This window comes from Sporosarcina sp. YIM B06819 (genome assembly GCF_033485175.1).
GTDB lineage: Bacteria > Bacillota > Bacilli > Bacillales_A > Planococcaceae > Sporosarcina.
Genome location: NZ_JAWLIQ010000028.1, coordinates 1 through 49,392, shown reverse-complemented (window position 1 = coordinate 49,392; position 49,392 = coordinate 1). Strand labels below are relative to the sequence as shown.

Here is a 49,392-nt window from a genome sequence, read left to right as displayed (position 1 = left end):
CGATTTGAATGTTGGATGCTTCGCTTTCCCATTGAAGAATTTTTTGTAGGCACCGCAAGCATCTTTTATCGCTTGCTTTGGTACGTTATTGCTGATGCCAGTCAACCAGTGATAATCATCTATTTTTTTTAGCTGTGTGAAACGTTTTCTCAACAGGTTATCTGATAAAAACTTTCCACCATTTTTATAGTTTTCTTGCTGTTGACCTAATGCCCAGTTGTAAGCAAATCGACTTGTTCCTGCGTATTGAAATAGTTTCGAAAGCTGCTTGTTATTTGGTTTTAACATCACTTTCATCGACGTAATCATTGACTAAAACCTCGCTTTCTTTACAGACAAATTAACTGGTTTTAGTTTATTTACCCTTCCGCAAATAAAAACAAACGTTCGTTTACAACTTTTTATAAAATATTTTTAACTGCTGTCACCCCCTCTCTAGCCTTACCATAGGTCCATTTATCTTACCATATGCAGATTCACGCACCAATTGGGGCGATTTCTTTGCTAATTAGCCTGCCCAATGACAACATCCGTCAATCTATCCTTACCACCTTCATGTTCCACAAATTTCAACAAGACATTGGACAAAGCAATATCATCAGCGTTCCCCACTTTTTTGGACAATAAAATCGCCCACTCCGCCGTCTCTCTCAACGGATCCTCTACACTGAACACACACTCTGTAATTTTAAGTTGTTCATTAGCCGAGGAAATCGTGCCTTCTTCACGTAGCTTAGCAAAACGAATATCCTCCGCATCCTCCCACTCGATAAAAAATGGATACGGCAATTCATTTGAAACGGGTTGATCGACAAATAGCATTTTCCACTTTCGCAATTGGCCAGTAGCCGTTCTTCGTTCTGCAGAAAGTACGCCAGATGTGTTGAATCCTTTATTGTTAATGTCCTCATTAAATTGCTTAATATCATCGACAGATAGGCAAATCGTCCCCCAGCCTTCGCCTTCTTTAAGGTCGTGTAGTAATAACCTCGTCAATGGATGATTCACCTGCTCTGCAACTTCCGGTCGTTCAACGGACAGCCATTCGATATAAGCATTTTTCACATATAACAACGCATTATACGTTCCCCATTGCTCATGGCAACCGCCTACAACAGCATGCTGTTGTTCCGCTACCCACTCATTTGGCGTACGATTCGTAAAATACACAACATGATCAAGTTTCATAAGCCCAATCCCTCTTTCCGAATAGAAGAAAAGCCTGCAGTATACACCACAGGCTTTCCATTTTACTTATCTTCTTTCAAAATTTTCATCGCTGCATCAAATTCCTTTTCAATGTCTGCATTTTTCTTGTATGTCATATTACTAACAATTACTGCGGCAATTAAACAAAGTAAGAAACCAGGAACAATCTCATACATCAACGATTTTAACGCCACGACATTTCCCCAGATCATAACCGTAATTGCTCCTGTAATCATACCTGCAAGTGCTCCTTGTGTCGTCAGTTTACGCCAGTAGAGAGACAGTAAAATGATTGGACCAAATGCGGCGCCAAAACCAGCCCATGCAAATGCCACGATGCTTAAAATGGACTCGTTATTAGGCCACGCAAGCACCATCGCAATAATAGAAACAATCAAAACAGCCATTCTTCCTAAAAAGACATAATGCTTATCTGTCGCATCTTTCTTCATAAACGTTTTGTATAAATCCTCAACAAGTGCTGAAGAAGATACAATCAGTTGAGAAGAAATTGTACTCATAACTGCAGCAAGAACAGCTGCCAGCATAATCCCCGCGATAAATGGATGGAAAATAATCTGTCCAAGAACAATGAATACGGTTTCAGCGTCTTCCAACGATGCATTTGTATTTTGTTGATAGTAAGCGATCCCAATAAGTGCAGTCGCAACCGCACCGAATAAACTCAAGAACATCCAGCTAATTCCGATACGACGTGCTTTCTTCGCTTCTTTATGCGAAGTAAGTGCCATGAAACGAACGATAATATGTGGTTGTCCAAAATAGCCTAGTCCCCAGGCAACAGCTGACAGAATACCAAGGAACGATGCTCCTGATACAAAATTCAACAATTGAGGATCAACAGCACGAATACTTTCCGTCGTTTCTGCAAATCCACCTGTAATGAAAACGCCTACAATTGGTACAAGAAGAAGAGCAAAAAACATAACAACCCCTTGTACGACATCTGTATAACTGACTGCCAAAAATCCACCGAATAATGTATAGAAAATAACGACACCTGAAACAATTAACAGACCAAGATGATAATCTAAACCAAATGAGCTAAGGAAGAACTTCCCGCCCGCAACCATTCCTGAAGATACATAAAACGTAAAGAAAATAAGAATGATGATACCAGAAGCAATCCGTAACAGACGTGATTTATCTTTCAAGCGACTTTCCAAATAACTTGGAATTGTAATGGAATCGCTTGATACTTGTGTATAGACACGTAGACGTGGCGCTACAAATACCCAGTTCAAATACGCACCGACTGTCAATCCGACAGCAATCCAAGCTTCAACCAAGCCATTCAAATAGATTGCACCTGGTAATCCCATAAGCAACCAACCCGACATATCTGCCGCACCAGCACTGAGAGCGGTTACAGCTGGACCAAGCGCACGTCCGCCAAGCATATAATCCGTTAGATTAGATGTACGTTTAAAAGCGTACCAACCGATAAAAATCATCGCGGCCATGTACAACACAATAGAAATTAATTGATACATTTCATTCGTCAATTGTAAAACCTCCTTTTAAAAATCTATTTGTATCATACCATCTTCCCGGGAAATTTAAGATAGTTTTTTTAACTTTTTCTATAAAACAATATTTTCCAAACAAACAAGCAACGACAAGTTCATGTTATTTCCGATAAATTCCCCGGGAAATAATAGCGTTTCGACATGCGTATATCTTTGATGACTGATGATTGTGTTTTGCAAATACAATTAAATCGATAAGGTTTAATATTCTTATTTTGGGGAATCTTAATGGTAAGGTGACAACATACGGCAGGCGCCCAACATCGTAGATACGCCACCGAAATAATACCTCCTCTTGTGGAAAAGCGCATTTCTTGGGGTTGGCAAGGAATACGCTTTTTCTCGTCGTGTAAATAGCTGTTTATCACTAATCAAATCTGTTAATCTTATTCTAAAGATTTTTTTGAATAACTAACCCGATTGACTTAGGAGAGATAAATATGCAGTTCGAAGAATTACTAGAAGAACTCACACGTCGGATGACAGATGGGGCTTTCATTAACGCAACGATCAGCCAGCCCCGAACAAAGTCGGACGAGTTGAAGCGTATAAAAGTGAAGCCTGTGGAAATAAAAGGACAGCTACATATTCAATTTGAATATCAGTTTGAACGTATCTTAAAACACGAAAACGTCACACCTGAAGAATTATCGGGACATTTACAACAACTGCTTGTGCGTTTCAAGCAAATCCATGCTGAGTTTTCGGATGAAAAAATCCATGTCCAACTATCCAAAAAGTTCAAAGTGATGTGGAAATCGGACAAAGTGAACTCTGGTAAAGTGGCTGATCTGTCACATAATCGCAAGAAAAATTATTTATTAGATGAAAATACGCCGTATCCATTTCTTGTACGACTCGGCGTCCAAACACCCGATGGCAAAGTAAAAAAGCAAAAGCACGATAAGTTTAGGCAAATCAATCGCTTCGTCGAATTCATTGATGATTCCCTTGCTCATTTACCAAAGGACCGTACTGTGCGTATTCTCGATTTCGGCTCCGGGAAATCCTATTTGACGTTCGCGCTCTATCATTACTTAAGCATCGAAAAAGGGCTCGATATTAAGGTGACTGGGCTTGATTTGAAAAAAGAAGTGATTGAGGAATGTAGTCGCATCGCGCAAGATCTTGGCTACGACGATTTGGAGTTTCTTGTCGGTGATATTAATGACTACAACGACGAAACATCTGTCGATATGGTCGTCACGCTACATGCTTGTGATGTCGCGACCGATATGGCGCTTGCTCGCGCAGTCAAATGGGGGGCAAAAGTTATCTTGAGCGTTCCTTGCTGCCAGCATGAATTGTTCTCGCAAATCAATTCTCCGGAGCTCGATGTTATGCTTCAGCACGGACTTATCAAAGAACGATTCGCTGCACTTGCCACCGACTCTATCCGCGCCGAGCTATTAACGCTAGTCGGCTACGAAGCACAATTGCTGGAGTTTATTGATATGGAGCATACACCGAAAAACGTCTTGATACGGGCCTATCAGACAGGACGGAAGCCGTCGATGGATGACTTTACACGCTACACTTCATTCAAAAACTTGCTGAATGCCGAACCGTTTTTGGAGAAGGAATTGGGTGATTTGTTGAGATAAATTAGTAACCCCTGTCTATGTTTGCGGCTTTCGACAATTGTAGATAGGGGTTGCTAATTTCAAACAATTAATATAATCATTAAGTTCATAAAAATGTTCAATGCCTATCCAATTAAGCATAATGAATAAGCGCCTTGACGGCTTCACAATCTGGTTGTGCAATTACTTTTAAAACGAATGGCAAATGAGCTTTGCGATTCGCCGAGTTATAATACTTTGAAAATGAATCCATATATTCTTGTGCATAATCAATGAGCGAGTCCGCTATCAAATCGGTAACGCCTTCGATTGAATCTGCATTTTCAACTATATCGATGTCCTTTAATGACATTGTAATTGAGCCATCCTCTTCTAAATGGCTTGTTACACTTATTGTCGGGTGAATGACGAACCTCTCCTTTACATAGATCGCTTCATTCCAACTAATTTACATTCAATAATCATCACTATATCTCACCAAATAAGGGGAGATCACAGACGCTAAAAGGGTCAAGGGAATAATGATGGATAGTACCGATAATAGAGACTGATTGTAATTATTCACTAGATATATTCCTAATAAAGCAAAAGGTACAGTAACTACAACGGACAAAAGTCTTGAAGCAATTAGTACTTTATGTTTTGTACCACACTGTGTGCAGACAATTGGTCGATAGGCTAGCCAAAGAGATTTATTGATTTCCCCCCTGGTAAATTGAGCATTGCAGTGATTACATTTTTGTAACTTCAAATTTATCAGACCTCCGCTCTCTTTTATGGCTTTGACCATAAATAGTCAAAACGTAAAAATATTTCTACTGTAATTTTTCGCCATAACAAAATTCCTGTCGCATCAAGCGTACTTCTTGTGCCGCATTTTCCACACCAGCTTGTTCAAAAGCCGAAATACTCATCGAAAAAGCCTCTGCCGCATTGTCAATTTCTCCGTTCGCTACAAAATATTGCCCTTTTCCTCTTTGCGCACAGGCAATACACATCAAATCATTCGCTTGTTGACCTTGATGCAATGCTTCTTCAAAAAATCGTTTGCTCTCTGATAGTCGATTTTCCGCAAGTGCAATGATGCCAAATTCATAAGCATTTGCAGAAAAACCTATGAAATCTTCCGGTAGCAACCTTTCTCTTAACTCCTTCTCCTGTCCGAACGCTTGCAAAGCTTGCGCATAATCCTTTTCCAAGCGGTATACCATCCCAATTTGATGATATGCAATTGCTTCATCAGATACATTTTGTTTTATCTGCGAAATTGCAAGGACCCTTTTATAACAATCGAGGCTTTCTGCAAACCTCTCTTGCATCGCGAGCGTAAAACCTAGTCCATGTAAGGAGCGCATCTCTTTCTCTAAATCATTATCCGACAAGTAAAGACATTCTCTGTAAAGCGTTTCCGCTTCTTCTAGCTGACCATTATCAAATAGTTGGAACGCTTCGGAGTAAGTATTGTCAAACTGTGTCATACGTCAATCCCCCAGTTTATTGATTTATTCATAATAGCCATTCGACTCTGGGAGCTGTTGATACTTTTCTTTCGCCACCATAAGGGAATGAACATATTCCTGTAAATGCATAATAGATTGTGAATCCGGTGTATCACTACAAAGCAACGTATACCGAATGATCCTCAAATCCCCATTTAGATGAACGACCCATTCCGTTCGTAATTGAGGTTCAGACGCACATTGTGCATTTTCATCCTCTTCAAAATCCAGCTTCCCCATGATATCGAGCGCAACCATTTTATTATAAACATCCTGCATTTCCTCATCCGTTAACGCTATAGATGTCTCCACTACGCCGTCTATCACCAAATCCTTCACAACGGTATCCGTAAACGTATCAACCTTCTGCTTGCCGTCCACCCCATACTCCACACTAAAATCGAACTCCTTTGGCATTTCTTCGGGATAAACCGTAGAAGGATGAACCATCGGAGAACACGCCACTAACATCAGCACGACTGTTAAAAGCCATCTCCAGCTTTTCACCTGCAACGAAAACACCCCGTTCCGCTGGAATTACGTTCCAAACCCATAAATATGTTGTCGTAATTCATCATTCACACCTATTTTCTAAGTGTAACATCCAAAAACACATAGCCATCCCTTTCATGCTGTCCCGAAAACACGACGGGCACACGCTCACTGAAAATTGGCCCGTCTACAACAACCGTATGGAATTCACCAGATTCTCCACACGAATCAATACCAAGTGCATCCAATTCATCCATTAGCTCTACCGTAAATTTACGGCCAACGAAATGTGCCGGCATCATTTTTGTATTAACAACGACAATATAAGCCTCGAATCCTGCCGCCACGAACTCCTCTAACAAACTACGGCGAGGCTCCAGCCATAACGGGTGCACCGCTTCCATAGCAACCTTTGCACAGGTTTTCTGCACCCATTGTAAATGATCTTCAAGGTCAATATCTCCGAAAACAGCATGGTCAATGCCGAGCTCCTTGCATGACTGCATGGCATCTAAAAACTGCTCCTCATAGCCACTCCAGCTTGCTCCCCGAATCATCAATGGAATACCCAATTTTTCCGCTTGCGCTTCAACAACTTCAAAAGGTAATGCATGTGATTTCGACCGCTCTTTATCCTCTTCAAACATCGTCCACAGTCGTTGCGGAATGCCCCCCGCTTTCATCGCCCGATAATACGCCATCGCGGAATCTTTCCCACCGCTCCATGACGCAACAAATGGTATATCCTTCATTACACTCACTCCCTTGCTCTTGTATTTATTTTACCATAGCTTTACGATTGTCTTACAAAAAATTCTGTGAACTAGGCTAGGTTGTCTAATCAAAAGAAATGCTCAAACTAAACCTGTAATTCCAACTTTCTACTTTTAATTGCAAACCGGACAACGAAGAGTCCGGTTTGTGTAATTTCTGCGCCTTTTGCAGAAATTACACAAGAAATGCCTAAGCTAAACCTGTAATTGCGGCATTACGATTCTAATTGCAAATCAAACTTTCCACGCCTACCACCCGTCAAATAACTGTAACGTGTTCGCGACATGTTGAAAATTGGAGAAGGTGAATTGTTTGTCATGACAAAAAATGAGAAGTTTAAACTCGTAGAACAATTTATAGTCGATAACCGTGAAGCCCATTATCGGCTGGCGTATAGCTATGTACGCAATAAAGAAAATGCACTCGATATTGTACAAGATGCCATTGTAAAAGCGCTACATTCAGTAGATCGACTCGATGAACCAGCTTATATGAAAACGTGGTTTTATCGGATTGTTGTCAATACCGCCATTGATTTTATTCGCAAGCATCAGCGGGTAACCGTAATGGACGATGTAATTCTCGATAGCTTTTTACCGCAATTGGAAGATGACATCACCGATATTGATCTGCAAAACGCCATTGACCAGCTACCGCCGAAATATAAGAGCCTTATCATTCTACGATTTTTCGAGGATTTGAAAATTGATGAAATCGCCGAAGTGACGGGCGATAATGTCAATACGGTCAAAACGAGATTATATGCAGCTTTGAAGAAACTACGCATCGAAATTGGAGAGGAGTTTAGGTGATGAAGAAACTAGATAAGTTAAAAAAGGATTACAATGACATAGAAATCCCACCTGAATTAGAGGATGTTGTCAATGCGTCCATTCAAAAGGCAAAGGCTTCACAGAAGAAACGTCCCGTTGTAAAACAGTGGACAATTGGTGCCGCCGCGGCAGCTGCTCTTTTCATAGGTAGCATCAATATGAGTCCGTCATTCGCACAGGCGATGGCCAACGTTCCTGGGCTTGGCGCAATCGTCAATGTCTTAACCGTACAACAATTGACCGTGGATAAAGAAACGTATCAAGCGGATCTTGCTATACCGGCAATTGAAGGATTGGCAGATAAAGAGCTACAAGCAACATTGAACGACAAGTACATTGCAGAAAACAAAAAACTCTTCGAACAGTTTGAGCAGGACGTTGCGGAAATGGAAAAGGCTGGCGGCGGACATCTTGGTGTCGACTCGGGGTACGAAATATTAACAGATAACGACCAACTATTATCCATTGCTCGTTACGAAGTAAACACCGTCGCATCTTCCTCCACGACTATGAAATACGACACGATTGATAAACAAAACAGCATTTTAATCACTTTACCAAGTCTTTTTAAAGACGATCAATACATCGAGGCTATCAATTCTTACATCGTCGATGAAATGGCACGGCAAATGGCTGCAGATGAAAATGTCATCTACTTTACGGCGGACGAGTTCGGTTCAGAATTTAAAACAATCCTGCCGAGCCAATCATTCTATATTACAGACAACAATAAGCTCGTCATTTCATTCGACAAATATGAGATTGCACCGGGCTACATGGGCATTCGGACATTTGAAATCCCGACAGACATTTTGGAAGACCATTTGGTGAGCGATACGTATATTAAATAACAGAAAAGCAGACACGCGATTGTGTCTGCTTTTTTGCTAACTATTTAAGACGGCATCTTCGTATCCGTTGGTTTCGCATAGCCTTCTTTATAGGTTTCATCAATAAAATTACGTACTTCTGTTAACGACTTGCCTTCCTGTGTCATCTTCACAGATTGTATCGCAATCTCAAGACAAACTTGGCAGCGTGTGCCGTGGTCGTCCCACACAACAGATCCGTCTTCGCGAATCTCATCGAGGAAACAGTTTTTGTTACTTTCATGTCCTGCACTATCGCCGCAACCGCAATAGCATGGCATATAATCAAGGATGTCCGTTGCTGTACCTGCAACTTGATAGACAAGGCGCATTTCTTCTGATTTATCATCCAAAAACGCTGGTAATTCAGCGGCAGATGCCGTTACTTCCTGCAAATCACCGTTTGGCAATTGCTGTTGTTGCCCTACTTCTAATTGACCTTTTTCATGGTCTGTATCTGCTTTTTGACCACATGCTGCAACGACGAGTGTCATGGCAAACAAGACGAGCATGAATCGTTTTTTCATGAAATGTCCACTCCTACTTTTTGAATCTACTCTTCCATCATAACCCAAACCGTCAATTTTATGAGTTACAGAATTGTGGACAATTTGGGATTACCGGCGATTGTCTTGTTGTTTAATCCAATAACGAATGCCCTTTCCTGCATGAGGCTCGTCCGAAAAGCGTGGAATGACGTGTAAATGTGCATGTGGAATCGATTGACCGCCTGTTTTTCCAGTATTCCAGCCCACTGAATAACCATCATGTCCATGCCGCCCTTCCAAATGGACTTTTGCCTTCAATAGGAGTTCCTGCGTATCGCTCCACTCTTCCGCCGTCAATGAAAAAACATCGACTGCATGCCGTTTCGGAACAATTAAACCGCTTCCTTCCAACACTTGTTGTTCCGAAGGCTTTTGAATATAAGCGCATGTTGCGTTTTCAAAGATAATTTGCTGCTCGAGATCTGCGAGCAAATTACAATAAGGACAATCTCTTTCATACATGCTGAATTCGACTCCTTACTTCCCAATCATTTTCGAAGGATCTACATACTCGTCAAACTGCTCTTCTGTCAGCAAGCCGGTTTTGAGTGCTGCTTCCTTCAGCGTTGTGCCTTCTGCATGGGCAGCTTTTGCGATTTTCGCAGCATTTTCATAGCCGATATACGGATTTAGTGCCGTAACTAGCATCAGTGAGTTTTGCACTTTACGTGCGATTTCATCACGATTTGGTTCAATGCCCACCGCACAGTTATCATTAAAGCTAATCATCGCATCACTCAACAACGTCACGGATTGTAGGAAGTTGTAGATGATGACAGGCTTGTAAACGTTTAGCTCAAAGTTTCCTTGGCTTGCCGCAAAACCGATTGTTGCGTCGTTGCCCATCACTTGCGCGACAACCATCGTTAACGCTTCACTTTGTGTCGGGTTCACCTTTCCTGGCATGATAGAGCTTCCCGGTTCATTTTCTGGAATCGTAATTTCACCAATACCTGAACGTGGTCCGCTTGCCAACCAACGCACATCGTTGGCAATTTTCATGAGGTCTGCCGCCAGCGCTTTGATGGCACCGTGAACGTAAACGACTTCATCATAGCTCGTTAATGAATGGAATTTATTTTGTGCAGATGTGAACTCGATGCCCACTGCCTTCGATATTTCCTCTGCAACACGATCTCCAAATCCCGCTGGTGCATTCAAACCTGTCCCCACTGCAGTTCCGCCGATTGCTAGTTCCTTCATCGACTCAACACTGTCTTGAATCATCTTTTCCGTCTTCTCTAGCATGCGATGCCAGCCACTAATTTCTTGTCCAAGTGTCAATGGCGTCGCGTCTTGTAAATGCGTTCGGCCGATTTTAATGATATCCATGAATTCTTCCGACTTTTTGCCGAGTGTCGCTTTCAACTGACCGATAGCTGGCACGAGTTGCTGTTGGACCGCTATAACACCTGCGACATGCAACGCTGTAGGGAATGTATCATTCGAGCTTTGTGATTTATTCACATCATCATTTGGATGCAGAAGTTCTTCCTCGCCCCACTCCTCCAACAATTGATTGCCACGATTGGCTAGCACTTCGTTCATATTCATATTCGATTGCGTGCCACTCCCTGTTTGCCAAACGACAAGCGGAAAATGAGCATCCAACTTCCCAGCAATCACTTCATCCGCGGCTGCAGAAATGGCTTTCATTTTTGCAGCTGAAAGAGCACCATGTGCATGGCTCGCAATGGCTGCCGATTTTTTCAAATGAGCAAATGCACGAACTACGCCGATCGGCATTCCTTCTTCACCAATTTTGAAATTTTGCTTACTACGCTGTGTCTGTGCTCCCCATAGCTTGTCCGCAGGTACTTTAATTTCACCGAATGTGTCATGTTCAATACGATAATCCATTTCGCCATCACCTTTCGAGTGTAAGTGCTTTCATTATCTCATGACTGGTAGCTTTTTTTCATGTGCCCAGTCTTGGATGAATGCTTTTTGTCTTGGATTTAAGTTTGCCGGCAAGTCATCTTTGCTGAAAAAACGATGCTCCTTACTTTCAGCTCCATCCTGTTTCAGCTTGCCCTCATAATGATCTGAATGGAAAATAACCTGCACACTGTATACTTGATCGCCATTTGGATAAGTGACATAACAAGACTCCCCTGAATAAAGGCCAAACAACTGTAACCCCTCCACATGCAATCCCGTTTCTTCATAAGTCTCCCTTATTGCCACCTCTTCAAAAGTTTCTCCCAGCTCCATCACCCCACCCGGAATACACCAATTATCTTCATCCGTCCGGTGCTGAAGCAATATTTTTCCCTCGTTTGTAATAATGACACCACAACCTACTGTTAATAAAGGCTCTTTGCCAACCATTTTTCTCATCGTTTGTATGTAGTCCAATGGATTCCCCCCTTAATATGTGCAAGAAAAAAGACCCGGCTATCCGAGTCTTTCTCATTTCCACTTAAACTGTTTTTTCTTCAGTATTTCTATAAAAGCATCGACAACTTTTGGATTGAACTGCGTCCCTTTCCCCGCCTTCAACTCCTCGACTGCATCCTCAATCGACAAGGCCTTCTTATAGACACGGTCGGTTGTCATAGCGTCAAAGGCATCAACGACAGAAACGATGGATGCTTCCAACGCAATCTCATCCCCCTTTAAACCATATGGATAACCCGTGCCATCATGCCTTTCATGGTGTTGCTCAACAATAAATGCAACATCTTTAAGCCATTTCACAGCATGTTCTCGTACCATTCTTGCACCTTCCGTTGTATGGGATTTCATAATCTCCCATTCCTCATCGGTTAGTTTACCTGGCTTGTTCAATATCTCCAATGGGATCGCCCGTTTGCCAATATCATGAAAATAAGATCCCCATCTTAACAAAATAAGACTTTGGGTATCCCCCGGCATATCCAAGTGCTTCCATACTTCAATGGTGTAATTTTTAATACGATCACAGTGATGATAGGTATAGCCATCTAATAACTCAATTTCTTCAGCTTCTTTTTGAAGCATCTGCATTTCAAGAAAATGTTCTTCATAAGCCTCTGCATCTATTTTAAGTAAAAAAACGGCTTCTGTTTCTCCATAAAACGACACAGTCTGTTTAAAGGAGGAAGCATCGAGTACCTCACCAATTTCCATCACACGACGACACCCATTTACTTCTATTTCTACAACACCTTCTAATAGTATATAGGATTCCCTTTCGAAGCGTTTGTCGTTATACTTCACCATAAAGAATTGGTTTTTATGTAATGTTAGAAGGGCATTTGACAACCCTTCCCACCTTCCTAGTAAAATGATTTCAACCGAGCTAAGACGCAAGGTTGGATTCCCTTCTTCTGTATAGTCAGCAAATGACTTGTTTGAATAGGTTAGCATTTTCCACCCCCTAATTTATTTAGTACTCTCACAGCTTTTATCAATTATAACAATTGTCAATCTATTTATCTAGGATATTTTAACTATACTAGTTATCATACCTCAAACTTTCTTAAATGAATTAATTTCATATTAAAAAGAGTCCATACACAATAATTGTGCATGGACTCTTCCCTTTAAAACTCATTCTGCTTCGTCAACAACAACTTCTTTTTCAACAAATTGTTTCGCATTCGCCGCTTTCACTTCGCTCGTAAGCTGATCAATACTCGGACGAATTGTTCCCTTGCCCGAATAATTCTCCAGCATTTCCTTCACGTCGATGCCTGAAGAAGCTTTCAATGTTTCTTGCAATGTAGACATTAAGTTCGTTGCATACGACGTTACTTTATTGGCACCGCCGCCTTCGCCGCCACCTGTGTCAACAACAGTAATCTTATCGATGTTAGACAGTGGGCTTGCGATTTCCTTCGCATACTCTGGCAGCATTTTAACAATCATATCAAGCATTGCAGCTTGCCCGTACTGTTCGAATGCTTCAGCAATTTTACGTTTCGCTTCCGCTTCCGCAAGACCTTTCAGGCGAATAATATCAGCCTCTGATACCCCTTGTGCGCGTAGTGAATCGGCTTTGGCCTGCCCATCAAGACGAACTTTTTCTGCATCTGCCGCCGCACGTGCTTCAATGCGGTACTTTTCAGCATCTGCCTCTGTAATTTGCTTAGATTTTTCAGCTTCCGCATTTTGCTCAATCGCATAACGATCCGCATCCGCTTTTTTCTTCACTTCAGAATCATATTGTCTTTCACGGCGTAAAATCTCTTTCTCTTCCAATTCAATTTGCTTTTGACGCTCAATAATCTGAATTTGCATTTCTTGCTCCATTACTTCCTGTTTAGAGCGAGCTGTTTGTAGCTCATACGCTTGGTCAGCTCGCGCCTTCGCTATGTCCTGTTCACGGCGGTAATCTGCCACTTTCAACTGGTTCTCTTTTTCCGCTTCCGCAATTTCAGTCGCACGCTCAATTTCTGCTTTTTGTGCTTCTTTAGAGGCTTCTGCATTTTTAATACGTGTTTCTTTTTCGGCTTCAGCCGTTGCAATATCTGCATCGCGTTTCACTTGTGCAATACGCGGCTTTCCTAGTGAATCGAGGTAACCGTTTTTATCGCGTACATCTTTAATTGTAAATGAAACGATGACAAGCCCCATTTTCGATAAATCCTGTGAAGCCACACGTTGCACTTCTTGCGAGAACATATCTCGGTTTTTATAAATCTCTTCAACTGTCATAGAGCCCAAAATTGAACGTAAATGACCTTCCAATACTTCTTTCGCCTCGTTTTCACGATCAACCTTTGATTTCCCTAAAAACTGTTCTGCAGCTGTCGCAATTTCAGAGATTGAACCACCAATTTTAATAATGGCTATTCCATCCGCCATAACTGGAACACCTTGCTCGGTATACACTTCCGGCGTCGTCACTTCCAGCTTGCTCGATAATAAGCTTAGCGGTGTTGCTTGTTGGAATACCGGCAGCACGAACGTACCGCCGCCACGGATGATTTTAATCCGATTGCCTGACTCATCCGTATGTACATTTTTTGCCCCTAAATAACTGCCTGTCACAATAAGTGCTTCATCTGGCCCGACCGTCTTATACTTCGATACATAGACGAGAATCACCGCTAATAAAACAAAAGCGACAACTCCAAGTGCAATCCAAATTCCCATATCCATCATATTATTTCCCCCTAAAAAAATTATTTGAAGCGGAATGGTTCATACTCCTTAACGATGAATGTCCCATGTTTTACTTCAATGATAAGCACCTCTTTGCCATATTCAATTGCCGTATTCTCGTACCCTGCTGCCCTTTTCGATAAAATCCCACTTACCGTCTCGATGACAATTTCACCAAAACCATCTACCGGTACAGGCACGATCACTTTAGCTACCTGCCCTGCGAGTGACTCATCTGTATAGGCAAGCGATACTTCCGCAGATCTTAACGGTAAAAGCACGAAGAAATAAAGAAGAAAATCGAGTATAGCTGCGATGACTAATGCAATACCTAAAATGATTCCACTGTTCAAAGCTGTCACTTGTTCCAGTATATAACCAGCGGCTGCAGTAAGTGTTATAAATGCAAGTACAACCGCCGGATCTAACAACGGACTTATCTCACCAACGCCCTCCGCCATGTCACTGAAAAAGATGTACAGTAACGTCACGAGTCCCGCGACGATTAACACCGTCAAATACACTTGCACAATTGGCATCCCAAACAGTTCCATTTCATCACCTCCACTTCCACTATTCTGCGTTACCTATATATACGGATGGTTACATCATAAGTTTCAATTTACTAAAAATTAAATTTCCTCTTTATTCAACCCTTTTATCAGTTGAGACAATTGTTTAGCGTGAACATTGTTAGTTTTATTAGAGAAAAGGGTAAACTAAAGAAGTACACTTTTATTACTGAATTATCACTTTTTAAAAGCGCAATCCCCTTATTGTAAAAGTTATGTTACGTTTGTGTAAATCTTGTCGAAATTTGTCCTAATTTCGAATCATTTTGTTATGATAAGGTTACAATAATTTATTTCCGGAGACGGATGGAGGCTAATGATGTTTAACCAACGTAAAACAGACCCTTTCTTTACTGCATTATTAACGATTGCAGAAAATGTACAAGAAGCAATTCATTATGCAGACAATTTCAAGGTAGAAACAGCTGCCGACTTAAAGGAAGTCAGCATTAAACTTAAAAATTACGAGACGGAAGGCGACACGCTGATTCACGACCTGATTACCAAGCTTAATAAGTCATTCATGACACCTATCGAGCGTGAAGATATTTTACAATTAGCTATTAAGATGGATGATATCCTAGATGGTGTCGAACAATTTGCAGCACATCTTGAAATGTTTTCACTCACTGAGATCGATGAATATGTCCAGAAATTCATGGAAAACATCGTGAAAAGTACAGATGAAATCGTCTTAGCTATGCAGTTACTCTCTAAAAGAAAACTTGAAGCGATGCGTGATCATGCTGTGCAAATTAAAGAATACGAACGCATTTGTGATGAAGTTCTTCGTACATCTATCAAACAACTTTTCATCCGTGAAAAAGATCCTATTCGCATCATTCAGTTCAAAGATATTTACGAGCAACTAGAAGATGTCGCTGATTACTGCCAAGATGTTGCCAATACAATTGAAACAATCATAATGCGTAACGCGTAAGGAGGCGACCTATGGATACAATACTTTTCCTTACGATACTGGTCGTTGTTTTTGCACTTGCTTTTGATTTCATCAACGGATTTCACGATACGGCCAATGCCATCGCGACATCCGTTTCAACGCGCGCGCTAAAACCACGTACCGCTATTATGATGGCGGCTATTATGAACTTCATCGGTGCACTAACATTTACAGGTGTCGCAAAAACCATTTCCAAAGATATCGTCGACCCATTCGTCCTTGAAAATGGCTCACTCGTAATCTTGGCTGCACTTCTTTCGGCAATTGCTTGGAATCTGATTACCTGGTATTACGGAATTCCATCCAGTTCCTCACATGCCTTGATTGGATCTATCGCAGGTGCCGCTGTTTCTGCTGCCGGGCTGGGGATTTTGAATTACGGCGGCTTTTTAAAAATTTTACAAGCACTACTCATTTCTCCGTTCATCGCACTTGCAGGCGGATTCTTGATGATGTCGCTGTTCAAGATTTTATTTAAAAACAGAAATTTATTCAAAGCAAATACCCGATTCCGCTATTTACAAATTGGTACGGCTGCGTTGCAATCGTTCACGCACGGGACCAATGATGCTCAAAAGGCGATGGGGATTATTACAATGGCTTTAATTGCTGCCAATTTACAAACAGGCGATGATATTCAGCTTTGGGTCCGAATTGCCGCAGCTACCGCAATGGGGCTTGGAACGTCTATCGGCGGTTATAAAATTATCAAGACGGTCGGCGGCAAAATCATGAAAATTCGTCCAGTCAATGGCGCAGCAGCGGACTTATCATCTGCCATCATCATTTTCGGGGCAACTCTTATTCATTTACCTGTCAGTACAACACACGTCATTTCTTCCGCAATAATGGGAGTAGGATCTGCACAACGTGTTAAAGGAGTTAACTGGGGTGTTGCTAAAAAAATCGTCGTAACATGGGTTATTACATTGCCAATTTCAGCTACACTTGCCGCAATTATCTATCAGGTTCTCAATTTGTTTTTTTAATTTCATCTTTTTACTTGCATTCCCATTTAGGCTCTGCTATGATAAAGAAGAATTATTTTTGTTCGGCGCGATGGTCTCGAATAAATCTTGACCGCTTCAAGACTTGAGCAAGGATAGTAACACAATGTATGCACATAGCATACGAGGAGGATACAAACATGGAACAAGGTAAAGTAAAATGGTTTAACGCAGAAAAAGGTTTTGGCTTCATCGAACGTGAAGATGGCGACGACGTATTCGTTCACTTCTCAGCTATTCAAGGAGAAGGCTTCAAGTCTCTTGAAGAAGGCCAAGATGTAACGTTTGAAATCGAGCAAGGCCAACGTGGTCTTCAAGCTACAAACGTAAACAAAAACTAATTTAAACTAACCATTCAAAAGCCAATCCTTTCGAGGATTGGCTTTTTTCTTTGTCTTTATTTCCGACATGGCTGTTCGGCTAATTCCCCTTATAGCTCTCCTTGGTACATTGACAGTTAGCTTCTTTTCACTTACAGTTCCCACGTTTCCACTGACAGTCTCACATCTTTCGCTTACAGCCTTTCCGAAAAAAGACATCTCCAACATTTTCCGCTATGATAGAAGGATAGAGTCAATCTACACACCGAAAGGATGGATTGTATGCGTACACTCGCGCGATTTGTAACGAGCGCACATAAGTATATCATTTTTGCTTGGATTGCAATTTTCATTGTAATGACCATTTTCGCGATCAAGTTACCTGGACTCCTCGAAGGTGACGGATTTGAAATGGATGGCGAACACGCCGCTGTAATGAACATCGTTTCCGATACATTTGATATGCCAGCAGAAACAATGTTTGTCGTTTTCGATGACATTCCAGATGATAAAATTCAATCGACGCTTCATGCTATTGAAAGACTTGACGTCACATCGGCAATTGATTCACCGCTGGACAATGGTATCCAATATAAAGAAGGCGTTTCCTACGCCCTGCTCCATTTTAACAATCACACAGAAAACATGTCCGACATCGTTACGGATATTCGAGATGCAATAGGCGATGAAAAAGGAATCACACTGACAGGTGCTTCTGCCATTTCAAAGGATATCAATACAGCCAGTCAGCATGACTTAATGACAGCTGAAGCCATCGGCCTGCCGATTGCGATTATCATCCTTCTTTTCGCCTTCGGAACAGTCGTCGCTTCCTTGGTACCACTCATCATCGGCATCGTCACAGTCGTTACCTCATTCGGTGTACTGACGATTCTCGGCGGACAAATGGATCTATCTATTTTCGTGTTAAATATTATCCCGATGCTTGGGCTCGCGCTTAGTATCGACTTCGCTTTGTTATTCATTAGCCGCTATCGCGAGGAACGCAAAAAGAGCGAGATGCATGAAGCCGTCGCTACAACCATCCGTACCGCGGGAAGATCTGTTATCTTCTCTGCGTTTTGTGTCTTCATCGGACTGGGTGCTATGCTGCTTATCCGAGTTGACATTTTCCAGAACATTGCCATTGGCGGCATGATTGTAGTTGGTATGGCTGTTCTTAGCTCTATCACCTTGCTACCATCTGTGCTCATCGCACTCGGCGATCGCATCGACAAATGGCAATTACTCAAGCCAAAAACTAACGGCGCAGACAATTGGCGTAAATTTGCACATCGTGTTATTAAACGGCCCGTCACCATTACAATCGTTGCATTTATACTACTTGGCATTGCCATGGTTCCTGTAAAAAATATGGAATTGACGATTCCAGCCATCGACTCACTCCCTAAGTCGTATGATACGCGTCAAGCTTTCGAATTAATGGATGACACATTTGGTCTTGGCGCACAATCATCCGTCTACGTCATCGCAGAACGCGCAAACGGCTGGGAGGATACAGCAGGCCTTCAAGCTATGAAAACATTAGAAGAGCAGCTGGCAAAGGATCCATTAGTCGATAAAATAACAACCATTTTTACAGCTAGTGATATCGATTCAGTTGAGCAATGGGAACAGGCCATACAAGTACCTGAAATCGCTGCTGGTCTTTCACCCCTTGTCGAAACTTTTGTCAAAGATAAACAGTTAATGATTCCTGTAACACTCGGAGCTGCTGGTGATTCTGATGCAGCACAGCAGTGGACACGTGATTGGTCCGAGAAGAACGCGGCTGAACATTTATTGATTGGTGGGCAACCGAAGTTCAATCAGGAAATCTTCGATGAAATATGGGATAAAATCGTCTACGTGCTCATCGTCATAATCGTATCAACGTTCATCATCCTAATGATTGCTTTCCGGTCAATCTTAATCCCAATTAAAGCAATTCTAATGAACATTGTCGGATTGTCCGCCACGTTCGGCATTCTCGTTTATATATTCCAGTATGGGCATTTCGGAATTGAAGCCGGCACAATCGCACTCATCATCCCTGTCATCGTCTTCAGCCTCGTCTTTGGGTTAAGCATGGACTATGAAGTATTCCTGATTTCACGGATGCAGGAGGAGTATGCGAATACGTTTGACAACGACCGCGCAACCGTCGAAGGGCTTGCAACAACAAGCAAAATCATCACATCGGCTGCACTCATCATGATTGTCCTAACGGGTGCATTCGCCTTTACGGACGTTATGCCGGTTAAACAAATAGGCGTCGGTATCGCCATTGCAGTCGCCATTGACGCCACCATCATCCGCTTGTTACTCGTCCCAAGCCTTATGAAGCTATTTGGCAAATGGAACTGGTGGTTACCTTTTAGGAAAGGCCCCTATAAGGCGGGAAATTGGCATTAACTACAAAAAAGCGCATCTGGCATTAAAACAGATGCGCTTTCTCTTATAAACGATAATCCATCACTTCAACAACTGACTCCATGCTATTCTCAACTTTGTTAAACGTCGCCATCACTGAGAAATAAATGGCTACGACGATAACAATGACGAATAGGACAAGTCCGATGACAAGGTGTTGACCCTTCACTTGGGTTCACCTTGCACCTGTTTGAACTGCTCTTCTTTCAAGTAAGCAACAGCTTCAGCATAGTCGCCAAAGCTATCCTCTAAGTTCAAACCATGATATAAATTCCAAGCGCCTAACTCTTCCATCAACACTAGCTTTTCTCCTGCACCATTTACCCAGTGCTGCTCAACAGCCTGTTCTTCAACTTCCCCTTGCGACAATGACGCAATAGAGTCTGCAATCGTTTTGCGTAATTCTTCTTCTGTCGCTTCACGTATGTTGACGAGTCCTCGGTCATCCGCATCATACCCCGCAATTCCGGCTACATAGACAAAGCCGTTGCCATTTGGATGAAGATGCTGAACGACAACTGTCTTGTCGTATAAACTGTCTTCATAATGATAATTAACCCGTTTCATAGACACGTCTTTTCGTGATAATTCCGGATAGGATTCAATAATTGCTTGTTTCTGTTCAAATGTCAGCATATCTGTTCACTCTTTTCCACTCTAATTTCGTTTAAGTATACCATTATTATTCTTTCACCGATAATCCGAGCACACGCGTAAAGCCAATCGCTTAGGCTTTTGCCTTTTCTCGTCAACATATGACCCCTCAGCGCGTTTTCCACTCCGTAAAAATGACAACCAAAATAATCACCGCAATCGCAACTATATAAAACCAGCCTGGTACACTACTCATTCCACCAAACATTGGCCCGTACCCTCCCTGTTAACGCCAGAAATAATCGTGAAATCAATCGTTATCTCGGAAATAGCCATCTGTAGCGCCTCTTCAATCTTGTCCGCACTTGCTCCCCAAGTCAGCGGCGTCATTTGAATAAGCGGCGCAAGAAGTCCTTCAGCTAACGGAAAAGTATACGTAACCCTCTCCGTGCTAACCGCATCAAAATGTTCCGCGACTCGTGCCACTGGATCCGCGTCATCCTTCTGGCCTTTATCTTCATAAAAAATAGCTCTCAGCTCTTTTAAATAACCACTTTCCGGTACCGCTTTAACAAACAGCCCACCCGGTTTCAACAAACGAGTGAACTCCCCATAATTTGCTGGCGATAAAACATTTAAAATCGCATCGAATTTGTCATTTTGAAATGGGCAATTCGCGAGATCCGCCACACTCCAAATCAAACCTGGATACTCTTTCGCAGCGGCTGTAATCCCTTCTTTCGATAGGTCAATGCCGACCCCCGTTACATCACCCGTGAGCCGTTCAACAATCGTCGATAAATGCGATCCTTCCCCGCAACCTGCGTCGAGAATAACCGCATGTGCATGCGTTTCGACCGTACTAACTAGCGCTTCCAAGACCCCATCAAAAAATCCGCTAGTCATCACCGTTTTCCTTGCCTCAAACAGCGATTGATCATACTTTGTCACATGCGCTTGTGGCGCCAAGTTCACATAACCATTTTTCGATAAATCAAAGGAGTGATTAGTCATACAAACAAGCCGCGATTTATCCACCATGGTCATCTCTGATAAGCAAACCGGGCATCTAAATAAGTCTGCATTGCAATCCATCATTTGTGCATTGATCATTTTTTTCGATAAAGTCATACCATCCAAACTCCGATCATTTGTTGTTCTACCAGTATACCGTTTTTCTTCAAGGACTGGAAATGCGGATAATATTATTACCACTATAAATCAATCAAGCGGGAGGCTGTAGCTGAATTCAGATACAGTAATTATTTCCAACAATGGTGTTCTCGCTGTATTCATCGCACATTAGCAGGTTACAATAGCAACTAGGAGGCGATTCCATGAAACGATTATTCTTGTTCATTCTATTCATTGCTGCACTGTATCTCGCAAAGCCATTATGGGAACAACCCGTCTCACGCTACGTCGACATCTCTTTTCTCGAACCTGTCGATGAAAAGATCGGGTCCCTTTTGAATAGAGAATCTATGGACACAGCAATCCGCTATATTGCCAACGGCGCGGACAAAGCTGTCTTTTATCTAACTTCTAAAACACAAGAAGCACAGGAAACTATCCCTGAAGTAGAAAAGCCCGTGTTGGATAAACCAGTGAATACCCAGCTCTCTATCCACAATATCGAACTGGGTAGTCCAGAAGCACAAGTAACCGCCGAGCTCGGCGAACCCAAAAGCCGCTCTTTGAACGAATATGGCTCAGAATGGTTAACCTATCACAATGGCTATCAAAATTTCGTCATGGTTTCATTTGACGATAAAAAACAAGTGAATGCCATTTACACGAACGATGATCTTATCTCATCGACTTCTGGTATCAAGTATGGTTCTTCAAAAAAGGCTGTACGCGAGACATTCGGCGAACCCATCAAAGAAATTCGTAAAGGCTTGAATATTTATGTACTGCAAGAAAGCGAAGGATTTGACGTTTTTCAATCAGGTGATACATACACCTACGTTTTTTATGATTTACATCAAAATGACAAAGTGACGGCTATCCAACTCATCGCCACCACTTTAGAACAGAAAAAAACCGGCATTTACGCCGGCGGTAATCCACAACTTCGTGATGGATTTGAGCAACAACTATTCGATTTAACAAACGCTGCTCGCGTCCGTCATGGACTATCTTCCCTAGAGTGGGAAGATAGGGTCGCAGAAACAGCACGCGACCATAGTATCGATATGGCAGACAACGACTATTTCAGCCATCAAAACAAACAAGGCAAGTCTCCATTCGATCGGATGAACGATGACGGCGTGACATATCGTAGCGCCGGCGAAAACCTTGCCTACGGTCAATCCAGTAGCATCTTCGCACACGAAGGTCTCATGAACTCCGCCGGCCATCGTGAAAATATCCTGTTAGATACTTACAGTCACCTCGGCACAGGCGTGTCCTTCAACGAAAAATCACAACCGTACTATACGGAGAATTTTTTGTCGAAATGATGAATCCTTTGCTGAATCTAATGTGTGGTAAGACATTTATTTAACCCATTGAATGCGCCAGTCACTGGACACCAGGATGGGCTTGTTATTTTTTGATTACTGCACAAGCAATCCGCACACCCGAGTTACCGGATGGATCTGTTTTATAGTCGTCTGCTTTTTCATGAATGACGAGTGCACTGCCGTCACTATCCAAAATTGAATTTGTAGCACCTGGTTTCATCGTAAATTCGGCAGTTGTCACTTCAGCCGACACCTTTCCATTGGCATCGACTTCGATATTGGGCAAATCGCCTAAATGGAACCCTTTTGGATTTTCAAAGCCATGCTCTTTATGTGTTGGATTGAAGTGACCGCCTGCCGACGCGAAATCTGGGGGCGTACAGACGCCTGTTTCATGAACATGAATACCTTTCGATCCAGGCGGTAAACCCTCCGCCTCAATACGAATGGTCACGCCATCTCCAGATTCCACAAAACTGACCTCGCCAATCTCATTACCTTCCGTATTCATAATGGGTGCGACAACCGATTTCGTATTCTCACCGCTTACTGGTAGCTTCTGACTTGCGCTTCTGCTACATCCACTAGCGATGACAAGCGTAGCTAATAGGATGGGTACGACAACTTTTTGCTTCAATATAATTTCCTCCTCGAAATATCTTCCATTAGGGAGGATGGTCTTCATTCATTTTTTTATGCATAAAAGTGGCGGTTGTTCTAAAATTTATGCTGCAGTCGATAAAAATACCGCTGCCCATCCTACATATTGTAGAATGAGCAGCGGTTTTTCATTTACGCCAGTACTAGTTTTTCTAAATCCATCGGCGCAATATAAACGCCGTCTTTGTAGACGCGCATATTGCCACCAGAAATTTCGTCAATTAGCATCACATCACCTGTGACTCCATCGCGTCCGAATTCAAGTTTAATATCATACAACTCAAGACCCTTCGCTGCAAGCTCGTCCTTCACAACGCCAGAAATTTGTTTCGTTAACGCTTCAAGCGTCACATATTCCTCTGCTGTTAAAAGACCAAGCTGCGCAAGTCCATCTTGTGAAATCGGCGGGTCATTACGATCGTCATCTTTCAATGTTACTTCTACAAAAGCATCCAACGCCTGTCCTTCTTCACAATAAGCACCATATCTACGTAAGAAACTACCCACAGCGCGGTATCGACAAATGACTTCAAGACCCTTACCAAACACAGTCGCCGATTTTACGGTCATCGTCACCTCATCCAGATCGGCCGCAACGTAATGCGTCGGGATCTCTTGCTCCGCCATCTTTTCAAAGAAAAACTTCGTCATTCGAAGCCCAGATTTCCCCGCACCTTCAATCGTTAAGCCAACTGTGTTAGCACCTGGATCGAAAACGCCGTCCTCACCGGTTACATCATCTTTGAATTTCAAGAGAACATTATTGCCCTCTGCTTTATATACATCTTTCGTCTTGCCCTTATAAATAAGCTCCATGTGTCTAATTCCTTTCTTGATGAGAGATTAAACGTTCACTAATAGTATAATGCAGGATCCTCGGAAGAAAAAGGATTATTCATCATGATGGGACATCATTTTCCCTGTGACACCATTTCGACCGTTTTCTTGCGAAGCATATTGCAGTTCATCTGCCTGAATAAGATTGTTTTAACTTTATCTTCATACAGTACTATTTCCCATCAACAAGTTTGCTGTTCTTGATGCACGTCAAGGTTTTATCTTTCCAAACGCTTTATTCTAAAGACAGAAGGAAAACAACAACTGGAGGATGAGAAAAATGAAAAAAGTCGTATTTGGTTTAGAGCCACTAAGTTGCCCATCTTGCATTAAGAAGATTGAAAGTGCACTCTATAAGGTCAACGGTATAGGTGATGCAAAAGTTTTGTTCCACTCCGGAAAGGTTCGTGCACAGTTCGACGACAGTATTATCCAAGTGGATGAGCTCAAACGTATCATCGTTAGCCTCGGTTATCCTGTACTTTCACAAAAAGTTTCATAAGAGGGGTGATTCACATGAATACCAAACACACATCCCATATTACCGCCATTTCAGGTCTATTGCTTGCTGCGGCAATTGGGCTACACATCGCCGGCTTCCATGACTGGAGGCAGGCGGTTCTCATTGTAGCAACCGTCATTGCTGGAACACCTATACTGATTAAAGCCTTTAAAGCACTGCGCATGAAAGCTTTCAGCATTGAACTGCTAGTCACGATTGCAGTGATTGGCGCACTATTCATCGGCGAATACGTTGAATCAGCGGCAGTGACATTTCTATTCCTGTTCGGTGCTTTTCTCGAAGCACGGACACTAGAAAAAACACGTTCTTCCCTAAGAGCTTTAGTCGATATGGCGCCACTTGAAGCGACAGTCATTCGTGACGGTGAAACAATAACCATTTCAGTAGATGACGTCGAACTAGGCGATCGTGTCATCATCCGCTCCGGCGAAAAAGTAGCGGTTGACGGTCACATCCTTACAGGTACAGCAATACTAAGCGAGGCCGCTATTACAGGCGAATCCGTCCCTGCTTCTAAAACAATTGATGATCGCGTATTCAGCGGCACAATCTTAGATAATGGGTTCATCAAAGTCATTGCTGATCGCGTCGGCGACGATACAACTTTTGCGCGCATTATCGAACTTGTCGAAGAAGCACAAGAGTCACAGTCGAAAACGGAGAAATTCCTCGATCGCTTCGCCAATATGTACACACCGACTATCGTAGTTCTATCTGTAATTGTGTATATTTTTTCACGCAACATCGAAATGACACTCACATTCCTCGTCATTGCTTGTCCAGGTGCTCTCGTCATCTCCGCCCCTGTTTCTATCGTCGCCGGGATTGGTAATGGCGCACGCAACGGCGTCCTCATTAAAGGCGGTGACATTATGGAAAAGCTCGCCAAAATCGACACCGTTGTTTTTGATAAAACAGGAACACTGACACGCGGGCGTCCTGAAGTGACAGACATCCATTCATTCGCAGGAGATCCCGATCATTTATTGCGACTTGTCGCGGAGGCTGAAATGATATCAGAACACCATCTCGGCCAAACAATTGTCAAAGAAGCGAAGAAACGAAACCTGTCTATAGTCAATGAACCCCAAAATGCTAAAGTCATCAAAGGAAACGGTATACGTGCCCGTATTGACGGCAAATTACTAGCCATCGGTAACCGTAAATTGATGGCATCCGAAGGAATTCGTATCGAAGAATCTGTCGAAGCCTATGCGATACAGCGCGAAAAAGCGGGTAATACAGCTATATTTGCCAGTATTGACGGCAAAGTAGCGGGTATTCTCTCCATTGCCGATAGAATTCGTCCTGAAGCCGCACAGGCACTCCAACAATTACGCGCGAGTGGCGTGAAAAAAATCATTATGTTAACAGGTGACAACCGTCACACTGCGGAACTCGTTGCTGCACAGCTCGGTCTTGATGAAGTACATGCCGAGCTACTTCCAGAAGACAAAGTCGCTATGATACAAAAACTGAAAGATGCTGGTCACAAAGTCGCAATGGCTGGAGACGGCATCAATGATGCACCCGCCATCGCAACGGCAGATATCGGATTGGCAATGGGTGAAGGCGGTACAGACATCTCTATGGAGACAGCCGATGTCGTACTCATGGCAGACCGATTAGATCAATTCTCTCATGCCTACTCACTTGCCAAAGCAACTGTCCGGAATATGAAACAAAATACATTTTTCGCAGTCGGCACGGTCGTCTTGCTACTCGCCGGCGTACTTCTCGGAAAAGTATTTCTTGCATCCGGCATGCTTATTCATGAATTAAGCGTACTCATCGTCATCCTCAACGCCGTCCGGTTAATCCGGTATACTAAGAGAAAGTCGGAAAGCCAACAAGCGGAACCGATTCTAGTAACGGAATGAGGTGTAATTGAAAATGGCAGATATGAAAAAGCATCATACGGAGTGCGGACAAGAGAGCCAAAAGCTATGTATTTCAATCGTGCCTATTTTTAATCATTTAGATCCATATGAAATGCAAGAGATAGTCAAGGAATCCCGTTCTATTTCGCACAAGAAAGGATACACTATCTATCAAGCAGGTGACAAATCAGATGGTCTATATATCGTACACAAAGGCCGTGTAAAAATTTATAGGTTGTCGGACAACGGTAAAGAACAATTAGTTCGCATATTAGAACCTGGTGATTTTACAGGTGAGCTATCGTTATTCAATGAATCCGTCCATGATGCTTATGCAGAGGCATTAGAGTCCGTCGAGCTATGCGTCATGGGGCGCGATAATTTCCAACAGTTTTTATTGAAATATCCGGCGATTGCATTGAAGGTACTGTCTGAGTTTTCCACACGGTTAGCCAAAACAGAAAAGCAAGCCGCCAGTATCGCCATGGAATCGACTGAAACACGCGTCGCCATCTACCTCGCTGATTTAGTCGAGGAGCAAAAGCGCAGTGATGTCACCTTGCCTATGAGTCGTAAAGACCTAGCCTCCTATCTCGGCACAACGCCTGAAACAATAAGTCGGAAGCTTACTGATTTTGAAAACGCCGGATGGATTATGCAAAATGAGCAGCGAGAGATTATCATTTTGGATTTGGATGCACTGTTGTTGGCATGATCGGGGATGGATTGTGGAAACTGGACGACGAATCGTAGAAACTGTGCGACCCTGTTGCGGAACTGTACGACGAATCGTTGAAACTGAGCGACCCCGGGCAAACTGGACGACGAATTACCGGAACTGGGCGACCCTGACGCTGAACTGTACGACGAATCGTTGAAACTGAGCGACCCCGGGCAAACCGTACGACGAATTACCGGAACTGGGCGACCCTGACGCTGAACCGGACGATCAATCGTAGAAACTGAGCGACCCCGGGCAAACCGTACGACGAATTACCGGAACTCGGCGACCCTGACGCAGAACTGGGCGACGAATCGTAAAAACTATCCGACCCCGGGCAAACCGTACGACGAATTACCGGAACTCGGCGACCCTGACGCTGAACTGTACGACGAATCGTTGAAACTATCCAACCGCAGTCAGCCTATAATAATCTCCCAACAGCCTATTTTTTGAATTTCACACTCGTCTATGCGCATACAATTGATGTATAATAACACTAGTAAATCTATGCTCAATCGAAAGAGAGTGAAATTCAATGGGTCGCAAATGGAATAATATTAAAGAAAAGAAAGCGTCAAGAGATGCGGATACGAGCCGTATTTACGCAAAATTTGGGCGTGAAATTTATGTCGTAGCTAGACAAGGCGAGCCTGATCCAGAACTAAACCAAGCGCTCAAAGTTGTCGTCGAGCGCGCAAAAACATATAGTGTTCCAAAAGCCATCATCGACCGTGCTATCGAAAAAGCAAAAGGCGGCGCGGAAGAAAACTTCGACGAATTGCGATACGAAGGCTTTGGCCCGAATGGCTCAATGGTCATCGTCGATACATTAACAAACAACGTCAACCGCACTGTATCAGAAGTACGCGCGGCATTCGGTAAAAACAATGGTAATATGGGCGTCAGTGGATGTGTTTCCTATATGTTCGACGCCACTGCTGTTATCGGCATTGAAGGCAAATCAGCAGACGACGTGCTTGAACTATTAATGGATGCAGACGTCGAAGTCCGTGACATTTTGGAAGAAGAGGGTGCTGTCATCGTCTACGCCGAGCCCGACCAATTCCATGTTGTCCAACAAGCATTCAAAGATAACGGGATTACAGAATTCACTGTCGCCGAGCTAACGATGCTGGCACATAATGACGTTACGCTAGATGCTGATGCACAAGCAAAATTCGAAAAAATGATTGACGCACTCGACGATTTAGAAGATGTTCAACAGGTTTATCATAACGTCGATTTGGGCGAGTAATAACGTAAAAAAGGAATCCTAATTTGGATTCCTTTTTTATAATCGTCTTCTATTAATTTCATCTTATTCAAAAAGCCCCTGATCCGCCACCCCCGCCTCCCGTACCTCCACCGCTACTTGATGAGGAACTTGAGGAATCACTTGTGCTAACGGCCGTATTCGCACTCTGGAAAGATGACGAAATGAGCATGGGCTCGAAGAATACAAAATCGTTGGACCCTGAAGTTGAATCCCTACGTGCAGTCCGCCTTTCCGAATCAGCAAATTCACTAAAATGCTTATCAAAATTTTTATTTTTGACACCAATCCCATACGTATAGGCGCGGAACTTATCCTCCGTCGAAAGTCGATTCCATTCATCCAAATTAAACTTATTAAACATCCCCTGCAGCTGTCGCCACTCTTCAATAATCTGAGTACCACGTTGATTTTTCGGTTGATAAAACATCGCAAATAACAAAGCTGTTAACGTAAAAACAGCCGCAACCACCGTGTGCCCGAATGAACCATACATGGCAAACTGGAATGTAGCTAAGCCAAACACGACTCCTAGAAAAGCAACCCCCAAACGAAATTTCGTTCGATTCTCAATCAACTCTCGCGACTTCACTTCTTCCGCAACAGCTTCTTTCCAAGATGACATCGACTGCCTATAGGTCAGATGATTCCTTTCAATTTTCGTATACTTTTCTAAATCGCTAATTTCAAAATGGGTGCCACTTCCAATTTCGTTGAACAAAAGGTCAATCAGTACTTTTTCATGGGAATGGGCTACGTTGCGACTGATCAGTTTAAATTTCTGATCTGTCAGTTGCTCCACATATCCGTTACGAACTAAATCCAGAAGAGCCGCCGCTGTCGCTTCAGAAGTATGCACTCCCCCGTTTGTAAAAGAAATTGTCGCCGGGATACTCATTCTCTGAACCGGGACTACGCTACCAGAATGCCCGATTTCCTCGCGCGCCTCTCGCTTTTTACGCCTAGCTAAAACAGTTACAAAACTAAAGAGAGTGAGTAGCAGCCCACTAGCTACCGGGATGCCTACACTCCCAAGCGCCTCCGTTCTTTGTTGCTTGGCAACATAGCTTGCCTCTTCTTCCGCCAAACGATTCTCCTCTGCAATCATTTCGGGCCGGATCATCCCTTGACGTTCAGCAATCGTCGGAAATAAGCTCGGTTCATAGACGACACGAATATCTCCATTGTTACCAGCCCAAACTTCTCTCATCAAAAATGCAACAACACCACCCGATTCAAGCACCGCCTTATCATACGCAGCATCATAACCAAGGTAAAGCACTTCGTCCGCAATCGCTGGTGGATGAATAAAAATCTTCATATCACCATAAGTCGTTTCATTGCGCCTGTCGAAAAACGGCCAGTAAAACTGCGCACCATCCTCGTATTTTTCCATAGCGTTACGAATCTGATAGCGTAGTTCAACAATCACTCGTTCATCTCTACCTTTACGAAAAATCTTATAAAGACCGTTCTCGGATTCAACTGTCAGGCCCTTGCCATTTTCCGTAGCGGAAAACTGAGCAATTTCCGCTCCCTCTTTAGGAATTAATTCACGGGTCACGCCATTGAATTCCCCCTTAAAAACGTAGGTATGCCTTTCTGTCACCTCGACATCTCCATTTGACTGCAGGTACGCGTCAATCGTCACTTCCGGTATCATAAAATCGACTGCCAATGCATGGATTGGCAACAACAGAACAACTAGTAATAGCATTGCAGGCATAATTTTTCGCCAACTCATCGCACTCCCCCCTTTTCTACTACTACGGATTGGTAGAATAGTAAGTTTCAAAAATAAAAAGAATCCTTTGTTTCAATTATATTTCCTTTTGTATTTCATTCAAAACTTCTACTTTCTTATTGATAAAAAAAAGAACCCACATCACATGGATTCCCTCACATCTTCACTTCGTCGCTCATTTCAAACACATCAAAAATATTTTTTTGAAATACAAGCGACATGATTTTACCTTCTTTTTCATAGTAATGGACATTACCTACTCGTTGATCTACCAACTCAGTCCATCCCCACTCCTCAATCTCCGCCAAATAATGCGCCGGCGGTTCACCTTGCTCGCCACCAATATCCTTCAATCTATACTTCGCCGACTTTGCAATTTCCGTCGTACATATTTCAGGTCGAATCTCACTAGCATTTTTCGGAACCGGAAAACCATGATTGATAACCGCCATTCGATACCCTTCTTCTGCGCTATACACATTCGAGCAGCCAGCCATCATACTAACGATAAAAAGCACGATAAAAATCCGTTTCACCCTGCCATCCTCCTCACAAGAACTTCACAACACGTTACTATCAGATTACTAAGAAACCTACAATTTGTCATCCGACGTATTTGTGACAAAATGGCAGAACGAAATCACAATTCCATTGCAAGCCGAACCATGTCCCTACATTGAATACCATCTTCAAAAATCGCTTCATCGTAATTGTCGATGAAAAAATCTTTTATAACACCTTCCATTCGAAACCCGCATTTCTGATAAAGCGCCAACTGACCTATGCTCGAATTACCCGTTCCAATTTCAAGCGATTGATAGCCAAGCTCTCGCGCAGTTTGAATCGCATCACCAATCAGCTTCCTTCCAATCCCCTGTCCTTGCATTTGTTCATCCACCGCGATATTCATAATCTCCATCGTTTCCATATCCAACCTCGCCAGCACATAAACGCCCACGATGTCGCCCGCCATTTCGGCAACGCGGCATTCCCCGATTGCCAAATACTCCTCCACCAGTTCCCGAGACGGATCTGCTAGTAGTAACAGCTCAAAAGGTGGTGCCTCGTGCTCCCACAGCTTTCTTATATTCATTTCATCACCCTCCCCTCCTGAATAATTTCATCCAATATGGAGTGCCATCTTTGGCCTCTTTAGGATGAATAAAGACTCGCCCCGATGACTCAAACCCAGCTTCAATACTATCTGGACCTTACCCAGCTTGTAATTGCGAGTTTAGAATGTTGTTAAAATTATCTAGTGCAAAAATAATTGAATACACTTTCATTTCTATCTTAACAACCTCCCCTTCTGTAACTTAACCATACTAAAAACTTTTCCTTAAAAAAATAAAGCTTCTTACGTTTATATAAAAAACTATTTATCTTTCGAATAAATAGTCTTCTTACTCTTCACCTAAAACTATAAGGAAATCACTTTACAATTCTTTTAGCCTCGGTATCTTCTGATTACTTAATTTTTTCTATTACAATTAAATGACCTAGTGCACAAGTGAATAGTTTATATTCTCCTTCACTCACTATCATTTCTCCGTTATAGTTCCAATTTCCTTTAGGCAGATAAACACTTCTGCTTTCTATCCCTTTTTCAGCGGCTGGTGCAACAAGAATGTCACTTCCTAGCATGAACTGGTCCGTTATTGCTTCAACAGGCTCATTTGGGAACTCATAGGTCATATAACGGAGAATCGGCTCGCCAGTTTCTTTCGCGTTAATAACTAGCTGCTCGATAATCGACTGATACTTTTTGCGAATTTCGATTGTGTTTAATACCTTACTAAATTCCTCTTTATTTAAAACCCTCGATGGATTTGCAGAAAACTGCATTGCCGGCATTAAACAAGCAATCTCACTATGCCGGATAAAAAGTTCTTTGTCTAAGGCACTGTCTTCTAATCCAATAAAGTTTAAATATTGACCTCCGCCAATCATATCCGGACTGCAAAACGGATGACCCGTGATTCCTTGCAATAGACTATTTGGCACCAAGGAAGGAATACCCCCTTCATCCCACGAATGGTCTTTATCGGCTAATCTCTGAAGTAGTGACATTCCACCAGCCTTAGCTGTAATCCGGTATTCATTTAACGTATATTTCTCGCCAAATTGAGCCCATAATAATGATTGCTCATCAGGTGTAGCATCACTATACACGACATTGTCATTATCATAAAATAGACTATCACCGCCATCGAATTTAAAACCATCTACGCCAAGCTCCACAAGATTGTTTAATTGCTCATCCATCCAGTCATTTGTTTTCGGGTTGGTAAAGTCGAGTACAGCCGAAAATCCATTCCACCACTCTAACATAAATGGCTTACCCTCTTTTGTTTTGATCAACAAGTCTAAATCCCTTAATTCACGAAATTGTAACGTATCTGGCGTTACGTAAGGGCTCACCCATAGCATGACATGAAAGCCTTGCTCATGAAGCTTTTCAATCATTTGTTTGGGATTCGGAAACTTTCCTTTACTGAAAACCCAACTCCCATAATAATCCGTCCATCCATCATCTATCATCAGAACACCAGGAGGCATACCACTATCCAAAATCGTCTGAGCGTACTTTAATATGTCTTGTTCATTTTGATGGTATGTCAATTCAATCCAACTATTGTAGATTGGATTTTTAAATAAGGCTAGATCTAGCGTAATATTTTTGAATGGGAAGTGTGTTTGCATCGCCTGTACATAAGCACCTTTTAGGTTATTAAACCCTTCAAGGACAGTCACATCCCCCTCGATATCAATCATCCCGTGATTAAACGTGATTTTAAATCCATGATCGCCCCACACATATCTACCTTTTGTCGACAAAAATAAAGGCATAGCCTGATTTGGCGACTGATTTAAACGCAAATCAATTTCATAGTGGCTATTTTCATCAATTGGTTGATTGATCCCCTCATGAACATACCCACCGAACCAGAACTCTCCTTCAAGCATCTCGAAATTCATAGTAAAGCCTCCTTATTTTTCATAGTATTTCGTCTTAAATTGATTGCCCAACCTGATTAATATACTTTGTGCAAAAGAGCTCTAGCAAAGTTTAACGTTAGCATTTTTTTAAAATCATATGCACGCTATTTTTCGATAGGGCCAATCAGTTTCATAATATAGCAGAACATTTTGGAAATGTAAAAAAGAATGGAATAATAAAAACAGTATAATACAGGAAATCTCTATAACCTCTCTACTTGGACCATCACGGAAACTGTATACCTCTTTACACATTCAAACAGGCAATTAGCGATGGCACTGCGAGTAGTAAGACCTTTATAGACGGTGTCTCAAGCACTCTCCATTTTCTAATATTCATTTCATTTCATCACCTTAGCCTCCTGAATAATTTCATCCAATATCGAGTGCCATCCTTTATGATAATCCGCGGCCTCTTTAGGTTGAATAAAGACTCGCCCCGACGACTCAAACCCAGCTTCAAACGAATGTAATTGTGTAATATCCATCCGGTAAAATACTTGATAACCCACTTTCGGATAAGGACTGGAGCTATTCCATAACGGATTCTCACTGTGGTTCACTTCCATTGAACCAAGCAGCTTACAATCTCCTTCCACATATCCTTCTTCCATCGCCTCACGCCTAAAACACACTTCCGCCGTTTCCCCAGCTTCGATATGTCCACCCGGAAAATCCCAACCACGGTCATTCAAATTAACCAGCATCAGTTCTCCACGATAAAAACAAAAACCATGAACACTTGTGATGAACTCCCGAGGAGGCATCACATTGACCTGCCATGTCAGCTTCAACTTGTGCCCGCCCCAATCAACGTATGCAATCGTCATATACGATCACCTTTCCCCATCGAATACCCTTCAAATAACCGACCACCATGCGGTTTCAACACCTCATCCGCGAGACCAATCACTTCATCCTTACCACCCGTTCTATAAAAAACATCAAACGCTTGCACGAATCTCCCCGCAAATTCTTCATCAAATTGCTTCAAAGCCCGTACAACCCATTTCGAATCCCCAACCCACTGACCATTTGTCCGCAAAACAAATTCATGGATTTTATCTGCCAACGTATTCGCAATGAAAATTTCTTCTGCACGATTTGTCGAACCTATCAGATCATCGATAACATCCGTTAGTATGTACCGCTTCGTTACAAGCGTATCCTTAGACCACATAGCCGGCCCTTCTTTCAACAGCTCATCCGCCTCAATCTTTATCGCACAAGCAACTCCCGAGTCGATGATAATAAGCCCTTCCGAAACCATCCGTGGCAATGAAGGACGAGCCCTTTCGCAGTCTGACTTAAAAAAATCTTTATACGAAGTAAGATTATGAACGAACGTTTCAATGGGCCAACCATAGTCAATAAATGATTCACGATACGCCGATTCCACCTTGTCATCAAAAACAACGATATCCAAATCTGATGTAGCCGTATGTTCACCTCTGACCACACTTCCCGCCATTACCGCGGCTTGGCAATATGGGAACTTATCTGCAATAAATCTTTTCGCTGCTTCTAGCGGCTGCAATCTGCTTTCATTCATACACTTCCCCTCGTTCCTTCCGATACTCAATCAACCAACAATCCCGATATTCACCCTCATGCCATTCATTCGCCGGCAACAATTTCACCTTCTCAAATCCACACTTCTCATAACAACGAATCGCACGTTCATTCCACGTTTGCGGGTCCATTACAATACGACCTGCCCCTTGTTCTTCTATTAAATACTTCACTGTCGAGCGAACAAGCTGTGTACCGACTCCTTTATTCCAATAAGCAGATTCTCCGATGAACTGATCCATGCCATAAATCAATTCCATAGAATCACCGTAGCCATAAGCAAGCCGCTCTTCTGCATCTACCTCGTAAAACTGAATATAACCGATCGGCTCACCGTCAAATTCAATCAGGCACCGAACAGCATCATCCTCTTCTTTGAAAAACTTCTCTTCTACCTTCTCCACGTCAAATGGGTTATCTCGTCCTTCGTAATACTGAAGAATTACAGGATCTGACAGCCACTTGACCAGTAGATATTTATCGTTCAGCTCTAATTTTCGAACAACTAACTTCCCTTGTTGAAACAACATAGCATGCACCCCTTTACTACTTATTCTCTGCCAAAACAGCAATGTCCTCCGAAATACATCAAAATTCAAATGCATTTCATCTATCATTTTCTGCAAGTCACCTTCTCATTAATGCGAGTCACCGACATCACGACGACAGATCGATCAAAACATCATACACTTTGGTTACAAAGAACTTCAACTTGCATCAGCGAAGGCAAAATTGAATGGAGGAATTACAATGAACATCATCAACGTCAACAACTTACAAAAAACATATGGCGACAACCACGTTCTAAAAGGAATGAACTTTCAAGCGAAGGAAGGGGAAGTCATCGGAGTCATCGGGAAGAACGGGGCGGGTAAATCAACGTTCCTTGAAATCCTCATGACAATCAAACAATACGATACAGGAAGCGTTGTCCTGTTTGATGAAGATATTAAAGCACTTTCAACGAATCGCTTGGAACAAATCAGACAACAAATTTCTGTCGTCCTACAACCGACTCAATTTTATAAAACACTGAAGGTAGTCGAGTTGCTGAAATTATTCAAAGCCTATTACAAATCACCACTCGACATCAACACCATTATCGAAGACTTCAAATTGACGCCACATCGCAAAAAATATTTCGATAAGCTATCTGGTGGATGGAAGCAAATTGTTAGTCTAGCCATTGCCTTTTTATCACAACCAAAGTTGCTGATTTTGGATGAACCAACAACTGGTTTAGATCCTCATATGCGTAACATCCTTTGGTCGTACATTACGGATTACAACAAACGCACAGGCGGCACGGTCATTTTAACAACACATAATATGGATGAAATCGAAATGTACTGCGACAAAGTAATGCTCATCAATAACGGCATCAATGAACTATACGATACGACAGAAGGTATTCTAGCATCAGGTTACAAATCCATTAACGAATTCTATCTTACAAAGGTATCCATTTAAGGGGGAGAAAAATATGTTAGCGACACAATTAAAATACGACCTTCTGATGTTCTCAAGAGAATTGTTTTACTTAGTCTTCACGATTATCGTCCCACCCATCAGCTATCTTTTCATGGGGCAATTGTTCGGCGATCAGACTTACGCAGGAAATTTAAGTTATGCAGAAACATACACGCCATCATTCATCTTACTCATTACGTTCGGCGTCATCTTCTTCGCTTTCGGTTTCGATCAAGTGATGAATCGTACAACTGGCGTTGAAAAACGCATCAATCTGTCACCTGTACCGAAAAAGATGCTATTGCTATCAGCTATTTTGAAGTCCATCATCATTACAAGCATCGGGTTTTTCCTTGTTTATGGCATCGGAATGATTGCTTATGACCTCGTGTTCCAACCAGTACGTTTTCTAAGTGCCTACGGGTTCTTCATCATCCTGAATGCTGTATTGCTCGTTATTTCTTCGGCTATCTATTCTTTATTCAAAAGCATGAATGCAGCACTTGTCTTTTCCATCGTCATTTTCCAAGTTGTAATCATTACAGGTGGCTTTACAATGCCAATTGCCTTAATGCCTAAATTTGTTCAGGTCATTGCAGACGTGAACCCGCTCTACCATATGAACAATCTTTTCATCGCAGTTTGGAATGGTCAGCTTGCGTTTGACACTAGCACGTTTATCTCTATTGGTTACATTGCCGGTTTAGTACTGGCCTCATTCGTTATTATTCGCTTTACAAATAAAAGACTGAGTTGATGGAATACTCCGAGACAATGGTAGATTAATTGTATACACTATTGTCTAAGGGGGGCTTCTTATGAAAGTAGCATTAAACATTGATAGTGACTTTAAAGAGACAAAAGTAACGATTGAATCACCAGAATTGAATCATTCCGTTCAGGAGGTTCTGGATTTCATAAAGGGAAGGGAAACGGAGTTCCTTGTCGGAAAAGACGGAGACATGCAGCATATACTCAAGCCCAGTGACATCCACTATTGCCATAGCGAAAAGGACGGAGTTGTCGCCGTTACGGCCAATGGTTCATTTAAATTAAAAGAGAAATTATACGAGCTAGAGGAAATTCTCCCCTCCAATAAATTCGTCCGACTCTCTAAATCCGTCATCGCCAATCTCCATGAAATGAGCAGTTTTGAAGCGTCTTTCAATGGAACACTGTGCGTCTATTTTAAGTCAGGGGCAAAAGAGTACGTTTCTCGAACTTACGTCAATACGATTAAAGAATCATTGAAAATGAATAAGAAATAGGAGGAGGAGCGAATGAAAACCTTTATATTCAGAAGTATGATAGGCATTTTTTTCGGGGCATTTCTTGCTGTCATCTTAACGAATTCCATTGTTTATTTTGGAGAACAGGATATATTAGATGGAGCTTTATTCTTAAAAAACTCACTTGGACTCATCTTTTGTGGTTGGTTTTTCACGGTCAGTCCGCTCTATTTTGAAAATACGAATTTGCATCTCTCTCAGCAAACTGGCCTTCATTTTATTACCGTCGTTATTTTATACTTCATCCTGGCATTCGGTATCGGATGGATTCCATTTACGATGAAAAGCTTTTTACTGATGTTAGGATTATTTATCGGTGTCTATATTATTTTCTGGACTGCTTTCTATCTTTATTTCAGATATCAATCCAAGAAATTGAATGCGGATTTAAGCGAACTATAAATAGAAAAGCCGCGCCCAGTACGCCCAGGTGCGGCTGCCTCTATTTATTTCAACTTCTGAACAACAACAACTTTTAAAGTATTGAATTCCGGGAAATCACGATTCGTGCGGAGTGGTTGATACAACTTAACATTATCACGAAGTGCTGGCGCTATTCCTTGAATCGATTGAGCCGCGCGTGATTGCCATATATACGGCCTTCAACGAGGATAAATGTCTGATACGCAAAGATTCACCAGCTGGTCCATCATGAACCAATCCACTCGTTTCTTTTACATCCAGTGGCATGCTTGTTTCCGATAAAAAGGCAACATGTACCTTATGTAAGTGTCTCAGAAAATCACGCTTGCTCTAATGACATTGGCTGAAGCTGCAGCTTTATTGAATAGTTTTATAGGAATGTTTGTTTCCGGTCGCTCTCTGTTTACTAGAATCAAGTCACCCTCTTCTACAACGATAGCTTCCTGATTATCAATCGTCATATGAATCTGGCCGTTGACGCAATAAAAAGCTTCAGCTGTTTGACGTCCATCAGAGTTGTTCATACTGATTGTTTCGTAATATCCACCTTTTTCTACAGGGATAGCTTTAAGATCGCCGCTGCACCCCTCCGCTAGCATGAGATTGAAATCTCTTACTTTGCCAAAGCTTCGAGTAGTCCAGCTTCCACTAAAGCGATCTAGTTCATAAGGTTTTAAATGGATATGATGATGTCCTTCATGTTCTAGCGTCATTTCTCCATCAATGACCATAATTAATCTGTGAATACCCGGAATAACAGTGAAAACAGACTCTTCTAATTCAACTACGGCCGAACTAATCCTCCATTTAAAGTTCCGCTCCTTATAATCCGCATCCTCAGGATAAATGGCTAGCTGCGTAGTGAGCCCACCCGACCATTCATTGGATGTTTGTTCATTTTTTCTTATGAGTTGTATTGAATAGGACATATGTACATTCTCCTTCTCTAATTTTGGGTATCTGTGCAATAAATAAGGACTGATGACCAACCAATTTCTTAGTTTGGCGCACAGCATTTATGTACAATTACTTCCGTCACCTGCTCTCTCTATTCTTCGTGGGACACGCTTTTCCCTTCATAGTAAAAACCGCACCCAATCATCCTAGGTGCGGCTCCCTCTTTTTATTTCAACTTCTGAATTACAACGACTTTTAAATAATTGAATTCCGGGAAATCACGATTCGTGCGGAAATCTCTTGGTAATGATGATTCTTCAAGAATCTTGAACGAAGAACCTGCATCCTTGAACGCTTCTTCGATGAATGTCTTAAATTTCTTCATGCCAAAGCTCGCATTATTCGTCGATGCCACAATGACACCATTTTTCTCCGTAATCGCAATTGCATCCTTCAGCAATGCAGGATAATCCTTCGCTGAACTAAATGTATATTTCTTCGTGCGCGCAAAGCTTGGTGGATCCAAAATCACAAGGTCAAACTTCAATTCCTTGCGCTTCGCGTAACGGAAGTATTCAAAGACATCCATCACTTTAATGTCCTGTTGCTCATAGTCAATGCCGTTGACGCTGAACTGCTCAATCGTCTTCGCCAAGCTACGCTTCGCTACATCCACACTCGTCGTCTTCACTGCGCCACCAAGTGCTGCCGCAACCGAAAACGCACCCGTATAGGAAAACGTGTTCAACACATTTTTACCTGCTGAATAATTATCACGAACCGCCTGACGCATATCACGCTGATCCAAGAAAATGCCCGTCATTGCGCCATCATTCAAATTGACCGCAAAATTCATACCGTTTTCCTTCACGATAATCGGGAAATCACCTTGCTCGCCACGGACAAAATCATCCTGCTCGATGTATTCGCCTTTCGTATCAAAGCGCTGTTTCTCATAGATTCCTTTATACTCAACGATCTTTTCCAATACACTATAAACATGATGCTTTAGCGAATAAATTCCTTGGCTATACCAGCTCACCATATAAAACCCGTCAAAGTAATCAATCGTCAATCCACCAATGCCGTCGCCTTCTCCGTTAAACACACGGTATGCAGTCGTATCTGGATCTGCAAAAAGGGCTTCTCGGCGTTCAAGCGCCTTCGCAATTTTTGATTCGAAGAAATCGAAATCGATGGCTTCCTCTTCTTTGTGTGTTAACACCCAGCCAATCCCTTTGTTTTGATTGCCATAATAACCTTTCGCCACGAAGCGACGGTCCCTGTCCACCAAGCGAATAATCGTGCCTTCCTCCGTCAAAGCATGTGCATTAATAATCGCTTCCTTCAAAATTAACGGATAGCCCTTTTTTAAATCAGCTATATTTTTTGCGTTCACTTGTAAATCGATTGTTTTTGTCATTTCATCAGCCTACTTCATCTTTTTTCTTATTATCGCACGTTTTAACCGGAATTGCGAAATTAGCTAAGGTTTGTAATCCTTCTACCCGCATCATTCGAGCATCTGCAACTCTTCGAACAATCATCGGAATATAGATCAACACCAACATTTCCATCATTTTGTGATAGATCCTTCGCCGCCCGCGCAGCCTTGACTTGTAAATTTTTCGTCATGGTAAACTCTTATTACCCAAATTATACCAATTATTACCACCACATGCAGAATATACCCAGCATGAGGTAAGTTATATCATTCTTTGATTCCAATAAGATCGATTAACACAACCTAAAGATGACAATCGAAATGTATAATTATAAAAAAGGCGCAAGATATTTGTGTATTTCCCCTTTTTTTAAAAAAATAAAGATACATCGGAACGGATATTATGGAAACTTCACTCGTCGCAATCCTTGATGTATTGCTTCCAAAAAAATGCAGTGAATGATGAACAATTAAATACAAAAAAGGATTAGACATTCAAGCTCATGTCTAATCCTTTTCCCCATATCGATACAATTGCCGTTTGCTTTCTGAATAGAAACAGACACAGTCACTTCCCGCTTACAATAAATCTTTAGAATAGCATCTGTTCTATAATAGCTCTATTCGCTATTATTGATTCTTTTCTTGTTTTTTCAAAATATGTCCCATGAAGTTCAACATCGTCATTGCTGCTACACGAGTAGTTGCACCTGTTGGATCATATTGAGGCGCTACTTCCACAAGATCGAAGCAGATAACGTTCCCTTTTTCTGCAATACCAATTAAAATATCGTTTAAGAAGTCGTATGAGAACCCACCTGGAGACGGAGATCCAGTACCAGTAGCCAGCGAGATGTCGAAACAGTCAATATCGATTGTCACATAATACTTATCCGCTACCGGAATTCGGTCTAACACCCCTTCAACGCCAATCTTAATGGCTTCTTTCGCAGAGATCAATTGGCTGTTATATGCTTTCGCCGCGTCATAATCTTCTTTCCGGCTACTCCCCAGTCCACGGAGCCCAATTTGCACCATTTCACCAATATGTTCCATTTCCGACATTCTTCTCATTGGACTACCGTTACCTAATGTTTGTCCACCTGGAGCATCGGACCAATCCAAATGTGCGTCTAATTGGATGACCGTTACTTTTCCTTCGTTTTTTAATCCTCTTGCAATCGGAATTGAAATTGAGTGATCACCACCCATAATTGCTGGAATTGCACCCTTCTCACGGATTTTACTAACCGCATACTCAATAGCGTCGAACGATCCCGGAATATCTCCGTGCACAACGTCTGCATCGCCAACATCAACTATTTTTACGGGTGCTCCCAAGAACACTTCATCTCTTTCCGGATCGTAAAAACCTGCTTCTCCGCGTGAATAATGTGTGGATACTTCACGAATTCTTCTTGGACCGAAACGGCATCCCGTCATAAATCCTACACCCGTATCGTACGGAACACCCAAAACTGCAATGTCAGCATCAAGATTTTCTAAGTTATCACAGATTGGATACTTAGCAAAAGAACAGATTCCTGTAATCGGCATATTAACTCTTTCCATAGTAAATCCCCCATATAAATGAATTTTAAATTTTGACTTCTATCTTTCCTATTTCTACTTCAGCCTTCTGACCAGTAAGGTATTATTAATACTTTGCGAGTTAAAGTGTATATTAGCGCTAAAACAAATATAGCATGCTAAAGCTCACATTAGTTATCAGACTATTTTATCAACCGATAAATTATATTTATGTATTCATTCATCCGCTACCTCAAACAGTTTTGTTTTAAGGTAGAATAAATAAAAGATATGAATAGGAGATGAAAACATGAATATCCGGAACTTAGAAGCATTCGTCTACATTGTTCATTTTGATAACTTCAATAAAGCTGCGGAGGCACTCTTTTTATCCCAACCTACTATTTCAGCACGCATTCGCTCACTGGAAAATGAAATGAATACTAAACTCTTTGTCCGAGAAGGAAGGAAATCCATATTAACGGATAGCGGAAAAAAACTTTTCCCTTATGCAGAAAAAATGCTTAGTTATTATCAAGAAGCGACATATAAAATCAAACAAGATATGTATATTCCCGATCAAATACGGATTGGATGTGCCAATTCAGTTTCAAGTTATCTCATACCCGAAATTTTGCCCGAACTCAAAAAAAAGTTCCCACTATTAAGGGTGAAAATTATTTCTCATCATTCCGAAGAAATTATGAATAAATTAGTAAACAATGAAATTGATTTTGGGCTTATCCGGACGATGACGCATCCAAAAATTCACACAAAAACAATACTCAGCAATCCCGTTGGGCTTTTCGCGGCTACAAACCACAACCTGGCTAACAAGGAAACAACCGTTTCTTTGGAAGAACTAACAAGCGAGGATATAATATTTTACGATCATAATTCAACTGAATGGCTTTATATAAATCGATTAATGGAGTCCATGAACCTCCAACTAAATACAATAATAGAAGTCGACAATATGGAATCCGCTAAAAGGTTAGTAAAAAAAGGCATGGGTATTTGCTTTTTACCGCAACATGCAGTTTTTGAGGAAGTTGAAAGTAATCAGTTGGTCAACATTCCATTAACAAAACCTTTAAATATCAATACAGAAATCGCAATAGCCTATTCAAAAGACAAGACCTTTACAGATATTATCAATTTTTGTTCATCTTTCGTTTTTCATCAATTTCAAGGTAATCCGCTTTTTTAATTTAAATTAAGTCATTCATAAATTTTATCTATCAGTTAATAAAACAGTCTGATAATTCGCAACCTCCTCCACATGTTATAGTTTTTATAACAAATTTTTAGTTAGTCAGAAATATCTTACTAACGACACTTGAAAAGGAATATTACTTTATTCCAGAGGGGGAGGATTTCAATGGTATTTCAAGATGGGGGCCTTGAACTAAATTTAATCACTTCGACAGCACTCGGTGCATTATTATTGGTTCTAGGAATGTTGGGGAGAAAGAAAATCAGTTTTTTTGAAAAGTACTGTATTCCAGCCCCAGTAATCGGCGGCTTTGGGTTCGCATTGCTGACATGGGTATTATTCGAAGTAAATTTACCTTCTATTTCACTAGATAATACAATTGGGGATTTACTCATGTTCGTATTTTTTGTCACAATCGGTCTCGGAGGAAGCTTTGATTTAATTAAAAAAGGCGGGAAAATACTTTTTATTTATCTACTCATTTGTTGGGGATTAGCTATCTTCCAAAACGGTTTCGGTGTAGCACTCGCCACTTTCCTTGGCATCGATCCTTTGTTAGGCATTGTTGCTGGTGCCGTTGCTTTGGAAGGGGGTCATGGAATGGCTGCCGCAATGGCTCCGTTCATTCAAGAGGCTGGAGCTGAAAGCGCTCTCACTGTCGGTATGGCTGCCGCAACATATGGTTTAGTTGCGGGAAGTTTGATTGGAGGACCGGTTGGTAACTGGTTAATTAAGAGAAATAACTTAAAGATAGAAACTGACGCAGGATGGAGTAAGTTGGTTGAAGCCGAAGAAAACCACTCTAAGGACGAAATAACTGCCAAAAGCATTATTACAATCGTTGCAGCAATCCTAATCATTTTAGCAATCGGAACCAATACAGCTAAATGGATAACGGAGGCAACAGGATTTACTGTCCCAGGTCATGTCTTTAGCTTATTTGTAGGATTGGTTTTCCGTTCAATTAACGAAAAGAAACAATACTTTACAATTAGCCAAAAAACAATTGATGTCATTTCAATCGTTGCCCTTGAATTATTCTTGACGATGGCTATGATGAAATTAAAAATATGGGAACTGTATGACTTAGCCGTTCCTCTAATTATCATTCTGGTAGCTCAGACCATTGCCATAATTCTAATCGCAGTATTTGTGGTCTTTAAATTTACAGGCAAAAACTACGATGCCGCACTACTTGCTAGTGGATTTATCGGTCATGGTTTAGGAGCAACCGCAAATGGACTTGCTGTTATGGACGCAGTTGCGAGTAAATACGGGCTTGTTTCCAGAAAAGCATTTTTCATCATTCCGGTAGCTGGATCGATGTTAATAGATTTGGTAGGGGTACCTTGTATCGTTATATTCACTAATTTCTTCGCACACTAACAGCATTCAATCGGGCTAGTTACATTTATTGAGAATACGTTTTTTATAAAATAGGTGAGGACTGATAAAATTGACAGCTACAAATGTACGAGTGGAAAAAGATTTCTTAGGTGAGAAGGACGTGTTGAGTCATTGTTACTACGGGATTCAAACGCTAAGGGCAGTTGAGAACTTTCCGATTACTGGCTATCGTATCGATAAAGAGCTGATAAAAGCCATGGCTATCGTCAAGAAAGCAGCTGCAATCGCCAATCGGGAAGTGAACCGCCTACCTCCCCATTTGGAGGAAGCGATCGTGCAGGCTGCTGATGAAATAATCGAAGGAAACTGGCACAATGAGTTTATCGTCGATCCTATACAGGGAGGCGCCGGGACTTCTATCAATATGAATGCAAATGAAGTTATTGCAAACCGGGCCTTAGAGATACTTGGCAGACAAAAAGGCGATTATGATTTTTTAAGCCCAAACACGCACGTCAATATGGCTCAGTCAACAAACGATGCATTCCCTACAGCTATTCACATCGCTACTTTAGCCCTAACAAAAAAGTTACTGTCAACCATGGAAAGCATGTATATGGCATTTAAATTAAAATCAATTGAATTTGATCATGTTATCAAAATGGGCCGTACCCATCTACAAGACGCGGTTCCAATCCGGTTAGGACAAGAGTTCGAAGCCTATAGCCGAGTTATCCTACGAGATATAAAACGCATTTCCCAATCACGTCAACATCTGTACGAAGTAAATATGGGAGCTACTGCAGTTGGGACAGGACTCAATGCAGAGCCGAAATATATCCTATCCGTAGTTAAACACTTAGAGGAGATTAGTGGCTTTCCTTTAATCGCGGCTGAGCATTTAGTAGATGCGACTCAAAATACGGATGTATACACCGAAGTTTCCGCTTCGCTAAAAGTATGTATGATGAACATGTCTAAAATAGCGAATGATATAAGATTAATGGCATCCGGTCCACGTACAGGGTTAAATGAATTGAATTTACCATCCAGACAACCAGGATCTTCTATGATGCCTGGGAAAGTAAACCCAGTAATGGCTGAAGTCATTAACCAAATTGCCTTTCAGGTAATCGGAAATGATAACACCATATGCCTTGCATCCGAAGCTGGCCAACTCGAACTGAATGTCATGGAACCTGTACTCGTTTTCAACTTACTGCAGTCCATTAACATTATGAATAATGGATTCCAGGTATTTACGGATTATTGTGTTTCAGGAATCAAGGCAAACGAAACACAAATGAAAGACTTTGTTGAAAAGAGTGTGGGCGTTATTACAGCCATTAATCCACATATCGGGTATGAAACGGCTGCAAAAATAGCACGTGAAGCGATTCTAGATAATAAACCTGTCCGTGAACTTTGTAAACAATACGGGATTTTATCTGAAGATGAACTAAACCTCATTTTAGATCCTTATGAAATGACCAAGCCCGGCATTTCGGGAGGATTATTAATTAAATAAAGATAGTTTGAATAAAAATAATGAGCTGCATTGTTCTACTGATCATTATTGGTTCTCTTTGGACGAAGTGAAAGCTATAGGCTTACCGAGAAACCTAGCGCTAAGGGGCTGTCTCATAAGTCACTATTAGAGTAAAATCACATAACATCGAAAAGGCAGAAACGTTGTTAAATCAACATTTCTGCCTTTCACTTTTTATTCAATTTTGGCTGAAAATCTCCTTTTAGGACAGCCCCTTAGCGCTCTTTTCGGTAATCCTGTTTCCGTTATTAATGGCACTTTACCTTTAATCATCCAAAAGCTTTGCGATGCTGATCACTTGTCGTTTGGTGGTACATTTCTTTCTATTCAATGGTAAAAAGTATGTTAGTGTTGGTTCATTTCATTAGCCGTAATCAAGTAACTAATTCTACATATCAAATATCCCCCACACTATGTAAGTTTTATCACTCCTTCATTCCAATAAAAAAAGCAGTGGAATCTCCCCCACTACTTCTCTCTCTTCAACAACGTCCCATTCACTAGTTAGTTAATTTTCTCCGCCAACTCTAAAATAATCCCTTCTGGCCCACGAACATAGCATAATTTATAAGCATTTTCATAGTTTTGTATCTCACCAAAAAGTTCCGCGCCTTTATTTTTCAATTTGGCAACAATGGCTTCAATATCTTCAACGGCAAATGCAATATGTTGGATTCCCAACGTATTTGCAAAAGATTGCTGAACAGCTTTTTCATCTTGCGGCGTATGGAATTTGACCAGCTCCAAAGTTGCTTGACCATCCGGCATCCCTAACATGACAACCGTCTGTCTAACGTCAGTAAGCCCGATTATCCGTTCTACCCATTCTCCTTTCACTTCTGCTTCCCCTAGCACATCAAGTCCAAGGTCGAGAAAAAAGGCTTTAGCAGCGGGAAGATCATTTACGATAATCCCCACATGATCTATTCTATGGATTTTCAAATTTCATACCTCCGATTTCTTTGATTCCCAAACAATATGGCTCGTTTGTTGAAGTTTATTCAGATTACTTCTCTTCCTTCAACAACGTCCTCGAATAGACTAATCCCACAACTCCTACAATAATAAACAAGATTGCCCGTACAAAAATCGAAATGCTAGCCAAGTCGATGATGAATAGCTTCAATACACAAACGACAATCAACCCTGCACCTATGAATTTAACCCACTTCCACTGCATCTTGCCACCAACACTAATGGATACAAAGGCGAAGGTGAACAGGGAAAACGTATGCACTAGCAACACATATTCCAAATCCCAGTCATACGCTGCGTTGAAAGAGAAATACCATTTATTCAAATAGATGAAGGAAAAAACCTGAAGCACGATCGCTAATTGTGGGACCTGCCATTTTAGTTTTTTAAGCGCTAGATAAAAGCGATCTTTCATCATCGCACCTATCATAACGGTGAATGCAACGGCATAGAGTACTTGCACTATAAAGCTAAACAAAAACCCACCATGCGCATTATTCGCACCCAAGCCCGACACCATCATCCAAAAACTGAACAGTAAAAACAAAATCACTGTACTATGTGCTACATAAAGTCCCTTAGACCACTTATGCAACGTGTACATCGCACAAAGTGCCACTAACACAACAATCGCCTGAACATGCATAGCTGTTACATATGGCAAATTGGTATCCGACAGCCAAAGCATCGTCAATTGATTGAGATACAGTAACACAAACACTTGCCCGACAATCAAACTCTGATCGATCCGCACCATTTTCCCCGCTAACCACATAGGCGTCCAGCGGTACAATGTGTAAAATAGCCAGCCGACCGAAGCCAAAAACACCAACCAAATAGCATGCTCCAACGACCAAAACACCTCAATTGGCGTCGTCATCAGCACTGCTGGTAGCGCAAACAGATAGACAATGGAGCCCGTCACAATCGTTCGCATCGTCTGATAACGTATACCGACCCAAATCCCAAGCGTACCATTCACCAGCAACAACATCAGCACAACCCGGCTATCCTCCAAATCAAAGGATAGGATGAAAACACAAATTGCAAATACTGCCACGGCAGATAAAACCCCGCGCAGTGCATGATCCTTCTTCCAAAACATATACATCGCAAGGGCACAGTAGACAAACGCCAACAAGCCATACATCGTCACTTCCGGTGTATGATCGAGCAGTTTAACCCAAGCAATCGTAAACACAAAATTCGAGTACAGTAATCCTTCCGAAAAAACAGTCCTTGAGATGTTCCCTTTTACATAAAAGAACAAGATCAAAGCATGCTGAATCAGCACCGTCGCAACCAATATCCCCTCCGCCTCGTAGCCACCATCCAGCATTGCGTAAAAGAACAACGTCAAATGGAACAACACAAACGTTACATAAAAAGAAAACTTATGCCGTTGACTAAGCGATACGTAAAATAACGATAGAAATAACAGCAAAATATACGCACAAAACTGAATCGCAGTAGCCCCTTCCCCTTCCAATAAAAAAGGAAGTAAAAACCCCGCGATCCCTGAAAATAGCGTTAACGTTTCCGACTTCATTTTCCTCGATAACAACAAGCCTGCAATAATATACGAGACACCTAGCAAAAAGGCGAACGTGAAACTTAAATAACCATACAAATGATGCGCCGCAAAGGTCGTTAATATCCCAAGGCCTATAAAACCACCCAATAACGTCAAACCAAACCCTTTTTTCCCGCTATGAACATAACGCATGCCTAAGTAGTACAACAAAATCGTCCCTGCGTAGCCAAGCGCCACACGCACAGGATTGGTAATCACACCATAATCCATGCCCACCTTCAATCCCCACAGCACGCCCAACAATAAGATGAACATGAACACTCGCGGCAGCCACGTGCCCAAGACTTTCTCAAGATTAAATTCCTTGCGTACAGTTGGCACTCGCACAGGAATGTCCTGCTTCAGAGCAGCCACCTTCTCTGGACGCATCGTCGGTGCTCGTTCGGGAACGACTTCTTTGTCAGCCAGTTGGCGTTTTAACGACGCCACTTCCTGCTCCAAATCAGACAATCTTTTGATAACATCCTTCAGCTCTTCATCCACGGCCACCCCGTTGCCAAAAACCTATAAAAATCTTATAAGCCTTGTTTGCTTCCCGCTTCATAGTGCCTGCTTTTGCCGAAGCTACTCGCATTTGGTATGACACTCCACAGGCGTAAATTCGGATGCAACGAATCCTACACATTAGCAGGTTCTAGTTGG

Annotated in this window: 52 protein-coding genes; 19 read left to right on the top strand and 33 right to left on the bottom strand. The window is 41.9% G+C overall.

Going from position 1 to position 49,392, the window contains the following annotated elements; all coding sequences use genetic code 11:
* The 3 genes from R2B72_RS16300 to putP form a co-directional block, all read right to left on the bottom strand.
* Nucleotides 1-309: transposase (locus tag R2B72_RS16300; RefSeq protein ID WP_318617838.1), on the bottom strand; the 309-nt coding region annotated here is incomplete at its 3' end.
* A 195-nt stretch (nucleotides 310-504) separates the two neighbouring features.
* Entirely contained in the window at nucleotides 505-1,188 is a 684-nt protein-coding gene (locus R2B72_RS16295; RefSeq protein ID WP_318617837.1) for a VOC family protein, read from the bottom strand.
* Between the two features lie 62 nt (nucleotides 1,189-1,250).
* Nucleotides 1,251-2,735 (bottom strand): sodium/proline symporter PutP, encoded by a 1,485-nt coding sequence (putP, locus tag R2B72_RS16290; RefSeq protein WP_318617835.1) that lies wholly within the window; start codon nucleotides 2,733-2,735, stop codon nucleotides 1,251-1,253.
* Between the two features lie 464 nt (nucleotides 2,736-3,199).
* On the opposite strand from putP, the gene R2B72_RS16285 reads away from it, so the two are divergent.
* The gene (locus R2B72_RS16285) at nucleotides 3,200-4,363 is read left to right on the top strand and encodes an SAM-dependent methyltransferase (protein WP_318617834.1); all 1,164 of its coding nucleotides are present in this window, start codon (nucleotides 3,200-3,202) and stop codon (nucleotides 4,361-4,363) included.
* A 112-nt stretch (nucleotides 4,364-4,475) separates the two neighbouring features.
* On the opposite strand, the gene R2B72_RS16280 is transcribed toward R2B72_RS16285, so the two are convergent.
* The 5 genes from R2B72_RS16280 to R2B72_RS16265 all read right to left on the bottom strand — a co-directional run bounded on the left by R2B72_RS16280 (nucleotide 4,476) and on the right by R2B72_RS16265 (nucleotide 7,085).
* The gene (locus R2B72_RS16280; RefSeq protein WP_318617843.1) at nucleotides 4,476-4,736 is read right to left on the bottom strand and encodes a hypothetical protein; all 261 of its coding nucleotides are present in this window, start codon (nucleotides 4,734-4,736) and stop codon (nucleotides 4,476-4,478) included.
* Nucleotides 4,737-4,796: 60 nt separating this feature from the next.
* Nucleotides 4,797-5,132 (bottom strand): TIGR04104 family putative zinc finger protein, encoded by a 336-nt coding sequence (locus R2B72_RS18710; protein WP_412177870.1) that lies wholly within the window; start codon nucleotides 5,130-5,132, stop codon nucleotides 4,797-4,799.
* Nucleotides 5,133-5,157: 25 nt separating this feature from the next.
* Nucleotides 5,158-5,820: a tetratricopeptide repeat protein gene (locus R2B72_RS16275; protein ID WP_318617833.1), complete on the bottom strand. Its 663-nt coding sequence runs from the start codon at nucleotides 5,818-5,820 to the stop codon at nucleotides 5,158-5,160.
* A 24-nt stretch (nucleotides 5,821-5,844) separates the two neighbouring features.
* Complete coding sequence (locus tag R2B72_RS16270) at nucleotides 5,845-6,354, bottom strand: hypothetical protein (RefSeq protein ID WP_318617831.1); 510 nt, start codon at nucleotides 6,352-6,354, stop codon at nucleotides 5,845-5,847.
* A 71-nt stretch (nucleotides 6,355-6,425) separates the two neighbouring features.
* Complete coding sequence (locus R2B72_RS16265; protein WP_318617829.1) at nucleotides 6,426-7,085, bottom strand: diphthine--ammonia ligase; 660 nt, start codon at nucleotides 7,083-7,085, stop codon at nucleotides 6,426-6,428.
* Between the two features lie 339 nt (nucleotides 7,086-7,424).
* Here R2B72_RS16265 and R2B72_RS16260 point away from each other — a divergent pair, with 339 nt between their 5' ends.
* Both R2B72_RS16260 and R2B72_RS16255 read left to right on the top strand, forming a co-directional pair.
* Complete coding sequence (locus R2B72_RS16260) at nucleotides 7,425-7,919, top strand: RNA polymerase sigma factor (RefSeq protein WP_318617841.1); 495 nt, start codon at nucleotides 7,425-7,427, stop codon at nucleotides 7,917-7,919.
* On the top strand, nucleotides 7,919-8,791 hold the full coding sequence (locus R2B72_RS16255; RefSeq protein ID WP_318617827.1) for a DUF3298 and DUF4163 domain-containing protein: 873 nt from the start codon (nucleotides 7,919-7,921) through the stop codon (nucleotides 8,789-8,791). The genes R2B72_RS16260 and R2B72_RS16255 overlap by 1 nt, the downstream gene beginning before the upstream one ends.
* Before the next feature lie 44 nt (nucleotides 8,792-8,835).
* Here the strand turns inward: R2B72_RS16255 and R2B72_RS16250 are convergent, their stop codons facing one another.
* The 7 genes from R2B72_RS16250 to R2B72_RS16220 all read right to left on the bottom strand — a co-directional run bounded on the left by R2B72_RS16250 (nucleotide 8,836) and on the right by R2B72_RS16220 (nucleotide 15,002).
* Nucleotides 8,836-9,336, bottom strand: coding sequence for a PCYCGC motif-containing (lipo)protein (locus R2B72_RS16250; RefSeq protein WP_318617826.1), 501 nt, complete (start codon nucleotides 9,334-9,336; stop codon nucleotides 8,836-8,838).
* Between the two features lie 90 nt (nucleotides 9,337-9,426).
* On the bottom strand, nucleotides 9,427-9,819 hold the full coding sequence (locus tag R2B72_RS16245) for an HIT family protein (RefSeq protein ID WP_318617824.1): 393 nt from the start codon (nucleotides 9,817-9,819) through the stop codon (nucleotides 9,427-9,429).
* Nucleotides 9,820-9,834: 15 nt separating this feature from the next.
* Complete coding sequence (gene fumC, locus R2B72_RS16240) at nucleotides 9,835-11,217, bottom strand: class II fumarate hydratase (protein WP_318617823.1); 1,383 nt, start codon at nucleotides 11,215-11,217, stop codon at nucleotides 9,835-9,837.
* A gap of 33 nt (nucleotides 11,218-11,250) precedes the next feature.
* Nucleotides 11,251-11,715, bottom strand: coding sequence for an NUDIX hydrolase (locus R2B72_RS16235; protein WP_318617820.1), 465 nt, complete (start codon nucleotides 11,713-11,715; stop codon nucleotides 11,251-11,253).
* Between the two features lie 54 nt (nucleotides 11,716-11,769).
* Nucleotides 11,770-12,708 (bottom strand): HD-GYP domain-containing protein, encoded by a 939-nt coding sequence (locus R2B72_RS16230; RefSeq protein ID WP_318617817.1) that lies wholly within the window; start codon nucleotides 12,706-12,708, stop codon nucleotides 11,770-11,772.
* A 183-nt stretch (nucleotides 12,709-12,891) separates the two neighbouring features.
* The gene (locus R2B72_RS16225) at nucleotides 12,892-14,445 is read right to left on the bottom strand and encodes a flotillin family protein (RefSeq protein WP_318617840.1); all 1,554 of its coding nucleotides are present in this window, start codon (nucleotides 14,443-14,445) and stop codon (nucleotides 12,892-12,894) included.
* Nucleotides 14,446-14,468: 23 nt separating this feature from the next.
* Nucleotides 14,469-15,002 (bottom strand): hypothetical protein, encoded by a 534-nt coding sequence (locus tag R2B72_RS16220; RefSeq protein ID WP_318617815.1) that lies wholly within the window; start codon nucleotides 15,000-15,002, stop codon nucleotides 14,469-14,471.
* Nucleotides 15,003-15,339: 337 nt separating this feature from the next.
* On the opposite strand from R2B72_RS16220, the gene R2B72_RS16215 reads away from it, so the two are divergent.
* The 4 genes from R2B72_RS16215 (at nucleotide 15,340) to R2B72_RS16200 (ending at nucleotide 19,723) form a co-directional block, all read left to right on the top strand.
* Complete coding sequence (locus R2B72_RS16215; protein WP_318617813.1) at nucleotides 15,340-15,960, top strand: DUF47 domain-containing protein; 621 nt, start codon at nucleotides 15,340-15,342, stop codon at nucleotides 15,958-15,960.
* An 11-nt stretch (nucleotides 15,961-15,971) separates the two neighbouring features.
* A complete protein-coding gene (locus tag R2B72_RS16210; protein WP_318617810.1) occupies nucleotides 15,972-16,970 on the top strand; it encodes an inorganic phosphate transporter in 999 nt (332 codons plus the stop codon).
* 158 nt (nucleotides 16,971-17,128) lie between these two features.
* Complete coding sequence (locus tag R2B72_RS16205) at nucleotides 17,129-17,329, top strand: cold-shock protein (protein WP_067205063.1); 201 nt, start codon at nucleotides 17,129-17,131, stop codon at nucleotides 17,327-17,329.
* A 261-nt stretch (nucleotides 17,330-17,590) separates the two neighbouring features.
* Nucleotides 17,591-19,723, top strand: coding sequence for an MMPL family transporter (locus tag R2B72_RS16200; RefSeq protein ID WP_318617807.1), 2,133 nt, complete (start codon nucleotides 17,591-17,593; stop codon nucleotides 19,721-19,723).
* Nucleotides 19,724-19,766: 43 nt separating this feature from the next.
* On the opposite strand, the gene R2B72_RS16195 is transcribed toward R2B72_RS16200, so the two are convergent.
* The 3 genes from R2B72_RS16195 to R2B72_RS16185 form a co-directional block, all read right to left on the bottom strand.
* Entirely contained in the window at nucleotides 19,767-19,910 is a 144-nt protein-coding gene (locus R2B72_RS16195; RefSeq protein WP_318617804.1) for a hypothetical protein, read from the bottom strand.
* Complete coding sequence (locus R2B72_RS16190) at nucleotides 19,907-20,377, bottom strand: hypothetical protein (RefSeq protein WP_318617802.1); 471 nt, start codon at nucleotides 20,375-20,377, stop codon at nucleotides 19,907-19,909. Before R2B72_RS16190 ends, R2B72_RS16195 begins: the two co-directional genes overlap by 4 nt.
* Nucleotides 20,378-20,587: 210 nt before the next feature.
* Nucleotides 20,588-21,466 (bottom strand): methyltransferase domain-containing protein, encoded by an 879-nt coding sequence (locus tag R2B72_RS16185; RefSeq protein WP_318617800.1) that lies wholly within the window; start codon nucleotides 21,464-21,466, stop codon nucleotides 20,588-20,590.
* 206 nt (nucleotides 21,467-21,672) lie between these two features.
* Between R2B72_RS16185 and R2B72_RS16180 the strand changes: the two genes are divergently transcribed.
* On the top strand, nucleotides 21,673-22,800 hold the full coding sequence (locus R2B72_RS16180) for a CAP-associated domain-containing protein (protein WP_318617799.1): 1,128 nt from the start codon (nucleotides 21,673-21,675) through the stop codon (nucleotides 22,798-22,800).
* Between the two features lie 85 nt (nucleotides 22,801-22,885).
* Here R2B72_RS16180 and R2B72_RS16175 read toward each other — a convergent pair whose 3' ends face one another.
* Together R2B72_RS16175 and R2B72_RS16170 are read right to left on the bottom strand one after the other, a co-directional pair.
* Nucleotides 22,886-23,440 (bottom strand): superoxide dismutase family protein, encoded by a 555-nt coding sequence (locus tag R2B72_RS16175; protein ID WP_318617798.1) that lies wholly within the window; start codon nucleotides 23,438-23,440, stop codon nucleotides 22,886-22,888.
* 155 nt (nucleotides 23,441-23,595) lie between these two features.
* Nucleotides 23,596-24,279 (bottom strand): phosphoribosylaminoimidazolesuccinocarboxamide synthase, encoded by a 684-nt coding sequence (locus tag R2B72_RS16170; protein ID WP_318617797.1) that lies wholly within the window; start codon nucleotides 24,277-24,279, stop codon nucleotides 23,596-23,598.
* A 301-nt stretch (nucleotides 24,280-24,580) separates the two neighbouring features.
* Here R2B72_RS16170 and R2B72_RS16165 point away from each other — a divergent pair, with 301 nt between their 5' ends.
* From R2B72_RS16165 to R2B72_RS16150, 4 genes are all read left to right on the top strand, one after another.
* The gene (locus R2B72_RS16165; protein WP_318617796.1) at nucleotides 24,581-24,802 is read left to right on the top strand and encodes a heavy-metal-associated domain-containing protein; all 222 of its coding nucleotides are present in this window, start codon (nucleotides 24,581-24,583) and stop codon (nucleotides 24,800-24,802) included.
* A 14-nt stretch (nucleotides 24,803-24,816) separates the two neighbouring features.
* The gene (locus R2B72_RS16160; RefSeq protein ID WP_318617795.1) at nucleotides 24,817-26,703 is read left to right on the top strand and encodes a cation-translocating P-type ATPase; all 1,887 of its coding nucleotides are present in this window, start codon (nucleotides 24,817-24,819) and stop codon (nucleotides 26,701-26,703) included.
* 13 nt (nucleotides 26,704-26,716) lie between these two features.
* Nucleotides 26,717-27,418, top strand: a complete 702-nt coding sequence (locus tag R2B72_RS16155; protein WP_318617794.1) for a Crp/Fnr family transcriptional regulator — start codon at nucleotides 26,717-26,719, stop codon at nucleotides 27,416-27,418.
* A gap of 544 nt (nucleotides 27,419-27,962) precedes the next feature.
* Nucleotides 27,963-28,682 (top strand): YebC/PmpR family DNA-binding transcriptional regulator, encoded by a 720-nt coding sequence (locus tag R2B72_RS16150; RefSeq protein WP_318617793.1) that lies wholly within the window; start codon nucleotides 27,963-27,965, stop codon nucleotides 28,680-28,682.
* 67 nt (nucleotides 28,683-28,749) lie between these two features.
* On the opposite strand, the gene R2B72_RS16145 is transcribed toward R2B72_RS16150, so the two are convergent.
* From R2B72_RS16145 to R2B72_RS16115, 7 genes are all read right to left on the bottom strand, one after another.
* Nucleotides 28,750-30,444 (bottom strand): DUF2207 domain-containing protein, encoded by a 1,695-nt coding sequence (locus tag R2B72_RS16145; protein WP_318617791.1) that lies wholly within the window; start codon nucleotides 30,442-30,444, stop codon nucleotides 28,750-28,752.
* A gap of 155 nt (nucleotides 30,445-30,599) precedes the next feature.
* Nucleotides 30,600-30,980 carry a hypothetical protein gene (locus R2B72_RS16140; RefSeq protein ID WP_318617790.1) on the bottom strand — a complete coding sequence of 127 codons (381 nt, stop codon included), beginning with the start codon at nucleotides 30,978-30,980 and terminating at the stop codon, nucleotides 30,600-30,602.
* Nucleotides 30,981-31,084: 104 nt separating this feature from the next.
* Nucleotides 31,085-31,537: a GNAT family N-acetyltransferase gene (locus tag R2B72_RS16135; RefSeq protein ID WP_318617789.1), complete on the bottom strand. Its 453-nt coding sequence runs from the start codon at nucleotides 31,535-31,537 to the stop codon at nucleotides 31,085-31,087.
* 374 nt (nucleotides 31,538-31,911) lie between these two features.
* On the bottom strand, nucleotides 31,912-33,423 hold the full coding sequence (locus R2B72_RS16130) for a glycoside hydrolase family 31 protein (protein WP_318617788.1): 1,512 nt from the start codon (nucleotides 33,421-33,423) through the stop codon (nucleotides 31,912-31,914).
* Between the two features lie 362 nt (nucleotides 33,424-33,785).
* Nucleotides 33,786-34,274: an NUDIX domain-containing protein gene (locus R2B72_RS16125; protein WP_318617786.1), complete on the bottom strand. Its 489-nt coding sequence runs from the start codon at nucleotides 34,272-34,274 to the stop codon at nucleotides 33,786-33,788.
* A complete protein-coding gene (locus tag R2B72_RS16120) occupies nucleotides 34,271-34,996 on the bottom strand; it encodes a nucleotidyltransferase domain-containing protein (RefSeq protein ID WP_318617785.1) in 726 nt (241 codons plus the stop codon). Before R2B72_RS16120 ends, R2B72_RS16125 begins: the two co-directional genes overlap by 4 nt.
* A complete protein-coding gene (locus R2B72_RS16115) occupies nucleotides 34,989-35,546 on the bottom strand; it encodes a GNAT family N-acetyltransferase (protein ID WP_318617783.1) in 558 nt (185 codons plus the stop codon). The genes R2B72_RS16120 and R2B72_RS16115 overlap by 8 nt, the downstream gene beginning before the upstream one ends.
* 220 nt (nucleotides 35,547-35,766) lie before the next feature.
* Between R2B72_RS16115 and R2B72_RS16110 the strand changes: the two genes are divergently transcribed.
* From R2B72_RS16110 to R2B72_RS16095, 4 genes are all read left to right on the top strand, one after another.
* Nucleotides 35,767-36,486, top strand: a complete 720-nt coding sequence (locus tag R2B72_RS16110) for an ABC transporter ATP-binding protein (RefSeq protein WP_318617781.1) — start codon at nucleotides 35,767-35,769, stop codon at nucleotides 36,484-36,486.
* A gap of 13 nt (nucleotides 36,487-36,499) precedes the next feature.
* The gene (locus R2B72_RS16105; RefSeq protein WP_318617780.1) at nucleotides 36,500-37,243 is read left to right on the top strand and encodes an ABC transporter permease; all 744 of its coding nucleotides are present in this window, start codon (nucleotides 36,500-36,502) and stop codon (nucleotides 37,241-37,243) included.
* Between the two features lie 61 nt (nucleotides 37,244-37,304).
* On the top strand, nucleotides 37,305-37,754 hold the full coding sequence (locus tag R2B72_RS16100) for a LytTR family DNA-binding domain-containing protein (protein WP_318617779.1): 450 nt from the start codon (nucleotides 37,305-37,307) through the stop codon (nucleotides 37,752-37,754).
* Between the two features lie 12 nt (nucleotides 37,755-37,766).
* On the top strand, nucleotides 37,767-38,177 hold the full coding sequence (locus tag R2B72_RS16095; protein ID WP_318617778.1) for a DUF3021 domain-containing protein: 411 nt from the start codon (nucleotides 37,767-37,769) through the stop codon (nucleotides 38,175-38,177).
* A 332-nt stretch (nucleotides 38,178-38,509) separates the two neighbouring features.
* On the opposite strand, the gene R2B72_RS16090 is transcribed toward R2B72_RS16095, so the two are convergent.
* The 4 genes from R2B72_RS16090 to R2B72_RS16075 form a co-directional block, all read right to left on the bottom strand.
* Nucleotides 38,510-39,127: a HutD family protein gene (locus R2B72_RS16090; RefSeq protein ID WP_318617777.1), complete on the bottom strand. Its 618-nt coding sequence runs from the start codon at nucleotides 39,125-39,127 to the stop codon at nucleotides 38,510-38,512.
* Between the two features lie 194 nt (nucleotides 39,128-39,321).
* On the bottom strand, nucleotides 39,322-40,518 hold the full coding sequence (locus R2B72_RS16085) for a class I SAM-dependent rRNA methyltransferase (protein WP_318617776.1): 1,197 nt from the start codon (nucleotides 40,516-40,518) through the stop codon (nucleotides 39,322-39,324).
* A 4-nt stretch (nucleotides 40,519-40,522) separates the two neighbouring features.
* Nucleotides 40,523-40,675, bottom strand: a complete 153-nt coding sequence (locus R2B72_RS16080; RefSeq protein WP_318617775.1) for a hypothetical protein — start codon at nucleotides 40,673-40,675, stop codon at nucleotides 40,523-40,525.
* 494 nt (nucleotides 40,676-41,169) lie between these two features.
* A complete protein-coding gene (locus R2B72_RS16075; RefSeq protein ID WP_318617773.1) occupies nucleotides 41,170-42,111 on the bottom strand; it encodes an agmatinase in 942 nt (313 codons plus the stop codon).
* 268 nt (nucleotides 42,112-42,379) lie between these two features.
* On the opposite strand from R2B72_RS16075, the gene R2B72_RS16070 reads away from it, so the two are divergent.
* The 3 genes from R2B72_RS16070 (at nucleotide 42,380) to aspA (ending at nucleotide 46,160) form a co-directional block, all read left to right on the top strand.
* On the top strand, nucleotides 42,380-43,279 hold the full coding sequence (locus tag R2B72_RS16070) for a LysR family transcriptional regulator (protein WP_318617772.1): 900 nt from the start codon (nucleotides 42,380-42,382) through the stop codon (nucleotides 43,277-43,279).
* Nucleotides 43,280-43,450: 171 nt separating this feature from the next.
* Nucleotides 43,451-44,671 (top strand): sodium/glutamate symporter, encoded by a 1,221-nt coding sequence (gene gltS / locus R2B72_RS16065; protein ID WP_318617771.1) that lies wholly within the window; start codon nucleotides 43,451-43,453, stop codon nucleotides 44,669-44,671.
* Nucleotides 44,672-44,735: 64 nt separating this feature from the next.
* Nucleotides 44,736-46,160 carry an aspartate ammonia-lyase gene (gene aspA, locus R2B72_RS16060; protein WP_318617839.1) on the top strand — a complete coding sequence of 475 codons (1,425 nt, stop codon included), beginning with the start codon at nucleotides 44,736-44,738 and terminating at the stop codon, nucleotides 46,158-46,160.
* A 525-nt stretch (nucleotides 46,161-46,685) separates the two neighbouring features.
* On the opposite strand, the gene R2B72_RS16055 is transcribed toward aspA, so the two are convergent.
* Nucleotides 46,686-47,123, bottom strand: coding sequence for a VOC family protein (locus tag R2B72_RS16055; RefSeq protein ID WP_318617770.1), 438 nt, complete (start codon nucleotides 47,121-47,123; stop codon nucleotides 46,686-46,688).
* Between the two features lie 64 nt (nucleotides 47,124-47,187).
* Entirely contained in the window at nucleotides 47,188-49,233 is a 2,046-nt protein-coding gene (locus R2B72_RS16050) for a DUF2339 domain-containing protein (RefSeq protein ID WP_318617769.1), read from the bottom strand.
* Between the last annotated feature and the right edge of the window lie 159 nt (nucleotides 49,234-49,392).

Bases quoted from the DNA above. Each gene is read 5' to 3' on its own strand.
- R2B72_RS16295 (WP_318617837.1), bottom strand. From the start codon at position 1,188: ATGAAACTTGATCATGTTGTGTATTTTACGAATCGTACGCCAAATGAG.
- R2B72_RS16285 (WP_318617834.1), top strand. From the start codon at position 3,200: ATGCAGTTCGAAGAATTACTAGAAGAACTCACACGTCGGATGACAGAT.
- R2B72_RS18710 (WP_412177870.1), bottom strand. From the start codon at position 5,132: ATGGTCAAAGCCATAAAAGAGAGCGGAGGTCTGATAAATTTGAAGTTA.
- R2B72_RS16275 (WP_318617833.1), bottom strand. From the start codon at position 5,820: ATGACACAGTTTGACAATACTTACTCCGAAGCGTTCCAACTATTTGAT.
- R2B72_RS16265 (WP_318617829.1), bottom strand. From the start codon at position 7,085: ATGAAGGATATACCATTTGTTGCGTCATGGAGCGGTGGGAAAGATTCC.
- R2B72_RS16260 (WP_318617841.1), top strand. From the start codon at position 7,425: ATGACAAAAAATGAGAAGTTTAAACTCGTAGAACAATTTATAGTCGAT.
- R2B72_RS16255 (WP_318617827.1), top strand. From the start codon at position 7,919: ATGAAGAAACTAGATAAGTTAAAAAAGGATTACAATGACATAGAAATC.
- R2B72_RS16250 (WP_318617826.1), bottom strand. From the start codon at position 9,336: ATGAAAAAACGATTCATGCTCGTCTTGTTTGCCATGACACTCGTCGTT.
- R2B72_RS16245 (WP_318617824.1), bottom strand. From the start codon at position 9,819: ATGTATGAAAGAGATTGTCCTTATTGTAATTTGCTCGCAGATCTCGAG.
- fumC (WP_318617823.1), bottom strand. From the start codon at position 11,217: ATGGATTATCGTATTGAACATGACACATTCGGTGAAATTAAAGTACCT.
- R2B72_RS16230 (WP_318617817.1), bottom strand. From the start codon at position 12,708: ATGCTAACCTATTCAAACAAGTCATTTGCTGACTATACAGAAGAAGGG.
- R2B72_RS16225 (WP_318617840.1), bottom strand. From the start codon at position 14,445: ATGGATATGGGAATTTGGATTGCACTTGGAGTTGTCGCTTTTGTTTTA.
- R2B72_RS16220 (WP_318617815.1), bottom strand. From the start codon at position 15,002: ATGGAACTGTTTGGGATGCCAATTGTGCAAGTGTATTTGACGGTGTTA.
- R2B72_RS16215 (WP_318617813.1), top strand. From the start codon at position 15,340: ATGTTTAACCAACGTAAAACAGACCCTTTCTTTACTGCATTATTAACG.
- R2B72_RS16210 (WP_318617810.1), top strand. From the start codon at position 15,972: ATGGATACAATACTTTTCCTTACGATACTGGTCGTTGTTTTTGCACTT.
- R2B72_RS16205 (WP_067205063.1), top strand. From the start codon at position 17,129: ATGGAACAAGGTAAAGTAAAATGGTTTAACGCAGAAAAAGGTTTTGGC.
- R2B72_RS16200 (WP_318617807.1), top strand. From the start codon at position 17,591: ATGCGTACACTCGCGCGATTTGTAACGAGCGCACATAAGTATATCATT.
- R2B72_RS16190 (WP_318617802.1), bottom strand. From the start codon at position 20,377: ATGCTGACATTTGAACAGAAACAAGCAATTATTGAATCCTATCCGGAA.
- R2B72_RS16185 (WP_318617800.1), bottom strand. From the start codon at position 21,466: ATGACTTTATCGAAAAAAATGATCAATGCACAAATGATGGATTGCAAT.
- R2B72_RS16180 (WP_318617799.1), top strand. From the start codon at position 21,673: ATGAAACGATTATTCTTGTTCATTCTATTCATTGCTGCACTGTATCTC.
- R2B72_RS16170 (WP_318617797.1), bottom strand. From the start codon at position 24,279: ATGGAGCTTATTTATAAGGGCAAGACGAAAGATGTATATAAAGCAGAG.
- R2B72_RS16165 (WP_318617796.1), top strand. From the start codon at position 24,581: ATGAAAAAAGTCGTATTTGGTTTAGAGCCACTAAGTTGCCCATCTTGC.
- R2B72_RS16160 (WP_318617795.1), top strand. From the start codon at position 24,817: ATGAATACCAAACACACATCCCATATTACCGCCATTTCAGGTCTATTG.
- R2B72_RS16155 (WP_318617794.1), top strand. From the start codon at position 26,717: ATGGCAGATATGAAAAAGCATCATACGGAGTGCGGACAAGAGAGCCAA.
- R2B72_RS16150 (WP_318617793.1), top strand. From the start codon at position 27,963: ATGGGTCGCAAATGGAATAATATTAAAGAAAAGAAAGCGTCAAGAGAT.
- R2B72_RS16145 (WP_318617791.1), bottom strand. From the start codon at position 30,444: ATGAGTTGGCGAAAAATTATGCCTGCAATGCTATTACTAGTTGTTCTG.
- R2B72_RS16135 (WP_318617789.1), bottom strand. From the start codon at position 31,537: ATGAATATAAGAAAGCTGTGGGAGCACGAGGCACCACCTTTTGAGCTG.
- R2B72_RS16130 (WP_318617788.1), bottom strand. From the start codon at position 33,423: ATGAATTTCGAGATGCTTGAAGGAGAGTTCTGGTTCGGTGGGTATGTT.
- R2B72_RS16125 (WP_318617786.1), bottom strand. From the start codon at position 34,274: ATGACGATTGCATACGTTGATTGGGGCGGGCACAAGTTGAAGCTGACA.
- R2B72_RS16120 (WP_318617785.1), bottom strand. From the start codon at position 34,996: ATGAATGAAAGCAGATTGCAGCCGCTAGAAGCAGCGAAAAGATTTATT.
- R2B72_RS16115 (WP_318617783.1), bottom strand. From the start codon at position 35,546: ATGTTGTTTCAACAAGGGAAGTTAGTTGTTCGAAAATTAGAGCTGAAC.
- R2B72_RS16110 (WP_318617781.1), top strand. From the start codon at position 35,767: ATGAACATCATCAACGTCAACAACTTACAAAAAACATATGGCGACAAC.
- R2B72_RS16105 (WP_318617780.1), top strand. From the start codon at position 36,500: ATGTTAGCGACACAATTAAAATACGACCTTCTGATGTTCTCAAGAGAA.
- R2B72_RS16100 (WP_318617779.1), top strand. From the start codon at position 37,305: ATGAAAGTAGCATTAAACATTGATAGTGACTTTAAAGAGACAAAAGTA.
- R2B72_RS16095 (WP_318617778.1), top strand. From the start codon at position 37,767: ATGAAAACCTTTATATTCAGAAGTATGATAGGCATTTTTTTCGGGGCA.
- R2B72_RS16090 (WP_318617777.1), bottom strand. From the start codon at position 39,127: ATGTCCTATTCAATACAACTCATAAGAAAAAATGAACAAACATCCAAT.
- R2B72_RS16085 (WP_318617776.1), bottom strand. From the start codon at position 40,518: ATGACAAAAACAATCGATTTACAAGTGAACGCAAAAAATATAGCTGAT.
- R2B72_RS16080 (WP_318617775.1), bottom strand. From the start codon at position 40,675: ATGATGGAAATGTTGGTGTTGATCTATATTCCGATGATTGTTCGAAGA.
- R2B72_RS16075 (WP_318617773.1), bottom strand. From the start codon at position 42,111: ATGGAAAGAGTTAATATGCCGATTACAGGAATCTGTTCTTTTGCTAAG.
- R2B72_RS16070 (WP_318617772.1), top strand. From the start codon at position 42,380: ATGAATATCCGGAACTTAGAAGCATTCGTCTACATTGTTCATTTTGAT.
- gltS (WP_318617771.1), top strand. From the start codon at position 43,451: ATGGTATTTCAAGATGGGGGCCTTGAACTAAATTTAATCACTTCGACA.